This window comes from Massilia pinisoli (genome assembly GCF_024753285.1).
GTDB lineage: Bacteria > Pseudomonadota > Gammaproteobacteria > Burkholderiales > Burkholderiaceae_D > Telluria > Telluria pinisoli.
Map to the genome: position 1 here is coordinate 57,086 of NZ_JANUGW010000002.1, position 56,845 is coordinate 113,930.

Consider the following 56,845-nt stretch of genomic DNA (forward strand, 5'->3'; position numbering starts at 1 on the left):
ATGAACGGGATGTCTTCGCCCGTGAACCACAGCACCGAGTTCGTGGCGGATTTACGCGACGAGCCCGTGCCGACGACGTCGCCCACGTAGGCGACGAGGTGGCCCTTGGCCTTCAGCGCTTCGATCTGCTTGATCGGGCCGATCTTGCCCGGCTCTTCCGGGTTGATGCCCGGACGCGGGTTCTTCAGCATCGCCAGCGCGTGCAGCGGGATGTCGGGGCGGGTGGTGGCGTCCGGGGCGGGCGACAGGTCGTCCGTGTTGGTCTCGCCGGTGACCTTGAACACGGTCAGCGTCATGCTTTCCGGGACGGCCGGGCGCGACGTGAACCATTCGGCATCCGCCCACGACTGGATCACTTCCTTGGCGTTGGCGCTGCCCTTGTCGGCCAGTTCCTTCACGTCGTGGAAGTAGTCGAACATCAGCAGCGTCTTCTTGAGGCCTTCCGCGGCCACCTTGCCCACGACCGCGTCGTCCAGCAGGTCGATCATCGGCTTGATGTTGAAGCCGCCGAGCATCGTGCCCAGCAGGCGGGTCGCCAGTTCGCGCGACACCAGCGGGCTCGTTTCTTCGCCCTTGGCGACCTGGTTCAGGAACGCGGCCTTCACTTTGGCGGCGTCGTCCACGCCGGCCGGCACGCGGTTCGTGATCAGGTCGACGAGGAATGCCTCTTCGCCCGCCGGCGGGTTCTTCAGGAGTTCGACCAGGTCCTTGGTCTGCGCTGCGGACAGGGGCAGCGGGGGCACGCCGAGGGCGGCGCGTTCGGCGACATGGGTGCGGTATGCAGCTAACATGGAAGGCTCTTTCAGTCGTTATGAAAAGCAGGAAAGCGGTTGCTCAGCCTGTGCTGGCGATATTGTATCTCAAGTCTTCTATAAGACATAAGACGTCAGCGACGATTTTATCCGAGAGCGGGCCGGAGCGGGAGTGCCTTGTCGTCTTGCCGCCCGTTTGTTGTCCCGTGACGTCAGTCGCCATGAAAAAAAGGCCGCCGACCGTGAGGTTGGCAGCCTTGGCGGGGCGCCGCGGGCGGCGCCGGATGTGTGTCGTATTTATAGTTTTGCCAATTCGTCCAGGAAGGCCGAATGCAGGATCTGGGTCACGCCCTGGATCTTCGTCAGGTCATCGCCCGTGGACGCGTACGCATAGGTCCCCACTTTCAGTTCCGGCATCGCGGGGCTCGATTGCTTGACGTCCTGCAGGTTCGTTCCGCCGTAATGCAGGTCGCTCAGCAGGTCGGGGTACGCGCGTCCCAGCCACGCATCGCAGACGCAGTACGATGCCACCGTGTTCTTGTCGGTGGCGTAGCCGCGGTTGGAGACGATGACGTAGGCGTGGTCGAAGGGCGAGCCATCGTACCAGCCGACGGTCAGGTCGTGCGCGGCCGTGTAGGCGGCCTGGTATTTCCCGTCCCTGGGCAGGGTGGCGAGCAGCAGGTAGGCCAGCAGCGACGTCTCGCCGCAATTGCCCGTCGCATTCGCGGCGGCGCGGGCGGCGAGCGCCTCCAACGCCTGCTTGGTGCCGGACCCCGTCGCGCCGGCTTCCTGCTGCCACTTCGGATGCGGGTTGGCGCCCCCGTTCCACAGCGTCGCGAAGCGCTTGAACGTGTTGTAGACGTCCGTCTGCTTCTGGATGTTCAATGCCGACTGCTGCGCGGCGTTCGGCGCGGCGCCCCAGCTGGCGGGCTTCTTGTCGCCGTTCGCGATCAGCTGGTAGACGGCCGTCACGCGGGCCGTGCCGAGGAAGTCGACCATGGTCCCCAGCCAGGAACCGCGCGTCTTCTTGAGGTTGTCCAGGTCGTCCAGGCGCAGGCCGAGGTCCGTCCCGATCTGCCGGATGCCGGCGCCATAGTTGTTCAAGTTGCTGCTGCCGGTGATGAAGGTGCGCACGGCCAGTGCGGCGGCCGTGCAGTACTTGGTCATGTCTGCCTTGAGCATGTCGATTCTCCAGTGATGTGAATAAAAACTGCACGGTGCCTGCGGTGCAGTGGATTCACTGTAGTGACGTTCCGTCGCCGGAATCTGACGGTTCCTGTGCACGCCGTCAGCGCGCCGAAGGCCGCTGGTCCCGAAGCGATACGCGTCCCTCGCCCAGCGTGTGCCCGTCCCACGCGCGCAACGCGTCGGCGTTCGGGCGGAAGCTGCCGTCCATGGCGAGGATGGCGTTGACGCCCGCGGCCACGCTGTCGAAACGCAGCGCTTCGCTGACGACGACGATCATGCGCGCGAGGCTGTCGCGCAACGGCTGGTCGAGGGGACGGCCCGCGTACGCGGCCAGTGCCGCGACGTCGCGGCCCAGGTCCGCGTTCGTCAGCGCGGGCAGCTCGTGCGGATGCCCGAGCCCCGCATAGCTGCCCGTGCAGCCGCCGGGGATCAGCGCGTCCGGCAGGCTCGCCACGCCCGGCACGCGGAAATGCCAGGCTCCCTGGCCGTTGCGCCAGCCCAGCACGCACAGCGACGCGGCCGGGCGCGGGCGCGCGCGATCGCCTTCGTACGCGAGATTCAGGTAGACGTCGATCGTCTGCGCGCTGGCCGGGTGCATGATCGTCACCGGCAGCATCGTCGGGCGCGGGCCGTTGGCCTCGACGAGGCGGCGCAACGTGTCGAGGTCGGCCAGGTAGGCGCCGCCGCGGCGCAGGCGGATGGACATGGTGGGCTCCAGCGGCGCCGGCCGCGCCTAGGCGACGATGCCCAGGGCCTTGCGCGCCCGTTGCCAGTACGCGCGCCGTTCGTCCAGGCCCAGCGTGCCGCCGTTGATGCGCCGCGTGATCTGCTCGAACACCTGGTCGGCCTGGCTGCCATCCAGCTGGTCTGCCAGTTCGTTCAAGCCTTTCGATTGCCAGAACCAGCCGGCGGACAGCGCGGCGCCCGCGGGTTGCAGCAGCAGGTCGGGATCGCGGATCGCGTCGACCTGCATCGCGCGCGCGAACGCCACGTAGTTGTCGCGGCCCGTCAGCTGGATCAGGCCACGGCCGTGGTAGCGCCAGCCGTCGCCGCTCGCTTCGTTGCCGTTGCCCATCCGGCCCGCGTACACGTAGTTGGCCAGCGCGGTCGGGTTGTGGGCGTAGCGCATGGCCACGTCGTCCGTCGGGAAGCGCTGCGGCCACACCTGGCGCAGGCGCTGCGGCGCGTAACCGAGCGCCTCGTCGAGGCGGCGCAGTTCGGACGACTCCACCATCACCTGCGCCAGGAACGCGGCCTGGCGCGTGCCGCTCGTGATCGCGCAGGCGCGCATGCAGTCGTTCAGCGCGGCCACCCACTGGCCCGCGCGCGCGTCGGCGTCGGCTGCGATCATCACCGACCGCAGTTGCTCCTGCGTGATTTCGTTCATGATCAAGCTCCTCGGAGAAAAGAAAGCGCGGACGGCCGGCAGTGCGTCGGCGTCCGCGGCGGGGTGTTATTGCTGCTTAGCGTCGGCGGCGCCGGCCGACGTCACGGCCGGCTGGATCGCGGTGTGCAGGATGTCCAGCACGCGGGCCAGGCCTTCCGGCATGCCGGTGTCCTCGGCCAGCACCTGCACGTGGTACTTGGCCGAGTTGTCGGAGGTGCGCGTGTTTTCCTTGTGGGTGGCGACGGAGCCTTCCACGTGCACGGTGGCGCTGAAGCACCCCCAGCCGAACTTCATGTCGGCCGACATCTTCGCCGACGCATCCGTCGATTCCTTCGCCGCGAACGACGATTTCACTTCCATGTCGAACGTGATGTCGACCTTGGTGATCGACAGGCTGGGCACCTTGACGATGGCCAGCAGCGGCACGTCCAGTTCCACGTGCTGCTCGATGGTCTTGCTGACGTCGGACGGATCCGGGGCCAGGCGCTTGAAGCCGAAGCTCGCCACGCGGGTCGCGCCGATGCCGTTCTTGTCGCCTTCGGCCGGCGGCATGAAGCCGACGTATTTGATGAAGTCGGCGGTGGCATTCGCCAGCCGGACCTGCGCATCGCACGCCGCCGTCAGCGGACCGCCGATCAGGTCGCCCATCGGCAGACCTTTGAATTGAGATGCCATATCTACGAGTTCGCCAGCCATAATCTGCTCCTTGATTGCATTGGAAACCACGGAACCCCGTGGGAAAGATCGCCGCCGCGCCGTGTGCGTGGCGGCGATGGACACAGATTACGGGCTGGAAAAACGCATTTCGTGGCCGTTTCTGGCATAAAAAAAGCCGGATCGAATCCGGCTTCATGTGCGCATCCAGGCGGCGAAACGTGATCGGAACGCGCGTGTGGCGATCTCCCGGCGATGTGCCCGCAGCAGGTCCGCCTGCAGGTCCGGCGCGAGCAGGATATGCCGCCGCCACGGATCGGGACGGCCGTGCCGCCGCGCCTTGCCGACGGCGATCGAGACCGCGCCGCCGTCCGCGCCGAAACGCAGCGACAGCGGCGGCGCCCGGCGCAGCAGGCGGCGCCACAGCGGCGGGCGGCCCACGACGAACACGGCTTCGCGGCGGCGCTCCCAGCCCACGGCGCGTACGAGGCAGTAGCCGTGCAAGGTCAGTTCCACCGCCGACAGTGCCAGCGCGTACGGCCGGTGGAACCGTTCGGCGGGGATCGTCTCGCGCGGCCGCCCGCGCGCGCGCGCGTACACGAACGGTGCGCGCGCCGCGCACAAGACCTCGGGGCGGCACCGCCGCGCCAGGTCGTCCAGCGCGTCGTTGGCGCCGGCGTGCGCCGCGTCGAGCAAGCCGCCCACCCAGTCGGCGCGGCACGTCATCGCGGCCCTAGGCATGGTCGTCCAGCCACATCGGCTTGCGGTCGAAACCGACGTGGTACACGGCGTACTGCAGGACGATCTGATGCTCGCCGATGTTGTACAGGCCGAAGCTCTTCTCGATGTTCAGCAGGTAGCCGCGCGGCGTCCCCGCCAGGCACTTGTTCACCATGTCCATCGATTGCTGGACTTCCGCTTCCGTGCGCATGTTCTGCGGATTGTCGTTGCCGACGACGATGCGTTTTATGAACCGCATGTTCGACACCTGGAATTGGTTGGCGGCCATCGCTCACGCTCCCGGTTGGTCGTCGGCCGGGCCGGCGTCCGGTGCAGGCTCGGGGGCCGGAGACGGCGTGTCGACGTGGGTGTTGCGTCGGGCCGGCACCGTCATCGCGACGGGACCTTGCGTCACGACGACGTCGTTCAGCAACCGCGCGAGTCCCTCGGATTTGTCGACGGCCACGAGCTTCAGCTTGATGTGCGCCGCGTTGCCCTGCTTGGCCGCGAGGCCGCCGGACGCGGGGTTCACGAGCAGGCCCGCCTTTTGTTCGGCCGGCGCCGCGCGCCCCAGCTGGTCCATGATCCCCTCGTGCACATTGGTCCGGTCCTGCGGCTCGAACGGACCCAGCTCGACGTCCAGGTCGACTTCCGCCTCGCCGATCACGAGCGAGCCGTGCGGCACGAGCGACAGCACCGGCACGCGGTACAGGTGGCGCGCATCGGCCGGCGCCGTGCTATGGATCGCGGGCAGCTCGACGTCGATCGTCGTCGGCCGATGGGCGTCGTCGAAAAAGGTGGCGATGTTCGCCAGCTGCGCCTTTTCCACCATGTGCTGCGCGTTCATGATGGAGCCGGCGACGGCCCGCACCATGTCTTCCAGACTCGTCAGGATTGCCATGATGTTCTCCTGTCATGCGTTGGTCGGATCGGCCCCGGCGGCCGGTTGGGCGATCAGGTCGTCGAGGAGCCTGTTCGCAAGGACGTCCGCGGCGGCACCGGCCGACTTGAACAGCAGCGCGGCGTCGCCGGCCGCCTTGCGGGTCGCCGCCTCGGCATCGCGCAGGAAGCCCGCCATCACGAACGACACGTCGTCCTGCGTCTGCGCCGCGCGCAGTTCGGCGACGCACGCTTCGCTGCGCGCGGCCGCCTCGTCGGCCAGGGTCTTCCACTGCCCGTACCACTGGCTCACCGTGTCGAAGTGCACGTCGAGCAGGCCTTGCGCGGCGCGTGCCGGCGCAATCGTGCCGAGCATGCCCAGCTGCGCCTGCAGCAGGGCGGCGCAGGTGGCCTGCTGCAGCGCGCCGAGGTCCTTGCCGAGGTCCAGCGTCGACTTGACGAAGCGCGCATACCGCGCCTGCGCGGCGGGCCAGTCGGCGCCGGCCTGTTCCAGGCTGGGCAGCGCCGCGCGCATGAGGTTCAGCCACGGGGAAAACGGATGGGATGTCATGTGAACTCCTTGTCGGATCAGGGGTGGGCGGCGCGGGGTGCGCCGAGGCGGGTGAGCATGGCCATCACGGCGCGCATTTGCGGCGCGTCGCGGGTGAAGAACGTGGTCTGGTCGGAATAGCCCCAGAAGTCCCAGCAGCCGCGCGGGTTCGGCGGCATGTCGGCGGCGTGCGCCTGCGGGTACAGGACGATGATCCCGTTGGCGTCCGCGAATTCGTTGTAGCCGGTGCCCGTGTAGAAGCGGTCGCCGATCTTCGCGCGCCCCTGCTGGCAGCCGTGGAACGCCACGTGCACGGCGCAACGCGTGCGCTCGCACGACGCGGGGATGTAGGCCCAGGCGGCGGCGTCCATGCTCGTGCGCGCACCCTTCAGGAATTCGGACTGGTCGAAGCGCAGCAGGCGGCCGTGCAGCGCGCCCTTGGTCGGAGGCGCCGTCATGCCCGGATAGATGTGGCGCAGCAGTACGTGCGACTGGTAGAAGCCGCAGTTGTTGATGTACGGGGGTTCCTCGGCGTTGCAGGGCAGGTCGTCCGGGTTGGCGGTGACGATGGAATGGCCCGCGTCCGGATTGCGGTCGTACAGCATCTGCGCGGGCGGGATGCCGGCCGCGCGGTAGAACGCGGCCGTCTCGTCGACGACGCGGGTCTTGACCGTCTTGTCGTTGGCGCCGCTGAAGATGTATACGCGCTGGCGCTTGATGCCTTCGACCGGATCGATGCGGCCTTCCGCCGCGAAGCGCGCGGCCAGCCGGAAGGCTTCGCGGCCGCTGGCCGCCAGTGCGGTGGAGACGGGCGACATGCAGAACGACATCGCGTTCGTCAGATAGTCCGTCGTGCCGGTGCTGCCGGCGCAGTAGAACGGCCCGGCCGCGATGATGCCGGCGCCGACGAAGCGGCTCGAATACGCAGTCGCGATCTGCGCGGCCATGAAGCCGCCGGACGAGATGCCCGACACCGACGCGCGCGTCAGGTCGGCATCGAGCGCGGGCAGGCGGTCCTGGGCCGGCGCGGGGTGGGGCGCGCCCAGAAGACAGGCGAGCAGGGACAACACGTTGTATAAACGTTTCATGAAAATCTCCGGGAGGGGTGGGAAAAGCGCCGCGCTGCGGCGCGGGGAAGGCGTCAGGGATCGATGATCAAGAGGTCGCCGAACGAATAGCCGCGCACGCGCTCCGTGTTCAGCGGCAGCTTCGTGCCGAGGTCCGATTCGGCCTTGCGGCGCAGGCGGCGCACCATCGTGTCGATGCGGTTCTGGTCGTAGCTGAGGTAGTCTTCACCGAACCCCTGCACGATCTGCTTGCGCGAGATGGCTTCGCCCGTCTCGACCATGGCGAACATCTTGATGAACGCGAATTCGAGGCTCGTGAGTGCCATCTCGGCGCCGTTCGGTGCCGCCAGGCGGCGGTAGCGCATGCTCAGGTGCCAGCCCGGATTGAGCTGCCGCGCCAGGCTGAGGATGTAGTCGAGCAGCCGTTCGGGCTGGCTGTTCGGGTCCAGCCGCACGTCCCGCGCGTCGGGATTGAAAATGGTGACGCCTTTCGGGTCGGCGGCGTCGTCCGAGGCCGGCGCGGGCGGTGCCGGCGGCTGGCGCGTCGTGCGCTGGTCGGCTTTCAATTGGCGGCAGCAAGAAACGACGTCTTTTACTTCAATGACCTGATAACCGGCACTTTGAAACAGCGATGCCACGTCGCGAGTGGGATGCCCGAGTAAAAGTAGATTCATGGTGTTCGTCTCTGTTTTGATTACGGACGAACAAATGGTAGGTCGATGATTCCCCTGAATCCTGACAATATCTGGCAAAAAAACCGGATTGAAAAAGAATGTGCTGGCGGCGTTGTTTATATGGCGTGCGCCACGTCGGAAGTCGCTGGTTTATATTGGTCGTCCAGCTCAATCCTTGTCGGGTTTGATATAGATCAATAGTTTATATTGGAGATAATTCGATAGAATCGTTGATGAATATGATCGCGCAAAATAACGCGTCATGAACCCGCATAATTGTGTGCCGGATTTAATTGCAAAAAGTTTGTTAAATATCAAGGCGATGTGTAATTTCTCTATGTAGATCAAGCGCTTGGATAATGTATTGAAAATAAAAAAAGGCCCGCGCAATTGCGGGCCTTTTCGATCGTGCAAACGTTGATTCAATGCGGAGTGTTTTGGCCGCGCGCCAGTAATTCAGCGGCGAGCGGCCTCTCCGGACCATAAAAGACGACGGTCTGTCCCTCCTGACAGGCAAACGGCGTGTCCTGCCCATTCACCGACACGATGGCGCCGAATTGTTTTTGGACGCCGTAGGCCGGATCCGATCCCATCGTCGTGTTATTAATCGCGACGATTCCTCCGTGCGCATCGATTTGTTGTTGCAATTGCCGAGTCACGTCAATTGCCTGCATTGAATTGGTGTTGTTGTCCTGCAAGGCGCCGTACACTGCGAACTTGACGTCGATGATGCCGTTCATGATCGATCTCCCGAATAAACCTGCGATTGGAATTCGTATGCCACCGGCCCGATTGGCGCGGTGCGCAATCATCTTCGCGGTGCGCCAGGCGCGCGCGCTGACGGATTCTGGCGCGGCGGCCGGTCCCGTCAGATAGCGTCAGCGAACGGGCCGGCCGGGGCCATCACGATGGTGCCGAGCCCGGCGCGCCGTGTGCCGGGCCGTCCAACCACGAGGAACACCATGAGGCATTTACTCTGCATGTTGGCCTGCCTGCTCGCGATCGGCGGTGCGCGGGCGGCGGATGGGATAGTCGATGCGGCCTGCGCGGCGCGCGACGGCGACGACCCGGCGGCGCAGCTGGCGGCCGTGCGCGGGCCGATCGCTGTGGCCATCGGCACACTCGACAATGCCCGCGTAACGTTGCCGTCGCCCAGCCTGGCCAGCGGCACCGTCACGTACCTGGACATCTCGCCCAGTATCGCGCAGCAGCTCGACAAGGTGTGCGTACTCGGCTACTTCGAGCTGGCACGCGGCGGCGCGGCGCTCACGGTGCCGCTCGTCGTCGAGAGCGTGCAGACCGTCAAGGACGACGACCCGCACGACGGCGGCGCCATCCAGCCCAGCACGCGGGTCTACTTCCGCGTGCCCGCCATCGACGACTTCGGGCGTGGACTGGGCCGCCAGCCTTTCTGGAAATTCTGGGAGCGGGACGCGGCGCTGCACCTGAAGGTCGCCGCGTTCGCGTATGCCGACGGCGTGCGCGGCCACGTGTACTTCGGACGCGACCTGCCGGTCACCGTGTCGAGCAAGGGCGCGAGCGCCGTCGCGGCGCTGCTGTTCGCGGCGTTCTTCTACGGCGTGGCGGGTGCCGCGATCGGCCCCGTCGCGCGCGCGCCCGACGCCGGCCGGCGCGGGCGCGCGCGGTGGCGCCGGCTGCTGCCCTGGAATATCACGGGCAGCAACGGCCAGGCGAGCCTGTCGCAGCTGCAGATGCTGCTGTTCACGCTGATCGTCGCCACCTTGCTGTTCTACCAGTGGCTGCGCACCGGGCTGCTGCAAGACCTGTCGACCGATCTGCTGTACCTGATCGGCATCTCGACGGCCGGCACGGCCGCGACGCAAGCCGCGACGGCGATCCGCAAGAACCTGGAACCGGCCATCTACCAATACGTGCAGCAGCTCGGGTGGTTCACGGCGCCCATCGCCGATGCGCAGAGCCGGGGCCGTCCCAGCGGCCTGCTGCTGACGAACAAGCGCTTCGACATCTACAAATTCCAGATGCTCGTGTTCACCTGCGTGATCGCGGCCTATGTGATCGCCAGCGGCGCCGACGAACTTGGCAACGTGCAGATCTCGGCCACCCTGCTGACCCTGATGGGGATGAGCCAGGGCGCCTACGTCGGCGGGCGCGCGGCCGCCGACCTGCTCACGCCCTTGCAGGACCAGTTGCGCGGCATGCAGGCGCTGCAGCAGCGCTACGCGGCCGCCGCGGATGCGCAGGTGCGCGAGGAATTGCGCGGCCAGTTCCGGCAAGCGGCCGCGCAGGCCGGCGCGATGTTCGAGACGATGTTCGGCCGCGTGCTGCCGCCGGCCATGCTCGACCTGCCGCCGGACGCGGATGTGCCGGGCGCCGCTGCGCCGGCCGCGGGCGCGGCGTGAAGCGCTAGGGCAGGTACTGGTTGCCCGTGCGTGCCGCGGCCTCGTACACGCGCGGGAGCGTGAAGCGGCGGGCGCGCATCCGCGCACCGCTCATGGCGACCGTGAATTGCTGCGACACCGTCACGGGCAGCGACCCGGCAGCGCGGCCATGCAGCGCCACCTGCAGCGCGAGCGTGGCCGCGACCTCGCCCTGTTCGTATGGCGACGTGCCGATGGCGAGCATGCCGCCGTCTTCGGTGGTGAACGCGTTGAACGAGATCACGGGCACCGCCGCATGGGCCTCGGTCCAGCCCATGACCTCGCGCGCGGGGACGAGACTTGCGTCCGTGGTGGAGCGGCGCAGGCCGCGGTAGCCGCTCACGAGCAGCACGTCGTGGTCCGCGCCGAGCGCGCGCACGGCCGCCTGCCACGCGGGCCACGTGTCGACCTGCTGCACGGTGTCGAGGCCGATCGGCCGCCAGTCGTAGTGCCGCACCTGGCGGGCATCGCCGTCGACGGTATCCGAGCGGTCGCCGAGGTAGGCCACGCGCAGCGGCCGGCCCGGCGTCCCGATGCCGGCGGCGCTCTCGAGCGCTTCGCGCATGGCGTCAAGCGGGATGCGTTCGAGGATGCCCGTGACGTTGGGCGCGCCCGCATAGCCGTAGTCGGCGGCCGCGCGGTTCACGCCCGCGAAGACGATGGTCACGTGCGGGTCGCCCACGAAATAACGGGCCGCGTATTCCTGGGCGTCGTCGTCGACGGCGATGACGACGTCGGGCCGCGTGGCGGCGATGACGTTGCGCGCGGCGATGCCGGCGCTGGCCTTGAATGCCGCCGACGGATGGCGTTTCGTGTCCATGTAATACCAGCGCACCCGGTACAGGTATTTCTTGTCGAGCACGCGGTTCAGCCCCACGTTGACGTCGCGGACCCACGCATAGCCGGGGTCGTAGCTGTGCAGCACGAGGATGGTGGGCTTGCGCGCGTTGTACCAGCCCGTCAGCAGCAGCGCGCCGCCCAGGAATACGGCCACCATGGTCTTTTCGAGTTTGCGCATCATCGTATCCCCAGCATCGCCCAGTATGGAAAGCTCGCGTAGACGGCCAGCAGGCGCGCCACGTTCAGGCAGGCGTTGAGCCACCAGAACCGTTGTTCGTCGTACGGCGCCGCGCCGTTGTTCACCTGCTGCATCTGCAGGTAGTAGCTGCATTGGTACGGGAACCACCACACGTCGGAGAACACGAGGATGATGAAGCCGACCAGCCATTCGTTCACGCCGTTCACCTGGGCGAGCGGCATCAGGATCGTGGCCAGGATCACGCTCGTCGCATTGATCGGCGCCGCCAGCCGGATCACGTTCACGAGGCCGTACAGCAGCAGCACGAACAGCGCGAAGTGGTCGCGCATCGTGGCGCCCAGCGGGCCGAGGTACGTGCCCAGCATGCGGTCGAGGCCCAGGTGGTTGAACGCTGTGACGATGCCTGTGATGCCGCTCAGGTACAGGAGGAACGTCCAGTCGACCTTCTCCTTGAGTTCCTTCTTGTCGAGCGTTCCGCACAACAGGAGGCCGAACAGCATCGCAAAGCCCAGCCACGGCGCCTGGACCTTGTGCAGCGAGCTCGTGACGATGCCCGCCACCATGAAGCCGATGCTCCCCAGCGCCGCCCATTCGCGGCTCGTCACGGGGCCCAGCAGCGCGCACTGCGCCTCGAGGCGGGCGCGCGGCAGGTGCGGGCGCTCGTCGTTGCGGCAGCCGAACGCGGCGGCCGCCGCGTGTGCCGCCAGCAGCACGGCGGCCGTCACGAGCGCCGCCTGCAGCCACGCGGCGCCCTGGAAATGGTCCTGGCCCTGCGGCGACAGGAGGCCGAACACGGCGAAGTTGACGGATTTGCTCGTGATGAAGACGGCGGAGAACAGCGTGCCGCCGCTGAAGCAGCTCAGCGCCAGCCGCGTGGCCGCGCGGCCGCGTTTTGCGAGCCGCAAGTTGTCGGCCATGTCGGTGTAGAACGGCGCCAGCAGGGCGATGCGGCCGTTGGCGGTGGGGATGATGGGCGTGAGCAGGACGCCGGTCGCGAACAATCCGACGTTGTGCCAGCGCTGGCGGTTGGGCAGCCGGCGCAATAGCAGCAGCATGACGCGGTAGCCCAGGCCCGAACTGACGACGACGGCGCCCAGCGCCAAGGTGCTGAGGGCCATCATGAAGCCGTCCGACGCGAAGCCGGACAGGATCACGGGGACGGGCACGAGGCCCGTCAGCAAGGTGGCCAGCAGCGCGAACAGCGCGGGAATGTAGTCGTCGACGAGGTTGCAGATCCACATGGCGATCGTCGCCGCGAAGATGGCGAGGAAGATCACGCCACCCTGGTCGAAGCCACGACCACCCGCGCACGCGAGCGTGACCAGCGCCGCGCCGATGACGAACAGCCACCCGGGCGCCGCGTGGCGCCGGTAACCGCCGTGTGCGGGCTTGGCCGGCGCCGCCGTGCGCGCCAGCGTTTCGCCGGCCAGGTTGCTCGTCAGCGAGAACAGCAAGTCCGTCTTCAGCGCGGGATGTCCGGCGAGCAGCGCGGACAGCGCGGCGCGCGGCAGGCACAGCACCGTCGTGTCTTCGACGGCGATGGCGTCCGCCAGATAGGCGTGCGTATCGGACGCCGCTTCTTCGCCGAAGCGCCTGGCGCGCACGGCACGGCGCCGGCCCTGCGGCGACACGAGGGCGACGGCGCCGTCGACGAGGAGGTACAGCCAATCGGCCGGGCTGCCCGCGGCGTAGATGGCGCTGCCCGCGGCGAACCGGCGGCGGCTCGCCTGCGCGACGAGGCGCGCGAGGCCGGCGCGGCCCAGCCGGCCGATCACGGGGTCGGCCTGCAGGCGGGCGGCGTCCGTGGCGGCGTCGTCGATCATGACGCGCTCCTGTCGGGCGCGTCGTCCGCCTCCGCTTCGGGATCGGGCGCCGCCAGCACGAGCGGCACCTGCTTGAACCACTTGAGCGCGACCAGCAGCCCCGAATACACGGAGACGACGAGGCCGGTCGCGGCCTTCAGCTTGTCGAACAGCTCGCGCGAAACGAGGGGCTTGTTGCGGTCGATGAAACGCTGCGTGCCGGCCGACGGCGGATAGGCGCTCGCCGACAGGATCAGCGCTTCGTCCAGGTGCATCTTGAGGCGCGACGCCAGCGCGGGGCCGTACAACGTCTCGAGCACCTTGACGATGGCCGCGGCGTCGACGCGGCGGTTGGCCACGAGGCTCAGCTTGACGCCCACGGTCCTCAGGGCATGCGGCGGCACGGGCGGCGCGGCGCTGTACATCATGGCGCCGATCTCCGTTTCGGCGGCCCAGTCGTGGCGCAGCGCGAACGACGCGGCGAACGGCACCTCGAGCAGGTGGTAGCCCTGGCGCCGCACGAGGTAGTCGACGACGTCGGACGGCGCGAACGACGTGAGCACGATGGCGTCCGGCAGGCGGTCGCCGCGCTGCGTGAGCAGGTCTTCCGTCGAGACGTTCGATTCCACGTAGTCGACGTCCTCGCGCAGCCCGGCGAACGCGAGGATCTGGCGCGCGACGATGCGCGTGCCGCCCTTGCGGGTGTTGAGATTGACCCGGTGCCCGCGCAGGCCCGCGATGTCGGCGATGCCTGGACGGGCCAGGAAGTGCAGCTGTTCCGATGTCACGGTCGCCACCTCCACCACGTCGGGGCTCGGCAGGTCGAGGCCGCCCTGGATGAATGCGAGGTCCAGCTTGCCGGCCGCGACGAGCGCCAGCGCTTCCTGCGAGCCGTCGGTGGGGCGTACCGTGAGTTCGAGGCCGTTGCCGGCAGCCGCGTCCTGCAGGGCTTTCGCGAAGAAATGGCGGTTGCTCGTGATGTCGGTGCCGGACATCGTCAGCGCGTAGCGGCGGGGGACGAGCTCCGCCAGCGACCACGTCGCGACGCCCGTCAGTACGAGCAGCGCGAGCGCGGCGAGGCCGCGCGCGGCGGGGCTGTGCCGGCGCCAGCGGCGCGCGACGTGCGGGAAGGGGGAACGATAGGGCATGCCGTGGTCCTTGTCGGAAGGGTCAGCAGACGGCGACGAGGCCGAGGCGCTCGACGATCGCCTGGCCCGCGGGGCTGCGCGCGAAGCGCACGAACTCGGCGCGGGTGCGGCCCGGGGCGCCGTGCAGCAGGAGGTGGAAGCTGTGCGTGAACGGATAGCGGCCCGACAGCACGGTGGCGCGCGTAGCCTCGACGCCATCCACGGCAAGCAAGGCGACGCCGGTCGCGCCCGCGCGCGCGTGGCCGGGGAGGTAGCCGATGGCCGTCGGGTCGGCGGCGACGGCGGCCGCCAGCGCCGCGTCGTCCGCGCATTCGCGGGCATCCAGCGCGAGCGCGCCGCCGCCGAGCAGCAGGTGCTCCGCCGACCGCCGCGCCGTGGCGCTGCGCGCATGCACATACACGGTGAGCGGCGCGTCGGGGCCGCCGAGCGCGCGCCAGTTCGCGATCTCGCCCGCGAACGCGGCGCGCACCTGGGCGCGCGTGAGGCCGCCGAGCGCCAGGCCCGGATTGACGACGATGCCGATGTCGTCGCGGGCGATGAGGTACTGGCGCGCGCCGGCGTCGTCCTCCGTGTCGGACAGCGCGCGCGTCATGGCCGCCACGTCGATCGCGGCGCGGCTGGCCGCGATATACGCCGGCAGGGAACCGCCCCGTTCGATGACGATCGATACGCCTGCGCGGCCGCGCACGAACGCCTGCGCCAGCGCGCGCGCCAGCGGGACCATCGCAGCCGCGCCGGCCACCAGCAGCGATTCCTGCACGGCCGGCGCGGGCGTGCAGGCGGCGGTGGCCAGCATGCCCGCGCCGGCCAGCATGATGCACGCATCGCGCCTATGCATCGTTCGCCCCCATCGCCGCCGCGTAGGCGATGAAGCGTGCCGCCGGCAGCGTCCACGGGCCCAGCGTGACGAGCATGAGTGGCGCGTACACGGGGCCGTCCGGCGCCGCGTCCGCGATCCGCAGCACCTTCAGCTGGGGCGGGAGCCTTGCATGCGGCGCGTAGGTGATGCCGAACGGACGCGCCGCCATGCGCGCCAGCCGGTCGTCCGTCCCCAGCACGCGCGCCAGCGGCGTGTAGGTATCGTCGGCGCCCAGCAGGCGCTGGCGCCAGCTGGTCGACACGCCGCCCGTGGGCGGCCCCACCAGCACCTCGATGGGCGCGCGCGGCCCGCCCAGCAGATGCCATTCGCCGATGCGGCCCGTGAACACGTTGCGCAGCTGCTGCAGGCTGAGCGCGTCGAGGGGATTCGACGCATGCACGACCGGCACGATGGCGTCGCGCCGGACGGCCGTGGCGCGGAACGGCAGGCCGCGCGCGTCGGCGGCCGCCGCCAGCTCGTCGGGCGCCGTGCCGCTGGCCATGGCGATGTCGGTGGTGCCGTCGAGCAGCGCCTTGTAGCCGCGCGCCGTGCCGCAGCCGTCGTTGACGACGACGCGCACGGGGTGCGTTTCCATATACGCTTCGGCGATGCGCTGCATGCGGGGCAGCAGCGTCGTCGATCCCGTCAGCTGCAGGGCGGGTGAGAGGGCATGGCGTGGGGTGGTCATATCGGCCTCGGATCGATCGCAGACCGATCCATCCTAGGCCGACGGCGCCGGCGGCGCCTGACCGTATCTGGCGGCGGGCGCCCGCCGTCAGCGCGGCCGCAGCCAGATCGCCTGGCCGCCGGACGCGGGCAGGTCGAGCTGCAGCACCGTGGCGGCGTCCACCGTGCGCGTGCGGATGCCCACGTGCGTGGCCGTCGGCGCGGCCGGGTCGTCCGCGTAGATCGTCGCTTCGTAGCTTCGGCCCTTCGGCAGGAAGTCCAGCTTCAGCGCCACGCGGCGCGCGTCGTTGCCGGTGATGCTGCCCACGAACCACTCGTCGCCCTTGCGCCGCGCGATCGTCACGCCGCGTCCCGGTTCGCCTTCCGGCACGCGCGTCTCGTCCCACGTCGTCGGGATGCGGTCCCAGAACGCCAGTTCCGGCTCGTCGTGCGAGCGTTCCGGCTTGTCGTACCAGTACAGGGTCTGCAGGGGGCTGTAGTAGACGACGGCCAGCGCCAGCTGGTGCGCGTGCGTCGTCCTGATGCGCGGGTCGTAGTAGCAGATCGTGTAGTCGGCGGGGCCGGCGAGGAAGCGCACGAACGGCAGCACCGTGTTGTGCGTGGCGTCCGGCATTTCCTCGTTGCCGCGGATGCCTTCCGCCGTCAGCAGGTTGGGCCACGTACGCTGCTCGCCCGTCGGACGCCAGTCGTCGTGGACGTTGACCATGATGTGGGCGGCGGCCGCCTGCTGCAGCGTTTTCTCGAGCCACGTCGTCCAGCGGTGCGAGCCCACCTGCACGTAGCCGAACTTCACGCCGGCGACGCCCCAGTCGCGGTAGGTCTGGAACAGCGTGTCCGACTGCGCCAGCAGGCCTTGCTGGTTCACGTACAGCCACACGCCGATGCCCTTGCTCTTCGCGTACGCGATGATGCCGGGCAGGTCGAAGTCGGGGATCGCCACCTTCGTCGCATCGGCGTCGAACGAGAACGCGTTGCCGTACCACTTGAAGTCGAACAGCACGTATTGCAGGTGGTGGCGCGCGGCGAAGTCGATGTTGGCCTTCGCGTCCTGCGTCGTCAGCGACATCACGCGCATGATCTTGCCCGGCTTGATCCACGACGTATCCGCGATCTTCGACGCGTCGTTCAGGTTCAGGATGAAGTCGTCGTGCTCGATCAGCTGGCCCGGTCGGCGCGCGATCATGATGCCGCGCCAGGGCGTCGCGAACGGCGAGATCAGGTCGGCCGGGTCGTGCATCGACGTGACGAGGGTGTCGGCCTTGTCGGGCGACAGCTTGAACTTGGTGCGCGCGTAATCGACCATGCGCCCTTCGAGCAGCGCGACGGACAGGCCGTTCGGCAGCGCGAGCGTGAGCGGGCGTTCCGCCTCGTCCGGCCAGTGCGCCAGCGGCATCAAGGCGTACGGCCCTTGCGCCCAGCCGTGGAACCACGCGCGCGTGCCGGCGGGGAGGGCGAATTCCGTGTCCTCGCCGAGGATGCGGTAATACGCGCCTTTCTCGTTCTCGGGGAACGCGAAGCGCAGCGCCACGCCTTCGTCGTAGGCGCGCACCTCGACGGACAGTTTGTACAGCGGGTTGTCGTCCTTGATCAGGTCGAGTGTGAGCGCTTCGTAGTGGTCGCGGATGTGCGCGCGCTCGCCCGTGACGGGCGTCCACGTGCTGTCGTGGCTCGCGCGGTGCACGCCCGTCACGCGCAGGCTCTCGAACCAGTCCGCGTGGCGGTCGACGGGCAGGGCCATCGCGTTTTCGTTCAGGTGGTTGTCGAGCCGCAGCGCGAGGCGGGAGTCGCGGATGACGACGTCGCCGTCGTAGCGCACGTTGTACGACAGGTTGCGCTTGCCGCCCGCGTCCAGCTTGTGCGCGAGTTCGAGCACGATGTGGCCGTCCGGCGACGCGATGCGTTCGACGGTGTCCGGCCCGGCGGCGGCGCGGGCGGCGATGCACAGGCTCGCGATGGCAATGAAAGTGCGCGAAAACGGGCGCATGACGTCTCCTCGTGTTGTTATCGATCACATCGTAGCAGACCTCAGCCATGAAATGCAATCGAGAAAATCCGCGACAAACCGCTCGGATATCGATAACATCATGAGCAGCCGGCCATGGTCCGGCATCCGACACCCAACGAGAAGAGGACATGAAGAATACGACGAGGAGACTTTTGGCGGCCGCGCTCCTGGCCGCGGCGGCGCATGCGCAGGCCGACGACACGTTCCGCCCGGGCGCGCTGTGGCCCGACGACAAGGGCGTGCACATCAACGCGCACGGCGGCGGCCTGCTCGAACACGACGGCGTCTATTACTGGTTCGGCGAGCACAAGGTGGCGGGCGAGGCCGGCAACGTGGCGCAGGTCGGCGTGCACGTGTACAGCTCGCGCAACCTGACGGACTGGCACGACGACGGCATCGCGCTCGCGGTCACCGACGATCCGGCCAGCGACATCGTCCGCGGCGCGATCATCGAGCGGCCGAAGGTCATTCGCAATCCGCGCACGGGCAAGTTCGTGATGTGGTTCCACCTGGAGCTGAAGGGCCACCGCTACGATGCGGCGCGCGCGGGCGTGGCCGTCGCGGACAAGGTGACGGGCCCGTACGTGTACCAGGGCTCGTTCCGGCCCGACGCGGGCGCGTGGCCCGTCGACGTGACGCCGGCCGACAAGGACCCGGCGACCTCGACCCTCGCGCGCGACCACGCGGGCGGCCAGATGGCGCGCGACATGACCTTGTTCGTCGACGACGACGGCACCGCCTACGACATCTACGCGTCCGAGGAAAACCACACGATGCACGTGTCGCGTTTGACGCCGGACTACCTGCGCTCGGCCGGCCAGTACGCGCGCATGATGCCGAACGGCGACGACGAGGCGCCCGCGATCTTCAAGCACGGCGGCAAATACTATCTCGTGACGTCGGGCCTGACGGGCTGGGCGCCGAACGCCGCGAAGTCGTACGTGGCCGATCACATCCTGGGGCCGTGGAAGGCGCTGGGCAACCCCGTGCGCGGCACGCCGGAACAACAGAAGATCACGTTCGGCGGCCAGTCGACGTATGCGCTGACGCTCGAGCGCAACGGCTGCACGCGGCACATCCTGATGTTCGACGTGTGGCGCAAGATGGACGCCATCGACGGCCGCTACGTGTGGCTGCCCGTCGAATGGGAGGGCGACAAGCCCGTCGTGCGCTGGCGCGACCGCTGGACCCTGGCCGACCTCGATAAACTGCCCTGCGACGGTCCGAAAGGTTAGCGGCCGTCGCGTCGTGCGGCCGCCGCCGCATCGTCCGGCGCCTGGCGCGCGGCGCGCGCGACCGGCTGGTGCCAATCGAGCTTGATGGCGGCGAGGCGCAGGCCGAAGCACAGCGCGGCGCCCGCGCAGGCGCTGACGGTGCCGGGCAGCCCCAGCGCATCGCCCGACACGAGCACGGCGGCGCCCGCCAGCGCGGCGACGGCGTAGATGTCCGAGCGCAGCACGGCGGGAATCTCGGACAGCAGCACGTCGCGCGCGACGCCGCCGCCGACACCCGTCAGCATGCCGAGCAGCGCGGCCATCACCGGAGACAGCCCGAACACGAGGGCTTTCTGCGCACCCGCCACGCAGAACAGCGCGAGGCCCGCCGCGTCGAACACGAGGACGGGGCTGCGCAGCCGGCGGATGTTCGGATACCAGAAGAAGATCATCGCGCCGGCAAGCAGCGAGGCGGCCAGGTAGCGCCAGTCGCGGATCGCCGCGGGCGGCGTGGCGCCGATCAGGACGTCGCGCACGATGCCGCCCGAGTTGGCGGCGACGAACGACAGCACGAGCACGCCGAACAGGTCGAGCCGGCGGCGCACACCGGCCACTGCGCCGCTGAGCGCGAACACGAACGTGCCGAGCAGGTCGAGCGTCAGCACGAGGGTCTTGATGGCGGTGCCGACGTCGAGGGAGACAGGAGGAAACACGGGTTTTGCCGATCTTGGTTGATAGTCCGACATTATGCCGCGTGCCGGCACTGAAAGGTAATTGAAGGGTTGCGTCGATATAGTGAGCCCCATTCACCAGGCTGATCGTCCGTATCACCGCACCCGATAACTGTGCGACGCGGACGCCGGACCAGGCATAAACGAGGAGCACACATGAATACGACGACTACGACCTACACCCCGGGACGCACTGAAGACGCGCCTTCCGGCATCTCGCTCGCGGCCATCTGCCGCCGCATCGCGCGCACCCGCATCGGCATCGTGCCGCTGCCCGTGTACCTGTTGCTGGTGGCGCTGATCGCGGGCTTCGTCACGACGGGCAAGGTGCCGAACGACATCTGCGTGTCGATCGCGATCCTGACCGTGGGCGGCTTTTCCTGCGCGGAGCTGGGCAAGCGCCTGCCGTTCTTCCGCACCATCGGCGCGGCCGCGATCTTCGCCACGTTCATCCCGTCCTACCTCGCATTCAGCAAGGTCCTGCCGGCGCCCGTGCTGAAGAACGTCGTCGACTTCACGAAATCCACGAACTTCCTGTACCTGTTCATCTCGTCGATCATCGTCGGCAGCATCCTGAGCATGGACCGCAACGTCCTGATCAAGGGCTTCGTGAAGATCTTCGTGCCGCTCGCGATCGGCTCCGTCGTCGCGGCCGCCGTCGGCACCGCCGTGGGCACCTTGCTGGGCCTGGGCCCGTACCACACGTTCTTCTACCTCGTCGCGCCGATCATGGCCGGCGGCGTGGGCGAGGGCGCGATTCCGCTGTCGATCGGCTATGCGGGCATCCTGGGGCAGGAACAGGGTCATCTGTTCGCCGAAGTCCTGCCGCCCGTGATGCTGGGCAGCCTGACGGCGATCCTGCTGTCCGGCATGCTGAATTCGCTCGGCAAGAAGCGTCCGCACCTGACGGGCCAGGGGCGCCTGCAGCCGGGCGAAACGGACGACCTCGCGCCGCAAGCCGAGACCGTGACGGGCCAGTTCGACGTCGCGAACATCGCGGCCGCAGGCATCACGTCGATCTCGCTGTACATGGTCGGCATGATGTGCTTCCGCCTGTTCGATTTCCCGGCGCCCGTCGCCATGCTGTTCGTCGCCGTGATGTTCAAGCTGTCGCGCCTCGTGTCGCCGCAACTGCAGCAGAGCTCGTACATCGTCTACAAATTCTTTTCGACGGCCGTCACGTACCCGCTGCTGTTCGCGATCGGCGCGTCGATGACGCCGTGGGACAAGCTGGTGTCCGCGTTCAACGTCGTGAATCTCACCGTCATCGTCGCGACCGTCGCCAGCCTCATCGCCACCGGCTTCTTCGTCGGCCGCAAGATGAATATGTACCCGATCGAGACGGCGATCATCAACGCCTGCCACAGCGGCCAGGGCGGCACGGGCGACGTGGCGATCCTCACGGCGGCCGAGCGCATGCAGCTGATGCCGTTCGCCCAGATTGCTACCCGCATCGGCGGCGCCATCACCGTCACCTTGACGCTGTTGCTGATGTCGCAACTGCACTGAGCCGTCCGGCCGGGAACGCTGTCCGCGGGTATGATGAGGTCATGAACGTGTTGCGCATTCTTCCGCTGCTCGCCGCATTGGCCACCGCGCCGGCGGCCGCGGCAACCCGGCAAGCCGAATGCCTCGTCCCGTCCAAGCCGGGCGGGGCGATGCACCTGACCTGCAAGCTCGCGCAGCAAGCGTTGCAGGCCAAGCCGGACGCACCCCGGCTGAAGTTGAGCTACCTGCCGGGTGGCATCGGCGCCGTCGCGTGGCACACGATCGTCTCGCAGCGGCGCGGCGAGCCCGACACGATCGTCGCGTTTTCCGGCGGCTCGCTGCTGAATCTTGCGCAGGGCAAGTTCGGCAAGGCCACCCCCGACGACGTGCGCTGGGTTGCCGCCCTCGGCATCGACTATGGCGTGATCGCCGTCCCGGCCGACTCCCCGTGGCACAGCCTGCGCGACCTGATGGCGGCGCTGCGGCGCGATCCGGAAAAAATCCTGATCGGCATGTCCGGCACGATCGGCAGCCAGGACTGGATGAAGATGGCGCTGCTGGCCCGTCAGGCCGGCCTCGACCCACGGCAGCTCCGCTTCGTCGCGCTGGAAGGCGGCGGCGAGGAATTCGTCGCGATGCAGGCCGGCTATGTGCAAGTCGTGTCGAGCGACGCGTCCGAGACGTCGCTGTACGTCGGGCCCGGCAAGGCGCGCGTGCTGGCCGTGCTGTCCGACAAGCGCCTGCCCGGTCCGTTCGCGACGGTGCCCACGGCGCGCGAGCAGGGCTTCGATCTCGTGTGGCCGCTGATCCGCGGCATCTGGATGGGGCCGGACGTGCCCGAGGCGGACTACCGGCGTTGGGTGCAAGCATTCGACAGCGTCGAATCGTCGCCCGCGTTCGCGCAGATGCGCGCGCGCAGCGGCCTGTACCCGCTCGCGCTGAAGGGCGACGCGCTGACCCGCTACATCCGCCAGGCCGTCGCCGACTACAGGCGGCAGGCGCGCCAGTTCAATCTCGTGCGCGAGCACTAGCGTCCAGGTCAGGCGCGGGCGGATCGGCGGGCGCCTGCCGATGCCGCACGCGTTGCGCCGCCACGACACCGACGCCCAGCAACGCGAGACTCAACATCGTGCCGAACGACGGCGCCGCGAGCCAGCGCAGGGACTGGTTCGGCTGTTCCAGCGGGCTGTCCTGCGGCGGGTCCGATGGCGCGCTCGCTGCCGCTGCCGCGGCCGGCTCACCCGCGAACAATGCCGTCATCGCCTGTACGAACGGACTCAGGTCATGCGCGCCCCGGCCGGACAGCACGTGGGCGTCGCGCACGACGTCGTCGTTGCGCCACGTGGCGCCCGCGTTCACGAGGTCGTCGCGGATCCCGGGCCAGGCCGCGAGCGTGCGCCGCGCCGCCAGGCCGGCCGACACGAGCACGAGCGGCGCCTGCGCCAGCACGGCGATCGGCTTGGCGGCCACGTCGAATTGCTGGACGAACGCACGCGCCGGGGCCGACTGGCGCAGCGCGTCCGGGCTGACCCAGCCGCCGGGGATGAAGAGGCCGTCATGGTCGGCCGCCTGCGCGGTGGCGACGGTCGCGTCGACGCGCACGAGTTCGCCCGGCTGGTGCAGGTGCATGCCGCGGATGCGTCCGCGCCGCAACGATACGAGCGTCACGGCCGCGCCGCCTTCCGCAAGGGCGGCGAGGGGGATGTCGAGCTGTGCCTGTTCGAACCCGTCCGCGGCCAGCACCGCGATGCGCTTGCCGGCGAGTAGCTTGGTTGTGCTCATGGTCGCTCCGGTTCCGGGATCATCTTCCACAGAGCCGGATCATGCGCCATTAGTTCCGCGTTCGAACGTCAGGCCGCCATCCGCAAACCGTACGACGCATCGTTGGCGCACGCACGCGTCCGGGTGCGCGGCGGCGGGCTCGCCCGGACGGCCATCGGCTGCGCGTCCGCGAGCAAGGCCATCATCGCGGGCACGTCGAAGCCGTCCAGCGCGGCCTGGAAGCGGCGGATGAGTTCGCGGCACAGCTTGTCGTCCGGCGGCGCCTCGTCCGCGTGCGCGCGCAGGCGGCGCCGCGCGCGCGACACGTGCTGGCGCGCGTTGGCCGGCTTCGTGCCGAGCGCGGCGGCGACATCGGCATGATCGCATTCGAAGACGTCGTGCAACACGAGGGCCAGCCGCTCGGCCGGCGACAGGCAGGCGAGCAGCCGCGCGAGCGCCTCGCCCAGCGCCGCCTGGCGCAGCAGGTTGTCGTCCGGTTCGGCCGGCGGCGCGGCGGGCGCCAGCTCTTGCGCGGCGTGCGCGGCCAGCGCGTCGCGCACGCGCCGGCGCAGGCGGTCGATCGAGCGCCTGCGCACGACCGTCGTCAGCCACGCGGCCGGCGTCGCCAGCGCGTCGCGGTCCGCCGCATGCCACGCGAGAAAACAATCCTGCACGACGTCCTCGGCGTCCGCCGCGCTGCCGACGATGCGCAGGCTGAGCGCCTCGAGGCGCGGGCGCAGCTGTTCGAACAGGGTTTCGTTTGCATCGGTGCAAGACATCGCGGCTCTCCTCAAGCGGTGGTGGTGCCACTTGTCGCCCGGCGCGGGCCGGATGTGACACGCCGGCGATATTTTTTTTCGGCGTCACACGGCGGATGCGGCCGACGTCATGGGGGCAGCGGATCGGTTTCCCGATTCCACCGAACGAAAGGACCACCATGACTTCCACGTTCCCCCGCGGCCTGGGCCTCGTGCCCACCGTCATCGAACAAACGGGCCGCGGCGAGCGCGCCTTCGACATCTATTCCTGCCTGCTGAAGGAGCGCGTGATCTTCCTCGTCGGCGAGGTGACGGAACAGTCCGCGAACCTGATCGTCGCGCAGCTGCTGTTCCTCGAATCGGACAACCCCGACAAGGACATCGCACTGTACATCAATTCGCCGGGCGGGTCCGTCTACGCGGGCATGGCCGTGTACGATACGATGCAGTTCGTGAAGCCGGACGTGTCCACGTTGTGCACGGGCTTCGCCGCAAGCATGGGCTCGTTCCTGCTGGCGGCCGGCGCGCCCGGCAAGCGATACGCGCTGCCGAACGCGCGCATCATGATCCACCAGCCGCACGGCGGATCGCAGGGCGTGGCGGCCGACATCGACATCCAGGCGCGCGAGATGCTGTATCAGCGGCACCGGCTGAACACGATCCTCGCCGAACGCACCGGACAGACGCTGGCACGGATCGAAAAGGACACGGACCGCGACCGCTACATGTCGGCGCACGAAGGGGCGGAATACGGCTTGATCGACCGCGTATTGACGGGGCGCGGCGATGACGCCACGGTCGCATTACGAAATCCGTCAGAGGTCTGAATAATTTATCCCAGGTAAGCCGGCCGGACCGCCGATGGCCCTTTTCATCGGCTATGTTTCAGGTTTTATACCAAAGCGAATCATGAAACTGAAACAGAACCTGACCCTCGTCTCCCTCGCGCTGGCCATGTGGTGCACCGGCGCCGCGTCCGCGGAAGCAGACAAGCCGTGGATGGACACGCACCGCCCCGCCGCCGAACGGGCCAGGCTGGCCGTGCAGGCCATGACCCTGGACGAGAAACTGAAGCTCGTGTACGGCTACCTGGGCGCCGACTTCAAGGAAAAGCACTCGACGCGTCCGGCCGAATCGCACAAGCAGTCGGCCGGCTTCGTGTACGGCGTGCCGCGCCTGGGCATTCCGAACATCTGGGAAACGGATGCCGGCGTCGGCGTCGCGAGCCAGGGCGGCCCCGACGCGCGGCCCGCGACGGCGCTGCCGTCCGGCCTGAACACGGCCGCCACGTGGGATCTGCGCACGGCGCAGGCGGGCGGCGCGATGATCGGCGCGGAAGCCCGTGCCTACGGCTTCAACGTGATGCTGGCGGGCGGCGTCAACCTGATGCGCGACCCGCGCAACGGCCGCAACTTCGAGTACGGCGGCGAGGACCCGCTGCTGGCCGGCCGCATCGTCGGCGCCCAGATCAAGGGCATCCAATCGAACCACATCGTCTCCACGCTCAAGCACTTCGCGCTGAACGACCAGGAATCGGGCCGCACGTCGCTGAACGTCAAGATCGACGACGCATCGGCCCGCATGTCCGACCTGCTGGCGCTGCAGATCGCCAACGAGGAAGGCAACCCCGGCGCCGTCATGTGCGCGTACAACCGCATCAACGGCGTGTATTCGTGCGAGAACGACTATTTGCTGAACGGCGTGCTGAAGAAGGACTGGGGCTTCAAGGGCTGGGTCATGTCGGACTGGGGCGCCGTGCACAGCACCGTGCAGGCGGCGAACGCCGGCCTGGACCAGCAATCCGGCATGCCGTTCGACCAGTCCGATTATTTCGGCCCGCCGCTGAAGGAAGCCGTGCAGAACGGCTGGGTCGCGGAGTCGCGCCTGGACGACATGGCGGGCCGCATCCTGTACGGGCTGTTCGAGCACGGCGTCATCGACCACCCGGTGGCGCCGGCGCCGCAGACGATCGATACCAAGGCGCATGCCGCGGTGTCGCGGCAGGATGCGGAAGAAGGCATGGTGCTGCTGAAGAACGCACGCCGTACGCTGCCGCTGGGTACGAGCCTGAAACGCGTCGCCATCATCGGCGGCCATGCGGACCGGGGCGTGCTGGCAGGCGGTGGCTCGTCCCTCGTGTATCCGGCGGACGGCAACGCGGTGCCGGGCATCGCGCCCACGAGCTGGCCCGGCCCCGTGATGTACTACCCGTCGTCGCCGCTGAAGGCGATCCAGAAGCGGCTGCCGCGGGCGGCCGTCGCCTATAACGACGGCCTGGACCCCGCCGCGGCCGCGAACCTCGCGCGCGACAGCGACGTCGTGATCGTGTTCGCCACGCAGTGGACGGGCGAGGGTGTCGACATGGAGACGTTGGCGCTGCCGGACAAGCAGGACGCCCTCGTCGCGGCCGTCGCGAAAGCGAATCCGAACACGGTCGTCGTGCTGGAAACGGGCGGTCCCGTCACGATGCCGTGGCTGGGCCAGGTGCCCGCCGTCGTCGAAGCGTGGTATCCGGGCTCGGCCGGCGGCGAGGCCATCGCGGCCGTGCTGTTCGGCGACGTCAACCCGTCCGGCCACCTGCCGGCCACGTTCCCCGCGGCGGACGCGCAACTGCCGCGCGCCGCGCTGGACGGCCTGCCGTGGGTGCCGGACCGCCGCTTCGACGTCGACTACCACGAGGGCGCGGCCGTCGGCTACAAATGGTTCGACCTGAAGGGCCTGACCCCGCTATTTCCGTTCGGCCATGGCTTGTCGTACACCGAGTTCGCGTTGGGCGACCTGGCGGCCGACGCGAAGGACGGCATCGTGCGCGCCTCGTTCACCGTCCGCAACACGGGCCGGGTGAGCGGCAAGGAAGTGGCCCAGGTGTACGTGTCGCCGCTGAACACGCGCTGGGAAGCGCCGAAGCGCCTGGCCGGGTTCCAGAAGGTCGACGTGAAACCGGGCGCCGCCGTCAAGGCCGAGGTCACCGTCGATCCGCGCCTGCTCGCCATGTACGACAGCGCATCGCACACCTGGAAGGTGGCGAAGGGCGACTACCGGGTCACCCTGGCCGCCAGCGCAGCGGACCCGAAAGCGACGAGCACCGTCGTGCACCTGGACGCGGCCGTGTACGACGTCAACGGCAAGCGGGTAGCCGGGCAATAAGCGAAGCGGGGCGCGTGCCGGTGCGGCGCGGCCCCGTTGCGTGGGCAATACGTTTCTAAGAAGAAACAACAATTTCTTTTTTGGAATTGTGCTACGCTGACCGGACCTTGTTTGTCCACCATCCTGTCGTCCGGTCCATGTCGTCTTCCCTATCTCTCAATCCCTGCCTCGACCTGAGGGACGCGCTGCGCGTCGGCGCCGTCGTCTTCGTGGCCTCCATCTTCGGCATCTACACGGCGCCGCCCGGCGTGCTGGCCGCGTTCTGGCCGACGAACGCCGTCCTCGTCGGGCTGCTGCTGCGCCGTGGCCACCCGCCGCGCACTGCGCACTGGCTGGCGGCCGTCACCGGCTATGTCGTGGCCGACCTCGTGATGGGGCACGGCTGGCCCAAGACCCTGATGCTCACGTCCACGAACCTGATGGGCGTGACCGTCTGCTGGCAGCTGCTCGCGCGCCTCCCCGACGAGTACCGCGGCCTGCGCCATCCGCGCTCGATGCTACGCTTCGTCCTGGTCGCGATGAGCGGCGCCGCGGCCGCGGGTGTCGGCGGCAGCGTCATCCATCCCGCGCTGTACGGCGGCACGCCCGCGTATGGCTTCCTGTTCTGGTTTTCCACGGAGCTCGTGAACTACATCGCGATCCTGCCCGTGCTGCTGACGATGCCGGACCTCGTGCGCCGCCTGACGGGACTCCGGCGCCGCGGCGACTGGCACCTGTGGCGCGGCGGTCGCGCGGAATACGCGGCGCCGCTGGCCGCATTCGCCGGCAGCTTGTGGCTCGGCACGCAGCTGGGCGGCCCCGGTGTGATCGCCTATCCGATTCCCGCGATGCTGTGGTGCGCGCTCACGTACAGCCTGTTCGCGACGGCCGGCATCACGTTGCTCTTCTCGATGTGGACGTTGCTCGCCATCGCCAGCGGCGCGCTCGTGATCGGCGCGCCCGTCGACACACCGCAGGCCGTCATGTCGTTGCGCGTGGGCGTGACGTTGACGGCGCTGGCGCCGCTCGCGGTCGCCAGCGTGATGGTCGCGCGTAACGAATTGCTGGCGCGCCTGCAGCACGCGGCGTCGCACGACCCGCTGACGCAGGTGCTGAACCGCGGCGGCTTCCTGGCCCGCGCGGAAGACCTATTGGCGGCGCCCGCCGCGTGGCCCGCCGCGGTGCTGATGATGGACATCGATTTCTTCAAGAAGGTCAACGACACGCACGGCCACGCGGCCGGCGACGACGTGTTGACGGGGTTCGCGCGGCTGGCGTCGAGCTGCCTGCGCAGTGGCGACGTGCTGGGCCGCCTAGGGGGAGAAGAGTTCGCCGTGCTGCTGCCCGGCTGCAGCGTGGACGATGCGCATGCGATCGCCGAGCGTATCTGCGAGGCGTTTGCCGCGCAGCCGATTCCGCTGGCCGGCGGCGCGCGATTGCACGCCACCGTCAGCATCGGCCTTGGTTGCTGGACCATCCCGGGCACGCCCGTGGGCACGATGCTCTCACAAGCCGACGGGGCACTCTACGACGCCAAGCACGCCGGCCGCAACCGGGTCGCCCTCGCTCAGACGCCCACCATCGACACGGCCTTCGTGTTCAGGTAGGACTCCAGCGCTTCCGGACCGCCTTCGGAACCATAGCCCGAGTCCTTGATGCCACCGAACGGCAGCTCGGCGCTCGGCGTCGCGGGCTGGTTAATCCACAACATGCCCACTTCGACGCGGTTCATCAGCAGGTGCGCGTTCTTGATCGAGCGCGTGAACGCATAGCCGGCGAGGCCGTACGGCAGGCGGTTCGCTTCCGCGATGGCGTCCTCGAGGCTGTCGAAGCCGCGGATGCCGGCGACGGGGCCGAACGGCTCGTCGTTGAAGATCGACGCTTCCAGCGGCACGTCGGCCAGGATCGTCGGCGCGAAGAAGTTGCCGGCGTCGCCCACGCGCTTGCCGCCCGTCGCGACGATGGCGCCCTTGGCCTGCGCATCCTCGACGACCTTCGTCATCGCCGTCACGCGGCGCGCGTTCGCGAGGGGACCCAAGGTGGTGCCCTCGGCCAGGCCATCGCCCAGCTTGAGGCCTTCGGCATGCGCAACGAAGGCGCGCGTAAACTCGTCCTTGATGGCGTTGTGGACGAGGAAGCGGGTCGGCGAGATGCACACCTGGCCCGCGTTGCGGAACTTGGCGGCACCGGCGGCACGCACGGCCAGCGCGACGTCCGCGTCCTCGGCGACGATCACCGGGGCGTGGCCGCCCAGCTCCATCGTCACGCGCTTCATGTGCGCGCCGGCGAGCGCGGCCAGTTGCTTGCCGACCGGTGTCGAACCCGTGAACGTGACCTTGCGGATGACGGGGTGGGGGATCAGGTAGCCCGAGATCTCTGCCGGATCGCCGAACACGAGGCCCACGACGCCGGCCGGCACGCCCGCGTCGACGAAACACTGGAACAGCGCGGCAGGCGATGCGGGCGTCTCTTCCGGCGCCTTGCACAGGAACGAGCACCCGGTCGCGAGCGCGGCGGCGAGCTTGCGTACGACCTGGTTGATCGGGAAGTTCCACGGCGTGAACGCGGCGACGGGGCCGACCGGCTCCTTCAGCACGAGCTGCTGTGCGTTCGGGTTACGGGCCGGCACGATGCGGCCGTACACGCGCATGCCCTCGGCCGCGAACCAGTCGATGATCTCGGCGCCGGCCATCGCTTCCATCTTCGCCTCGGCCAGCGGCTTGCCCTGTTCCTGCGTGAGCAGGCGGGCGATGTCGCCGGCGCGTTCGCGCAGCAGGTTGGCGGCGCGGCGCATGGTGGCGGCGCGTTCGGCCGCGGGCACGAAGCGCCAGGCTTCGAAGCCTTTCTGGGCGGCGGCAAGGGCGCGATCGAGGTCGGCGATGGCCGCGTGGGCCACGGTGCCGATGGCCTGGCCGGTGGCCGGGTTCACGACCGGGATCGTCTTGCCGCCGGTGGCCTCGACCCATTCGTTGGCGATGAGGAGGCGGGTATCGGGATAGCTGGAAGTCGTCATGGAGCGTCCTGTATTCATGGATGGTGTCGGGTCCGCTGCGTGCGGAAGCCGCTATGATCGCATCCCTGACGATTGTTTGCTTGGCACGGGCGCGCCGGCCGGGTCAGCGCGTCCAGACGATGCGCAGGGCGAGGGCGCGTTCGTACTCGCTGCGCGTGGCCGGATTGCCGAATTCGGCGTGGCGCGGATCGAGGAGGTTCTGGCCGATGACGGACAGCTCGAGGCCCGGCCGCACGCGCCAGCCGTAGCGCAGGTCGACAGCGGTGTATGCGGGAACGGCCGGCCGCGCGAGCGCGCCCACGCGGCGCAGCATGACGTCGACCTCGTGCCCGTGCCCCAGGTCGTGCGCCGAGCGCAATGACCAGTAGTGGCTCGGGTCGCTCGTGAACAGGCCCGTCGTGCCCGATTGGTCGCGGCTGCCCGGACGCAGCGCCGTATCGACGTGCTGCACGACGCCGCCGCCGGACAGGCGCCACGATGGCGCGACCTGCCAGTTCGCCCACGCCTCGATGCCGCGCGTGGACCCGTCCGCGAGGTTCTCGAACACGCTGCCGGGGCCGGACGGATTCGGCTCCAGCGTGCGCAGCCTGTCGTAGCGGGTCGCGAACAAGGTCGCCGAGTACGACAGGGCCGCGAGCGGTTGCGCGCGCCAGCCCAGTTCGAACACGTTCGCCGTCTCCGCCACGAACCCGGGTCCGCCCGCCACGCCGTACTGCGGCACGCCGCCCACGACGGGCGGTTGCGTGGGGCTGTAGAGGTCGCGGTCGATGCGCGACGGGGCCCGCACGGCGCGCGACAGCGACGTCCACGCGAGCGCCGACGGGCGCGGGTTCCACGCGAGCCGCAAGGTGGGCAGCACTTCGACACCCGTGTAATTGTTGTCCTCGAGTTTCAGGCCGGCCGTCAGGCGCACAGCGTCCGCCAGCGCGATCTCGTCCTGCGCGAACAGATTGGCCCAGTGCAGGTTCAAGGTGCCGGGCAGGAAGCCGAACGCGGCGCCGTTTTCCACGCGGTCGTGGCCGAGCCGGCAGCCGCCGCCCCAGACGACGTGGTGCGCCGCGCCCACGCGCACGGCGTGCTGCAGCTGCACGTCGAACGTGTCGAGGCGCTCGTGGAAGGCGCGCGGCTGGTCGCGCTCCGTGTGGTCCCAGTACAGCTGGACGGACGCCGACGACCCGTCCGCGAACGTGCGGCTCGCGCGGCCCAGCAGATTGGCGCCGGCCACGCGGATGTCCTGCGTGCCGGCCTGGCGCAGGCGGCCGTCGTAGACGTCGCCTTGCACCGTGAGCCCGTCGCCCCAGTCCGCGCGGAACCCGGCCTGGTCGCGGTGCCAGCCCGTCGGGACCGTGGCGGCCGTCGCGGTATGGGTGTCGTCGTTTTCCGCGTGCTTCGCGTATGCGCGGTAATGGCCGTCCGCACCCAGGGCGCCGCCGTAGCGCACGGCGCCGTCGCGCGCGTCCTTGCCGAGCGTCGCGGCCAGCAGCGCGCCCTGCGTGGCGGCGGCCGGCTTCGTGATGATGTTGATGACGCCATTGACGGCGTTCGCGCCCCACAGCGTGGCGCCGGGGCCGCTGATGACTTCGATGCGCTCGACGTCGTCCAGCACGACGTCCTGCACGTCCCAGAACACGCCGGAAAACAGCGGCGAATACACGGTGCGGCCATCGATCAGGACGAGCAGCTTGTTCTCGAACGGGCTCGCGTAACCGCGTGCCGTGACGGCGTAATTGCGGGCATCCACGCGCGCGACCTGCAGGTTGGGCGCCAGCCGCAGCGCCTCCGGCAGCGATTGCGCCCCCGACCGCCGGATGTCGTTCCCGGTGATGACGAAGATCGAGGCCGCGGCATCGGACAGCGATTCCGCCCGCCGCGACACCGACGTCACCTGGATGTTCGCCAGTTCTTCGAGGCTCAGCTCCGCGATGTCATCCGACTGGACGGACACGGCGGCCATCACGCCCGGTGTGGCCAGCAGCGCGGCGGTGCAGGCGGCCAGGACGGTGCGCAGCGGGGAGGGGAAGGCGGTGGAACTGGGCATGAAGGGAATACACATTGACGATATCGCGGAATTGTATGGCAGAAACCAAAACATTGATATTTAACACATTCTCTACTGTGCGAAGATAGCGTGTGACAGATTTCGTTGCCCCTGATGTTGAATTTCATAATTGAAGCGGGTGGATGCAATTCGGACAATGCGTCAAAAGAACCCACCAGGAGATAAGACTTGACGACATATTTGTTCCAGCGCGCATGCGCCGGCGCGTTGCTGGCGGCCGCCCTGTGCGGCAGCGCCGCTGCCGCGCCCGACGCGCCCGCGCCCGCGCCCGCGCCCGCGCAAGGCCCGTCCGCAGATGCCAGCGCCGCCGCGCGCATCGGCTGGTGGCGCGACGCGCGCTTCGGCATGTTCATCCACTGGGGCCTGTACGCCATTCCCGGCCGCGGCGAATGGGCGCAGTTCAGCGAACAGATTCCCGTCCGTGAATACGCGAAACTGGCCGACAAGTTCAACCCGACCGCGTTCGATCCGGACGCGTGGGCGCAGCTGGCGAAGTCCGCCGGCATGAAATACATGGTGTTCACGTCGCGCCACCACGACGGCTTCGCGATGTTCGACGACGGCGACAACCCGTTCTCGAGCACGAAGACGGCCGCGCACCGCGATTTCGTCGCCGATTACGTGAAGGCCGCGCGCAAGGCCGGCATGGGCGTGGGCCTGTACTACTCGCCGCTGGACTGGCGCTTCCCCGGCTACTTCTTCCCCGACCTGTACCGCGACAACGCGGAAGCGATGCGCGCGCAGTACCACCGCCAGGTCGAGGAGCTGCTCTCCAACTACGGCAAGATCGACGTGCTGTGGTTCGACGGCGGCGAGACCGACTGGCTGAGCTTCGGCGGCGACTGGTCGGCCGCGCAGTGGCAGAAGCGTCCCGCCGGCAAGCACTACGCGGGCGGCTTCGACTGGCAGCACGCGCAGGTCGAGGTAACGATGCGGCGCCTGCAGCCGAACATCCTCGTCAACGGCCGCGCCGACATGAAGGAAGACTTCCACGCGCGCGAAGGCGATGCCGCGCTGGGCGACTACGACGACACGCATCCGTGGGAGCTGTGCACGACCATTGCCGGCGCCTGGGGCTACCAGCCGAACATGGCGCCGAAGCCGCTGAAGCACTACATCCAGCTGCTGGCGAACGTCGCGGGCCGCGACGGCAACCTGCTGCTGAACGTCGGCCCGGACCCGGATGGCCGCATCGATCCCGCGCAGGCCGCGCGCCTGCGCGAGATCGGCGCGTGGCTCGGCAAGCATGGCGAGAGCATCTACGGCACCCGCGGCGGCCCGTTCCTGCCGGGCAGCTGGGGCGCATCGACGCGGCGCGGCAACACGATCTACCTGCACGTGCTGAACTGGAGCGGCGACAAGCTGGCGCTGCCGGCCATTCCTGCGCGCGTCGTGAAGGCGTCCGTGCTGGGCGGCGGCGCGGCGCACGTCGTGCAGTCCGTGCACGGCATCGAGGTCGCCGTGCCGGCCGCCGCGCGCAACGACATGGATACGATCGTCGCGCTGCAGCTCGACTCGGCCGCCGCTGCCTTGAAACCCGTACGCTGACGACCGGCACGCCGGGCCGGTGGAAATCATTCGCCGGCCCGGACGATTTCATCATTGCGCCCGCGGTGAACGTCGCGTCACAATGATGATCCCGCACGAAGACGACCTCACTGGAGCACACATGCGTTGGTACACGGCGCCCCTGACACTCATCGCGGCCCGCGCCGCCCTCGCATTGTCCCTGCTCGCCGTGGTGGCGCAGGCCGATGCGCGCACGGAACCGCCGGCCGCACGGCAGCGCCAGAACTTCAACGCGGCCTGGCGCTTCCACCTGGGCGACATCGCCGGCGCCGAAAAGCCGGACTTCGACGACCGCGACTGGCAGGCCATCGGCCTGCCGCACAGCTTCAGCACCCCGTACTTCCAGGCGCCCGAGGTGTACGTCGGCTACGGCTGGTACCGCAAGGACCTCGACCTGCCGACCGTGCCGATGTCGCGCCGCTGGACGCTCGAATTCGAAGCCGCGTTCCAGACCGCCGACGTGTACGTCAACGGCCGCAAGGCCGGACGCCATCGCGGCGGCTACACCGGCTTCCCCGTCGACATCACGCCCGCGCTGCACCCAGGACGCAACGTCATCGCCGTCCGCGTCGACAACATCTGGGATCCGACCCTGGCCCCGCGCGCCGGTGAACACATCTTCAGCGGCGGCATCTACCGCGACGTCTGGCTCGTGACGACGGACGACGTGCACGTGCCGTGGACCGGCACGGCGGTCACGACGCCGGGCCTCGCCGGCCGTTCCGGTGCCGTGCGCGTCGCCACCGAGGTGCGCAACGACGGCACCAAGGCCGTGAATGTCAAGGTGCGGACGCGCATCGCGGACGACCGCGGCGCCACCGTCGCCGTGCTGCCCGACACCTCCGTCAAGATACCGGCCGGCCGCACGCTCGACGTCGCGCAGCAATCGAAGCGCCTGGACGGCCTGCACCTGTGGAGTCCCGAGACGCCCACGTTGTACCGCGCTGTCACGACCTTGGACGTGGCGGGCCGCCGGCGCGACAGCTTCGAGACGGAGTTCGGCTTCCGCACGATCGAATGGACGGCGGACCGGGGCTTCTTCCTCAACGGCGAGCACCGCTATTTTCGCGGCGCGAACGTCCACCAGGACCAGGCCGGATGGGGCGACGCCGTGACCAACGCCGCCATCGACCGCGACGTGCAGCTGATGAAGGACGCCGGCTTCGATTTCATCCGCGGTTCGCACTATCCGCACGATCCGCATTTCGCCGAGGCGACGGACCGCGCCGGCTTGATGTTCGTGCCCGAGGCGCCGTTCTGGGGCACGGCCGGCATGAAGAGCCCGTGGAGCCAGTCGGCATATCCGCCGGAGACCGCGCATCGCGCCGCGTTCGAGGACAGCGTGAAGCAGCAGCTCGCGGAACTCATCCGCATCAACCGCAACCACCCGTCGATCGTCGCATGGGGCATGGACAACGAGGTGTTCTTCAGCGCGCAGGAGACCATGCCCGAGGTGCGCAAGCTGCTGGCGGCCGAAGTCGCGCTGTCGCACCGGCTCGACCCGACGCGGCCCGCGGCCGTCGACGGCGCGCAGCGGGGCGAGATCGACCGCATCGGCGACATCGCCGGCTATAACGGCGACGGCGCCGTGCTGTTCCCGAATCCGGGCGTACCCAACTTCGTCGCGGAGTACAGCTCGACCATCTCCGACCGCCCGGGCGACTACGGCCCGAGCTGGGGCGACATCGAACACACGCCGGGAGCGACACCGGGCAAGCCGGAGACCTGGCGCTTCCCGTGGCGGTCCGGGGAAGTCATCTGGGCCGGTTTCGACCACGGTTCGATCGCGGGCAAGTTCGGCTCCATGGGTCTCGTCGATTATGCGCGGTTGCCCAAGCGCGGCTGGTACTGGTATCGGAACGCCTACCGGGGCATCGCGCCGCCCGCGTGGGCGCAGCCGGGCAAGGCGGCCGCGCTGCGCGTGACGTCCAGCAGTCCCGTCATCCGCCACGCGGACGGTACGGACGACGTGCAACTGGTCGTCACCGTCGTCGACGCGGAGGGCAAGGCCTTGTCCAACAGCCCGTCCGTGCACCTGGCGCTCGAAGCGGGACCGGGCGAACTGCCGACTGGACGCGGCATCGACTTCACGCCGAACGGCGACATTCCGATCCGCGACGGCCAGGCCGCGATCGCGATGCGCAGCTGGCAGCGCGGCACGACGCGCATCCGCGCGACGTCGCCGGGCCTCGCCGACGGCATGCTGACGGTGGAGACGGTCGACGGTCCGGCGTTCGTGGAAGGCGTGACGCCCGTCGCGGCGGCGCGGCCGTACGTGGCGCGCAAGATGGAAGTGGGACCGCCACAGGCGTTCGGCCTGAAGAACCCGACGCAGGCCAGTTCCAGCGCGGCAGGCCACGCGTCGTCGCTGGCGAACGATGGCGATGCCGGTACGTGGTGGGCACCGGCGCCGAGCGATGCCAAGCCCTGGATCGTCATCGACCCCGAGCGCATCGTGAACTACGGCCGCCTGGCCGTGCGGTTCGCACCGGACGGGCGCTGCGACGTGAGCGCCGAAACGCAGGACACGGGCGGCGTGTGGCAGCCGCTGGGCGACGCCGCGGCCACCGCGGACACACTCGACGTGCCCGTGAACGCCGTGACGGGACGGCAGCTGCGGCTGCGCTTGACGGCGCCCGCAGGCGGAACGTGCCGCGTCGCAGACATCGTCATCACGGGGACGCCGGCGACGTTCTGGTGATCAGCGCACGTGATCAGCGCACGCCCTGTGCCTTGATCAGTTTGTCCAGCATGGCGTGTTCTTCTTCCGTCAGGTCGGTCAGCGGCGCGCGCACGGGACCGCCGTCGTGGCCGACGAGGCGGGCGCCCGCCTTCACGATCGACACGGCGTAGCCGGCCTTGCGGTTGCGGATCGCCAGGTAGGGCAGGAAGAATTCGTCCAGCAGGCGGTTCGTCGTCGCGTGGTCGTCCTTGGCGATCGCGTGATAAAAGTCCATCGCCAACTGCGGCATGAAGTTGAAGACAGCCGACGAATACACCGGCACGCCCAGCGCCTTGTACGCGGCGGCATACACCTCCGCCGTCGGCAGGCCGCCCAGGTAGCTGAAGCGGTCGCCCATGCGGCGCCAGATCGAGACCATCAGCTCGATGTCGCCGATACCATCCTTGAAGCCGATCAGGTTGGGGCAGCGGTCCGCCAGCTGTTCCAGCGACTCCGGTGTCAGGCGGCATTGCGCGCGGTTGTACACGACGACGCCGATGTTCACCGATTTGCAGACTTGCTCGACGTGGGCGACGAGGCCGTCCTGGCTCGCTTCGGTGAGATAGTGCGGCAACAGCAGCACGCCCTTGGCGCCGAGGCGTTCCGCTTCCTGCGCGAACGCGATGGCGCTGCGCGTGGGGCCGCCGGCACCGGCGAGGATCGGGACCTTGCCGGCGCACGTGTCGACCGCGGTCTTGATCACTTGCGAATATTCGTCGTGCGTGAGCGAGAAGAACTCGCCGGTGCCGCCGGCCGCGAACAGGGCGGTCGCGCCGTACGGTGCGAGCCATTCGAGGCGCTCGACATACGTGCCGGGACGGAAGTTACCTTCGGCGTCGAAGTCGGTGATGGGGAAGGACAGCAGGCCGGACGACATGACTTGTTTCAGTTCTAACGGATTCACGATGGCTCCAATGGGCTGGTTAACTTGTCAGACATCGTACAACTACAGATGTGACACCGCAAGATATTTTTGCGCCTGTCGTCGTCAGGCAACCTTGTGGGTGGTGCCGCGCTCGATCAGCGTGAAGCCCACGTCGATGACGTTCTGCGCGAGCGGGCGGCCTTCGATCTTGGCGATGAGGGACACGGCCGCCTGCACGCCGATGGCGCGTTTGTCGATGTGGACGGACGAGATCGGGGGATGGGTGAACGCGGCGAAATCGAAATCGCCGAAGCCCATGATGGCCAGCTCCTGCGGCACCGCGATGCCTTGCGCCTGCGCCTCGATGAGGGCGCCGTGCGCGAGCACGTCGGAGCTGCACACGACGACTTCCGGCGCATGGCCCGCGGCCAGGATCGCCCGAAAGCCTTCCCGGCCCAGGTTCAGCACCGTGGGCGGCGTCGCCATGTGCGTCGCGACGGGTGCGATGTCATGCCGCTGCAGTTCCGCTTCCAGCGCGAGGCGGCGCCGGTTCGCGCGCTCGTCGCGCGCGCAGATCGACGCGAAGCGCCGGTAGCCCTGGTCCAGCAGATGGCGCGCGACCTGTTCGCCCACCCGCTCCTGCGAAAACCCGATGGCGATGTCGATGGGGGAGGGCGTCAGGTCCCATGCCTCCACGACGGGCACGCCCGTCGCCAGCAGCTTCTTGCGCACGCCGGCCTGGTGGTGGATGCCCGTCAGGACGATGCCGTCCGGCTGGCGCGACAGAATGGCCGTCAGCAGGTCGTCTTCCTTCTGGCGCGAATAATTCGATACGGACAGCAGCAACTGGTAGCCGTGCGCCGACAACTCGTCGTTCAAGCCCTGCACCGTCTCCGCGAACATCGAGTTCGACAACTGCGGCACGACGGCCGCGATGAGCTGGCTGCGCTTCGTCGCCAGGCTGCCGGCCAGCATGTTCGGGATATAGCCCATCGCCGCCGCCGCTTCTTTTACGCGCGCGATCGTGTCGGGCTTCACGAGCTTCGGATTGTGGAGCGCGCGCGACACGGTGATGGGCGAGAGGCCCGCCAGCCGCGCGACATCCTTCAGCGTGATGCTCTTCGGCCGGTCCCCATTCGAGGCGAAGGTGTCGTCGGCGAGGTCGAACGGCTCTGGCATGCTCTGCGATATGTTGTCTAAATGGTTACTTGTACGACATCAGAACACAAAACGCTTGCATTCGGAGATGATTGCGATATCATACCAAACGCCGGGTGCCCATGGTCTTTCTGCCATGGCCGCATGACCGGCATATCTTTAAGACAAAAATGATTGCGGTGTCATTTTGGCGTTGAGCCGAGCACCTCGAAGCTTTGTACGGAAATGATTGCGCAATCATGGAGACACCGATGACCATCCCCCGCACTATCCGCATGCACGAGAACGACAACGTCGCGATCGTCGCCAACACCGGCGGCCTGCCGGCAGGCACCGTGTTTCCGGACGGCCTGACCCTCGCGACGCGCGTGCCGGAAGGGCACAAGGTCGCCCTCGTCGACATCGCCGAGGGCGCGCCGATCGTGCGCTACGACGTGACGATCGGCTACGCGCAGCAACCCATCGCCCGCGGCACCTGGGTCGAGGAATCGCTGGTCCGCATGCCTGCCGCGCGCGGGCTGGACGATCTGCCCAAACCGGTGCGCGGGCGCGCCCCGCTGGCGCCATTGGAAGGCTATACGTTCGAAGGTTTCCGCAATCCGGATGGCTCCGTCGGCACGCGCAACATCCTCGCCATCAGCGAGACGGTGCAGTGCGTGTCCGGCGTGGTCGCATTCGCCGTCCAGCGCATCAAGCAGGAGTTGCTGCCGAAATACCCGAACGTGGACGACGTCGTCGCCATCGAACACACGTACGGCTGCGGCGTCGCCATCGATGCGCCGGGCGCCGAGATCCCGATCCGCACGCTGCGCAACATCGCGACGAACCCGAACTTCGGCGGCCGCGCGATGCTCGTGAGCCTCGGCTGCGAGAAGCTGCAGCCGGCGCGCCTGTTCCCGCAGGGCGCGATTCCGATCCAGGGCGCGCAGCAGGTGGACACCGTGTGCCTGCAGGATGCCGCGCACGTGGGGTTCGGCGACATGATCGCCTCCATCATGCGCACGGCCGAACAGCATTTGGCGGAACTGGACAAGCGTCGACGCGAGACCGTGCCCGCAGCGGAACTGGTCGTGGGCGTGCAGTGCGGCGGCAGCGATGCGTTCTCCGGTGTGACGGCGAATCCCGCCGTCGGTTTCGCCAGCGACCTGCTCGTACGCGCGGGCGCCGCCGTCATGTTTTCCGAGACGACGGAAGTCCGCGACGGCATCGACCAACTCACGGCGCGCGCCGCCGACGACGACGTCGCGCAGGCGATGATCCGCGAGATGGCCTGGTACGACGAGTACCTGAAGCGGGGCGGCGTGGACCGCAGCGCCAACACGACACCGGGTAACAAGAAGGGCGGCCTCGCCAACATCACGGAAAAGGCGATGGGCTCGATCATCAAGTCCGGCACGGCCCCCATCGCGGGCGTGCTGGCGCCGGGCGAGAAGCTGCGGCAGAAGGGCCTGATCTACGCGGCCACGCCGGCAAGCGATTTCATTTGCGGCACCCTGCAGCTGGCGGCCGGCATGAACCTGCACGTGTTCACGACGGGCCGCGGCACGCCGTACGGCCTCGCCGCCGTGCCCGTCGTGAAGGTCGCCACGCGCGACGACCTGGCGCGCCGCTGGCACGACCTCATGGACATCAACGCCGGCCGCATCGCGACCGGCGACGCGACGATCGCGGACGTCGGCTGGGAGTTGTTCCACTTCCTGCTCGACGTGGCGAGCGGCCGCAAGAAGACGTGGGCCGAACATTGGCGCCTGCATAACGCGCTCACGTTGTTCAACCCGGCGCCGGTGACCTGACGGGTCGCCAACACAAGACCGATAACACCAAGGAGACACATGAAAAAAGCAGTATTGATCGCCCTCGGCCTGGCCGCGGGCGCGGGCGCACACGCCCAGACGAACGTCACGATCTACGGCATCGTCGATGCCGCCTTCGTGGGCGAGAACGGCGGCGCCGCCGGGCGCCAGACGAAGATCACGAGTGGGGCCGCGTCCGCGTCGCGCATCGGCTTCCGCGGCACCGAGGCACTGGGCGACGGCATGGAAGCGTTCTTCACGCTGGAAACGGGCGTCAAGATCGACACGGGCGAAGTCGACGCCGCCGGCACGATCTTCAACCGCCAGGCGTTCGTCGGACTGAAGACGAAGGCCGGCGCCGTCGCGTTGGGCCGCCAGTACACGCCTTATCACACGACGTTGACCGCCGTGGCCGATCCGTTCGGCACCGGTTACGCGGGCACGTCGAAGAATCTCTTCCCCGACAACGGCACGAACGTCCGCGCCAGTAATGCCGTCACCTACGCATCGCCCAAGGTGAGCGGTGCGAACGTGGAACTGTTCTACAGCGCGGGCGAGCAGTCCGTCCTGTCGGCCGGACGCCAGTTCGGCGGCGCCGTCGACTATGCGAGCGGACCGCTGCGCGTGCGCCTCGCCTACAACAGCAAGAACACGGACGTCGCGGCGACAAGCACGAAGCACGACCTGGGCCGCAACACGCTGCTTGGCGCGAACTACGACCTCAAATGGATCAAGCTGTACGCGGCCTACGGCATCGACAAGGGCTTCAACAGCGCGACACTCGGCAATGCCAACAACCCGTACGGCGGCGTGAAGCCGACGCCGTCGACGGACGGCCGCGACCTGCTGCTGGGCTTCAAGGCGCCGGTGGGCCCGGGCGCGCTGATGTTCTCGGTCCAGCACAAGGACGACCGCACGCATTTCAACCAGGACGCCAGCGCGTGGGGCGTCGGCTACCTGTACGACCTGTCGAAACGCACGGGCCTGTACGCGGCGTACGCACATATCAATAACAAGAACGGCGCCGGCTACACGGTCGCCAACAACACGGAGTCGGGTACGGGCAACACCGGCTACAACCTCGGCATCCGCCATACGTTCTGAGCGCGGCGGACACCGTCACCTTTGGAGGGACCATGGAGCACACAACGACCGCCGCCATGCCGGCGCGCGCCACCACACTGGCCTCGCGCACGCGCTGGGGCATCCTCACCATCCTGTTCATCGTCACGACGATCAACTACGCGGACCGCGCGTCGATCTCGATCGCGGGCCCGGAAATTCGCAAGGCCCTGGGCCTGTCGCCCGTCGAGATGGGCTTCGTGTTTTCCGCGTTCGCGTGGTCGTACGTGGCGGCCCAGCTGCCCGGCGGCTGGCTGCTCGACCGCTTCGGCTCGAAGATCACCTACTTCTTCAGCATCTTCCTGTGGTCGCTGTTTACCTTGCTGACCGGCGGCGTCGGCTTCCTGACCGGCGCGGCGGCCGTCGCCATGCTGTTCGTGCTGCGCTTCGCCGTCGGCGCGGCCGAGGCGCCTTCGTTCCCCGGAAACAGCCGCATCACGTCCGCGTGGTTCCCCACGCACGAACGGGGCCTCGCGTCCGCGCTGTTCAACTCCGCACAGTATTTTGCGACCGTGCTGTTCGCGCCGATCATGGGCTGGCTCGTGCATTCGTTCGGCTGGGAGAGCGTGTTCATCGTGATGGGCGGCCTCGGCATCGCGATGTCCTTCGTCTGGCTCAAGACCATCCACGGCCCGAAGGACCATCCGTCCATCAGCAGCGGCGAACTGGCCTATATCGAGGCGGGCGGCGCGCTCGTCGACCTCGATGGCGCGAAGGCCGCGGCGCAGGCGCCCGCCGTCGACACGTTCGCGTGCGTGAAGGAGTTGCTGGGCAATCGCATGCTGCTGGGCGTGTACATCGGCCAGTACTGCATCAACACGCTGACGTACTTCTTTCTCACGTGGTTCCCCGTCTACCTCGTGCAGGAACGGCACATGACGATCCTGAAGGCGGGCTTCGTCGCGTCGCTGCCGGCCATCGCCGGTTTCCTCGGCGGCGTCGCGGGCGGCGCGATCTCCGACCGTCTCGCCAAGGCCGGCTTCTCGCTGTCGCTGTCGCGCAAGGTGCCGATCGTCGCCGGCATGCTGCTGTCGATGAGCATGATCGCCTGTAACTACATCGAGACGGACATGTTCGTCGTCGCCGTGATGGCGCTGGCGTTCTTCGGCAAGGGTGTCGGCGCGCTGGGCTGGGCAGTCGTCGCGGACACGTCGCCGAAGGAAGCGGGCGGCCTGTCGGGTGCACTGTTCAACACCTTCGGCAACACGGCCGGCATCACGACGCCCATCGTCATCGGCTACATCGTGCAGGGGACCGGATCGTTCGCGGGCGCGCTCGTGTTCGTGGGCGCGAATGCGGCCGTCACGATCTTCAGCTATGTGTTCATCGTGGGCGAGATCAAGCGGGTGAAGCTCGTGAAGTCGCTGCGGCCCGCGACGGCATAAGCGGGTGTCCGACCCCGGCATGGTCGGGCTACAATGCCTGATCCATTTTTGCCGGGGTCGACCATGCGCATCGTTGCCGTCCTGTCCTGCTGTTGTCTGATCGGAGCCTGCCACGCGCAGGACGTGGTGCCCCGTCCGGCGCGCATGGAGCAGAGGAGCGGCGAGTATGTGCTGACGGCATCCACGCGCATCGTCGCCAGCGGCGCCGCGCTGCCCGAGGCGGCGCTGCTGCGCGACTACCTGCGGCCCGCCACCGGCTTCAACCTGCCCGTCGGCGCCCATGACGACGGCAATGCGATCCGCCTGCGCCTCGATCCGGCGGCGGCCACGGACAAGGAAGGCTACCGCCTCGTGAGCGACGCGCGCGGTGTCACGATCTCCGCCGCGCAGCCGGCCGGCCTGTTCTACGGCATCCAGACCTTGCGCCAGCTGCTGCCGGCCGACGTCTACCGGCACGCGCCCGTGCAGCGCACGTGGGCGCTGCCGGCGGTGGCCATCGACGACGAGCCAAGGTTCGCATGGCGCGGCAGCCACCTGGACGCCGCGCGCCACTTCATGCCGAAGGAATTCGTGCTGAAGCACATCGAGCTGCTGGCCCAGCACAAGATGAACGTCTTTCACTGGCACCTGACGGACGACCAGGGCTGGCGCATCGAGATCAAGCGCTATCCGCGCCTCACGCAGGTGGGCGCGTGGCGGCGCGAGAGCATGCTGGCGTATGCGCCGCCGCGCTACGATGGGAAGCGCCATGGCGGCTTCTACACGCAGGACGACATCCGCGAAGTGGTCGCGTATGCTGCCGCGCGCCACGTGACGATCGTGCCGGAAATCGAGATGCCGGGCCACGCGTTGGCCGCCATCGCCGCGTATCCGGCGCTGGGCAATCATCCGGAGCAGCGGCTGGAGGTCGGCACCGACTGGGGCGTGATCCCGCACGTGTTCAACGTGGAGGACGGCACGATCGCCTTCTTGCAGAACGTGCTGGACGAAGTGATGGACCTGTTCCCCGGCCAAACCATCCACGTGGGCGGTGACGAGTGCCCGAAGACGGAATGGGCGCAGTCGCCGGCCGCGCTGGCGCGCATGAAGCAGCTCGGCCTCATCGCGCCGGCGGCCGTGCTCGCGGACGTGCAGAACTACCGCGACGCGCAGGGGAAACCGGCCGAGCATCCCGCGCTGCACGGCTTGCAGAGCTGGTTCATCGGCCGCATGGACACGTACCTCGCGCAGCATGCCCGCCGCCTGATCGGGTGGGACGAGATCCTGGAGGGTGGCCTCGCGCCCGGCGCCGCCGTGATGAGCTGGCGCGGCGAGGCGGGCGGCATCAAGGCTGCGGCGGCGGGGCACGACGTCGTCATGACGCCGGAGCGGGAAACCTATTTCGACTTCTGGCAGGCCGACCCGAAAAGCCCGGGCTTCCGCGAACCGATGGGCGTGCGCGACGTGACGACGCTCGCGCGCGTATACGCATACGACCCGCTGCCGGCCGCGCTGCCGCCCGCACAGGCGCACCACGTGCTGGGCAGCCAGGCGCAGTTGTGGACCGAATACATGCCGACGCCGCGCGACGTCGAATACATGGCGTGGCCGCGCCTGCTGGCACTGGCGGAAGGCCTGTGGACGCCGCGCGCGCAGAAGGACTACGGCGGCTTCGCGGCCCGCATGCCGGCCGCGCTGGACCGGCTGCGGGCGCAGGACGTCAACTACCGTCCGCTGGACGGCCCGCGCTGATCACTGCATGAACCAGCCGTGGCTGACGACGATGGACTGGCCCGTCAGCGCATTCGACGGGAACGAGGCGAGGAACAGCGCCGTCTGCGCCACGTCCTCGACGGTCGTGAATTCGCCGTCGACCGTCTCCTTCAGCATCACCTTCTTGACGACGTCTTCCTCGCTGATACCCAGTTCCTTCGCCTGTTCCGGGATCTGCTTCTCGACGAGCGGCGTGCGCACGAAGCCGGGGCAGATCACGTTGGCGCGCACGCCGTGCGCGGCGCCTTCCTTTGCGACGACCTTCGCCAGGCCCACGAGGCCGTGCTTCGCGGCGACGTACGGCGCCTTCAGCACCGACGCTTCCTTCGAGTGCACGGACCCCATGTAGATCACGGTGCCGCCGCGGCCCTGTGCGTACATCCGCTTGAGGCAGGCGCGCGTCGTGAGGAAGGCGCCGTCGAGGTGAATCGCGAGCATCTTCTTCCAGTCCGAGAACTTGAATTGATCGACGGGCGCGACGATCTGGATGCCCGCGTTCGACACGAGCACGTCGATGCCCCCGAGCTTGTCGGCCACGAGCGCGATGCCCGCGTCGACCTGCTCTTCGTTCGTGACGTCCATCGCGACCGCGAGCACGCGCGTGCCGGTGGGGTCGAATTCGCGCGCGACGGCCTGCGCGGCGGCCAGGTCGAGGTCGGCGATGGCGACCTTCGCGCCGTTGTCGAAATACGTTTTCGCGATCTGCTTGCCGATGCCGCTGGCGGCACCCGTGACGACGGCGATCTTATCCTGCATGTTCATGGTTGTCCTCTGCGGTGGATGGGATGGGAATGGGGTGGACCGGCGCCGTCAGGAAATCGTGCACGGCCGGGTTGTCCTCGAGGCGCGGCAGCTTGAAGATCTCGGCGTGGGCCAGCGTCTTCGCGGCGTCCGCGTAGCCGGCCTGCCAGTGTTCGGTCATCGTGCGGCGCGAGAATTCGAAGTCCTTGTACTGGCCTTCGTACGTGGGCGACCGGTAGACCAGTTCGACGATGTTGTAAAGCGCGCGGTCGGACGCTTCCGCCAGCAGCTTCGCCTGCGGCGTGGCCGCCAGCTCCGGCGGCATCTGCGCGAGCAGTTCGTTGAATGCCGTGCGCAGCTTCTCCATGCGGCGGAACGCGTCGGTGGCGTTGCGCGTGCGGCTCGAATACTGGATTTCCTTCATCCGCGTGGCGACACCCGCGATATCGGTCGGCACCTCGCCGCGCGCGCTCCACAAGTCGACCTGGAACACGAGCGTGTGCAGGCGCGAACGCGCGGACAGCACCCAGTCGAGCGGCGTGTTCGACACCATGCCGCCGTCCCAGTAACGCTCGCCCTCGATCTCGACGGCGTCGAAGCCGGGCGGCAGCGCGCCGCTGGCCATCACGTGCTCGGGGCCGATGCGGTCGACCGCGTTGTCGAAGTAGGCGAAGTTGCCGGTCCTGACGTTGACGGCGCCGACCGACAGGCGCGTCTCGCGCGCGTTGATGCGGTCGAAGTCGACGAGGCGCTCCAGGGTGGCGCGCAGCGGCGCCGTGTCGTAGAAGCTCGTCGCGCCGGTGCCGGGCCACGCGAGGTAGGGCGGCGGCACGCGCGGCTCGAAGAAGCCGGGCACGCCCTGCACGAGCACTTGGCCCGCGGCCAGCTGGTTGACCCACGCGTGCAAGGTGTCGACGAGCGGCATGCCGGTCCACTGTTCGCCCACGATGCCGGCGCCGGCGGAGCTGACCAACTCCCAGAATTCGCGCAGCCGCGGTACGCGGTTCTCGCGCGCGTTGCCCGCGATGATCGCGCTATTGATGGCGCCGATCGAGATGCCCGCCACCCACGTGGGTTCTACGTCCGCTTCAAGCAGACGTTCGTACACGCCGGCCTGGTAGGCGCCCAGCGCGCCACCGCCCTGCAGCACGAGGGCGATGCTGTCGAACTCCGTCGCGCACGGCTTCGGCTGTTCCGCGGGCGCGCGCGTGCCCTGGTGCAGCACGCTTTCGCCGCGCTTATTCACGTTCCGGCACCGGCACGTTGAAGCCGTTCAGCGTCGTCGACACGAGGGCGTACAGCCCGACCAGGTAGATCAGCTCATTGGCGCCGTGCTGGCCGAACGTGGCGACGGCGAGCCGGTACAGCGGCTCCGGCAGCACGCCGCCGCGCGCCAGCGCGTACGAAAAATCGAACGCGACGTTTTCCTCACGCGACAAGTCGGTGGGCTTCTGTCCGGCGACGAGCGCCGCCAGCCGCTCCGTCGACATGCCTTCGCGTTCGGCGACCGCGACGTGCGCATACAGTTCGTACGCGGCGTTGTAGCGCGCGCCCACGACGAGGATCGCGATCTGGCGTGCGCTGTCGGGCAGCGACGCGTTGGCCGTCATCGCGAGCGTCAGGTTCCAGATCGCCTTGCCGATCGCGGGCTCGTGCAGCCACGGGTTCCACGGCCCCATCAGGGCGCCGTCCTCGCGTTCGACCTTGAAGGCGTTGAAGTTGCTGGCAATCCCCTTGCGCATGTCGTCGTAAAGGGCTTTTTGTTCGGCGCCGAGTTCGGCCGGTGGGATCAGTGGCAAACGCATCGTTCCTCGCTGTGTCGATGAAAGGGCAGGGCAGTAGCAGCCCGGGGCGGCGACTTGCTTCGGGCGCCATTCTGGCAAATTGCGGATGGGGCCGCCGTACGATTGGATGACCCGCGCCATACCTGCGCCGGCGCGGTATAGTCGGGGCATCGAATCGACGCCGTAACGACAGCATGAGCGCGACCTGGACCTATCACCCGCATCCGGACGAGCACGGCCGCAAAGTGCGCCTGCACGCGCCGTCGTGCGAGGCCAACCTCCACGCGCTGGCCGATCCGCGGGCCGCGCTGACCTTCGTCCCCGGCAGCGAGTGCCCGGGCGTGCTGGCCGGCGTGCCGCTGGCCGCGTGCGCGCGCGAGACCGTCGAGGACGCGTGCCGCCGTGCGACCGACACCCCGCTGTTTGCCGACCCGCCGTTCGACCTGCCTCCCGGCAAGCACGCGGCCGCCGGCGCCGTCGTGCGCGAAGGGGATGGGCGCCTGTGGCTCGTGGCGCCATCGAATGCCTTCGGCGGCTACACGGCCACGTTTCCAAAGGGGCGCGCCGAGCCGGGTCTGTCGCTGCAGGCGACCGCGATCCGCGAAGTCTGGGAAGAGTCCGGCCTGCACGTCGAGCTGACGGCCTGGCTGGGCGATTTCGCGCGCACGCAGACGTTCACCCGGTTCTATGTCGCACGCCGCATCGGCGGCCATCCGGCGCACATGGGGTGGGAATCGCAAGCCGTCCATCTCGTCACGCCGGCGCAGGCGCGTGTCCTGCTGAACCGCGACACGGACCGGGCCGTCCTGGACGCGCTGCTCGCATCGTGATCGGCGTTCGAAGTCCTGATTCATCGGATTCCTTGGTTTGCGACAGCGTCGCGCCGAGATGCAATTGAGTTACCTCAAGTTTGATGCACGATGAGCGAGACACGCTAAGTCTTTCCAATCTGTAATGTTCGCAATGGCTGCCTTAATGTCCGCCTCAGTTTCGGGGCGTACCGTGTCTGTTGCATTTGGGAAGTCTTTTGTTCGTCTCGCCAATCTTTCGAGGCCGTCGCATCGTGAAGTTAGCCGTTTTTCCGGAAGTCGCGCCGCCGTATGCCGGTGGCCTGGACATCGTCTCCGACGAACCCCTGCAGCACCGCCAAGTGCTGGACAAGCTCGATGCGCTGGGCCTGCGCGCGTACGTCGCATCGCCGCGGCTGGGGCATCCGTTCGTGCTGTCGATCGAGGCGGCGCACGCCTTCGTCGACGACGGCGACACGTTGAACCTGTGCCGCGACCTGGGCCTCGACACGGCCGCGCACCCGCACGATCTGGAACGCGAGATCGTGCTCGCGATGCTTGCCGCGCCGCGTCCGCTGCGTTTCGCGAGCGCCGCCGAGTTCCTGGCGGCGGTGGCGATCCGCCGCAACATCGTCGTGGACGCGCGCGCCACGCAGCTCACATTCGGCACCGCGGAAGCGGACCGCCCGGCCAGCCATTGGACGTATGACGAGGACCGCGGGTTCACGGTGCTGCCGGGCCGCCCGCTGGTGGAGGCGCTGACGCTCGCGACGCAGCCGGAAGCGGGCGATGGGCGCACGTACGCGTTCTCGTGCTATCGCGCGACGGAATACGTGATGCTGCTGGCGATCGCCCGCGAACTGGAACGGGTGAACCCGGCTTTGCTGGCGGCGTTACAGCGGCAGTGGGAAACGCGCGCCGTCCAGTCGGGCGCCTTCCACGACGTCTTCCTCGTCGAGTACGGTGCCTTCGATGCGCCGCTGCCGGCGCGCTGGTACGTGCCGGGCGACCGCGTGTGGTTCCGTAACCCGGACGCGCATTCGTCGGACGCGTCCGGCTACGAGGGCTCGTGGGTGATCTACCTGGGCAACGGCCTCTTCAGCAATTTCTGGCAGCGCGACCGGCCGTACAGCCTGGTCACGAAATGCCTCGAGATCTATCATTGGCGCGACGGCACCTATATCGATGCGGCAGGCGACGTGCGGATGAACGAGGCGATCGTCGCCGCGAAGGTCGCGGAAACGGCTGCGAATCCGGCCGCGCTGGCGCAGGTCGTCGCGCGCATGTCGCGCCTGCGCGATGGCCGTGGCGTGTACGCGGACGGCGGCTGCATCGATTTTTCGCGCGAGTTCGCGCGCAACGTCTGTCCGGGTACGGCCGATATCGTGCTGCCGGGTTGAGCGGACCGGCGCTACCGCAGTGGCGGCCCTTTACGGCTGCAAGACGTACAGGCCGGGCGCGTCGCGCAGCGCGCGGCTCGGCGGCGGTGGCGCGGTCAATGGACCCGCCAGCCGGGCGAGCCAGTGTTCCCACGCCGGCCACCAACTGCCCTCGCGGATGCGCGTGTCCGATTGCCAGCTGTCCGGATCGACGTAGGGGGCGTCGTGCTCGTGCGTGCTCATCTGGTAGGTGCGGCCCGGCCTGCCCGGCGGCGACACGACCCCCGCGTTGTGCCCGCCCGACGTCAGCAGGAACGTCACGGATGTGTCGCTCAACGGAATGATCTTGTACACGGAGCGCCAGGGCGCGACATGGTCCGTCATCGTGCCCACGGCCAGGATCGGGATGTGGATGTCGGTGAGCGCCACGGGCCGGCCGTCGACGAGGTAGCGCGAGCTCGCCAGGCTGTTTTGCAGGAACAGGTTGCGCAGGTATTGCGAGTGCATGCGGCACGGCATGCGGGTCGCGTCCGCATTCCACGAGGCGAGGTCGTTGGCCTTGTCGGGGATGTCGAGCAGGTAGTGGCGCAGGCGCCGCGACCAGATCAGGTCGTTCGAGCGCAGCAGCTGGAAGGCGCCCGCCAACTGGCGCGTGTCGAGGTAGCCCTGCTGCCACATGACGGCTTCGAGGAAGCTGACCTGGCTTTCGTCGATGAACAGCGATAGCTCGCCCGGTTCCGTGAAGTCGACCTGGGCCGCCAGCAAGGTCATGCTGGCCAGCCGCTCGTCGCCGTCGCGGGCCATCGCCGCCGCCGCGATGGCCAGCAGGGTGCCCCCCAGGCAATAGCCGCATGCGTTGACCTGCGGGGAACCTGTCTCGCGCACGACGGTGTCCAGCGCGGCCATCACGCCGAGGCGGCGGTAGTCTTCCAGCGACAGGTCGCGGTCGTCGGCCTGCGGGTTCTTCCACGAGATCATGTACACCGTATGCCCGTGCTCGACGAGGTAGCGCACGAGCGAGTTCTGCGGCGACAGGTCGAGGATGTAGTACTTCATGATCCAGGCCGGCACGATCAGCAGCGGCACGGCGTGCACCTGCGGTGTGGCGGGATCGTAGCGCAGCAGTTCGATCAGGTGGTTTTCCATCACGACCTTGCCGGGCGTGATGGCCACGTCGCGCCCGGGCCGGTGGCTGACGGGCGCGGACGTGCCCGCCAGCGCGCGACGCACGTCCGCGCCCGCGCGGACCAGCCCGTGCACGAGGTTCTGCCCGCCGCTGGCGAACGTGACCTGCTGCGCGACCGGGTTGGTGGCGATGAAGTTCGACGGCGCCACGCCGTCGAGCAGCTGGCGCGCGACGAACGTGACGACGTCGCCATGGTGTGACGACACGCCGCGCACGTCGTTCGTCGCCCGGTGCCACCATTGCTGGGTGAGCAGGAAGCCCTGGCTGAGCTGGTTCCAGGGCCACGCATGCCACAGCGGATCGTCGAAGCGCTTGTCCTGCGCGAGCGGCTGCACGGGCTCCGCCGGCGTGCCGAACATGGCGCTCGTGCTGTACTGCATCCAGCGCTGCAGGTTGCTGACGGCCTGGACACCGAGTTCCATCTGCTTGGCGGGCGACAGCAGCAAATGGCTGGCCCAGTCGTACCACGCGCCGGCCAGCGCGGCCGGCGACACGTAGCCGGTCAGGCGGCCCAGCGCCGCGTTCAGCGCGAGGTCGATGTGGGCGTTCGCTACGCTGGCCTCCGGGTAGTGCGGGCGCGGGCCTCCTTGCCACGTGCTCGCTTCACGCCGCTGCTCGCTGGGCGGAATATGGGACAGGATGTTCATGGCACCTCGGCCGGGATGGAGAAGGGAGTGTGCATCACGCTTCCTTTCGCAGGATCATACGCCTTTGACCACGCTGCGGCCGCTTGGTGCCGTGCCGAGGACACCGGACGTTTGATGCAGCTCAGGTATAAACCCGGCGGTCGATTTACCATGCTCTTCGGCGAGGTAGCAAAGCGGTAATGCGACGGCCTGCAAAGCCGTTCAGACGTGTTCGACTCACGTCCTCGCCTCCAATCTACACTCCACACTCACTGCCATTCCCGCCAGCAATAACCGCCCGGCACGCCACACGTGCGCAGCAGATGAAGCAGCTCGGCAGGCGTACAATGTTCCGCATTGGACGTTTCGCGATGAACATTCACGCACGAGGAGCCGCCATGGAAACGACGCACCGCATCCCCACGTACGACGACGCCGGCAAGCTGCTGCTGCGCCTGCTGCTCTCGGTCCTGATCCTGTTCCACGGCGTCTCCAAGCTCATCGGAGGCGTCGGTTTCATCAGCGGCATGCTCGCGAAGGCGGGCCTGCCGGCGGGGCTCGGGTACCTGGTCTATATCGGCGAGGTCGTCGCGCCGCTCCTCATCCTCGTGGGCCTGTACACCCGCGCCGCCGCGCTGATCGTCGTCGTCAACATGATTGTGGCGCTGCTGCTCGTGCATACCCACCAGTTCTTTACGGTGAACGACACCGGCGGCTGGGCGCTCGAACTGCAGGGCATGTACCTGGGCAGCGCCGTCGTGATCGCCTTGCTCGGCGCGGGCCGCTACAGCATCGGGGGCGCGGGCGGCCGCTGGAACTGACGGGCTGAAGCCTCAGCGCCCGGTCGCCAGCGCCGCCACGTTCTCCGTCCCGTGCGGCGGGATGTCCGGATCCCAGCCGCCGCCGAGCGCCTTGTAGGCCGCCACGGCGGCGTGTGCCGCATCCGTCTGCGCCTGGGCGCGGGCGTCGGCCGCGCCCAGCAGGGTTTCGTCCGCATGCAGCACGTCGATCAGGCTCGCGGCGCCGCGCCGATACGCAGCGAACGACGACGCACGCGCACGCGTGAGCGCATCTTCGCCGCGGACGAGGACGGCCGCTTGCTGCGACCGGTGGGCGAGTGCCGAGAACGCGTTTTCGACGTCCTCCGTCGCATGCAGCACTGCCAGCCGATACGCGGCCAGTGATTCCGCTTCGCGACCGCGCGCCTGGCCGATCTGGGCGTCGATCCGACCGAAGTCGAACAAGCGCCAGCGCAGGCCCAGCACGGCCGCCTCCTGGCTCGCGCCCGCACTGAACAGATGTCCGGCCGACAGCGTCGTCGCACTGCCGAGCAAGGCACCCAGCGACACGTGCGGGTAATACTCGGCCATCGCCGCGCCGATGCGCGCATGCGCGGCCGCCACGCGCCGCTCGGCGGCGATCAGGTCGGGGCGGCGCCGCAGCAGGTCGGCAGGCGACCCCGTCGCACCGATGGCCGGCACGGCCGGGATCGCGGCGGGCGCGCGCAAGGCGTCGCGGTGCGTGCCGGGCGGCGTGCCCAGCAGCACGTCCAGCGCGTTCAGCGCCGCGTCCAGGCCTGCCTGGAGCGCGGGTACGGCCGCTTCGGCCTGCGCCAGTTCGCCTTCCGTCTGGCGCACCTGGGCGTCGGACGCCACGCCCTTGCCGTACAAGAGCCTGACCTTGTCCAGCAGGTCCCGGCGCGTCCTGACCTGCTGCTCCGCGATGGCGAGACGGGCCTGCAGGCCGCGGATGCCGATGTAGACGTCCGCCGTCTGGGCGGCGACGGCAAGCCGGACGGCGACTGCGTCCGCCGCCGACGCCTGGTAGTCCGCCCGCGCCGCTTCGCGGCCGCGGCGCAGGCCGCCGAACACGTCGATTTCCCAGCTCGCGGTCACATTGGCCTCGTAGGCGTTGCCCCAGCGGTCGGCGCCCGGTCCCGCAGCGACGAGCCTGCCGACCTGGGTTTCGGTCGACTGGTAGGCGCGGGCGGCCGAGCCGGTGACGGCCGCGGACGGCAGCAGCGCCGCGTCGGCCGCGCCGAGGCCAGCGCGAGCCTGGGTCACGCGTCCCGCCGCCTGCGCCAGGTCGAGGTTCTGTTCCAGCGCCAGCGCGACGTAGTGCGCCAGCTGCGGGTCGCCGAAGCCGTTCCACCACGCCGCCTGCACCGTTGCCGGACCTTGCGAACCGGGCACCTGCCCGACGTAGCGGTCGGGCAGGGGCGCGTCCGGGCGCCGGTAGTCTGGGCCGACGGCGCAACCTGTTGCCAGCACGGCAACGGCGGCCGCCGCGAGCGAGCGGATGGGGAACATGGCGTATCCTTCAAAATATGGTGACGAGTGACCATAATACGCATTAGTCACACTTTGTCAAACAGCCGCTCCGCACGTTAAGCTATGGCCATGAACACCTCCATCCAATCCGCCCCGCCGAGCCGGGGGCCGTCGGACCACGACGTCCGCACCCAGGTCGTCGAGGCCGCCACCGAGTATTTCGCCCGCTATGGCTACGAAAAAACGACCGTCTCCGACCTGGCCAAGGCGATCGGGTTTTCCAAGGCCTATATCTACAAATTCTTCGATTCGAAGCAGGCGATCGGCGAAGTCATCTGCGCCAATTGCCTGAACGGCATGAAGCAAGCCGTCGACGAGGCCATCGCGGACGCGACGAGCGCATCGGACCGCTTCCGCCGCATGTTCCGGGCATTTGTCGATGCCGGCACGCAGCTGTTCTTTGAAGACCGCAGGCTGTACGACATCGCGGCGGCTGCCGCCCGCGAGCCGTGGCCTTCGGTGCAAGCGTACGAGCGCTACGTCGAGGACCTCGTCACGCGGATCGTCCGCGAAGGGCGCGAAACGGGCGAGTTCGAGCGCAAGACCCCGCTCGACGAGACGGCCCGTGCGATCTGTCTCCTGATGAAACCCTACGTCAATCCACTGCTGCTTCAATACAACCTCGAGGGCGCGGTCGATGCGACGGCCCTCCTGACCAGCCTCGTCCTCCGCAGCCTGGCACCATGATCCGTGTTTGTGACCATTGACTTATTTGGTCACTAGTAGAAGAATGTGGGCTTTCCACCAAAGGAGCTCCCATGTCCATACGCTCACGGGGTACGCACGCGCTGGTTGCGTTACCGATCGTCCTGGCCGCGTGCGGCGACAAACCACCCGCCGACCCACGCATGGCAGCGCCCGTCGTCGAGACGGCAGTCGTGCAGGGTGCCACGTCCACCGCGCCATCCTTCACAGGCGTCATCGGCGCGCGGGTCCAGAGCGACCTGGGCTTCCGCGTGCCGGGCAAGGTCGTGCAGCGCCTCGTCGACGCCGGCCAGACCGTACGCCGGGGCCAGCCCCTGATGCGCATCGATCCCGTCGACTTGAGCCTGCAGGCGCGAGCCGCATCCGACGCCGTGACGGCGGCCCGCGCACGCGCGCGCCAGGCGGGCGACGAGGAAGCCCGCTATCGCGACCTCGTGGCAGACGGTGCCGTGTCGGCCTCCTCGTACGACCAGCTGAAGGCGGCGGCCGATGCGGCCAAGGCTCAGCTGAGCGCAGCGGAAGCGCAGTACGACGTCGCCCGCAACGCCGCCGGCTACGCGCTGCTCGTGGCGGATGCCGATGGCGTCGTCGTCGACACCCTGGCCGAGCCGGGTCAGGTCGTCGGAGCCGGCCAGACCGTCGTGCGGCTGGCCCATGCGGGCGCGCGCGAGGCGATCGTCCACCTGCCGGAGACGATGCGTCCTCGCATCGGCAGCGAAGCGCAGGCCACGTTGTATGGTGGACAGGGCGGTGACCGCGCCCGGCTCAGGCAATTGGCGGACGCCGCCGACCGCGTGACGCGTACGTACGAGGCGAAATATGTCCTCGACGGGCCGCTCGCCGCGGCGCCCCTCGGCGCGACGGTCACCTTGCGCCTGCAGGGCGACGGCGCTGCCGACGCGAAGGCGCTGCGGGTGCCGGCCGCGGCCGTCGTCGACGACGGCAAGGGCAGCGGTGTGTGGGCCGTGGCAGGCAGTCCGGCCAAGGTGACGTGGCGCCGCGTCGACGTGCTGGGCATTGGGGACGACATGGCGCGTGTGACGGGCGAGCTGAAGTCCGGTGACCGCGTCGTGGCGCTCGGCGCACACCTGCTGCACGAAGGCGACAAGGTCCGCGTGGAGGGTGCGGCGCGGCAGGTGGCCGTCGCGGTCGCGGCGGGGGGCATGCGATGAGCCGCTTCAACCTGTCGGCACTGGCCGTGCGCGAACGGTCCGTCACGCTGTTTCTCATCCTGCTCGTGTCGGTCGCGGGCGTGCTGGCCTTCCTGAAGCTGGGCCGCGCGGAAGACCCGCCGTTCACCGTGAAGCAGCTGACGGTGATCACGGCCTGGCCCGGCGCCACCGCGCGCGAGATGCAGGACCAGGTGGCGGAGCCGATCGAAAAGCGCATGCAGGAACTGCGTTACTACGAACGCGCGGAAACCTATACGCGGCCCGGCCTCGCGTTCACGATGGTCACGCTGCTGGACAGTACGCCGCCATCCGATGTGCCGGACCAGTTCTACCAGGCCCGCAAGAAGCTGCAGGACGTGCAGGGCACGTTGCCGGCCGGCGTCATCGGCCCGATGGTGAACGATGAATTTGCCGACGTCACGTTCGCGCTGTACGCGCTGAAGGCCCGCGGCAAGCCCGCGCGCCTGCTCGCGCGCGACGCGGAAGCCCTGCGCCAGCGGCTGCTGCACGTGGCCGGCGTCAAGAAGGTCAACATCATCGGCGAACAGGCGGAGCGCATCTTCGTGTCGTTCTCGCACGACCGCCTCGCCACCTTGGGCCTCGCCCCGCAGGACATCTTCGCTGCGCTGAACGCGCACAACGTGCTGACACCGGCCGGCTCGATCGACACGAAGGGCGCGCAGGTGTTCGTGCGGCTGGACGGCGCCTACGACAACCTGCAGGCGATCCGCGACACACCGGTCGCGGCCCAGGGCCGCACTCTGAGGCTGGGCGACGTGGCGACGGTGGAGCGGGGCTACGAGGATCCGGCCACCTTCCTCATCCGGAACAATGGCGAGCCCGCGCTGCTGCTGGGCGTCGTCATGCGCGACGGCTGGAACGGTCTCGACCTGGGCAAGGCGCTGGATGCCGAGGTCGCCGCCGTCAACCGGGACATCCCGCTGGGCATGAGCCTGACGAAGGTGACGGACCAGGCCGTGAACATCAGCGGCGCCGTCGACGAATTCATGGTCAAGTTCTTCGTCGCGCTGCTCGTCGTGATGGTCGTGTGCTTCCTCAGCATGGGCTGGCGCGTGGGTCTCGTCGTCGCGACGGCCGTCCCGCTGACCCTCGCCGCCGTGTTCGTCGTCATGGCGGCGACGGGCAAGAACTTCGACCGCATCACGCTCGGCTCGCTGATCCTCGCGCTCGGGCTGCTCGTCGACGATGCCATCATCGCCATCGAAATGATGGTCGTCAAAATGGAAGAGGGCTATGACCGCGTGCAGGCATCGGCGTACGCGTGGAGCCACACGGCCGCCCCGATGCTGTCCGGGACGCTCGTCACCGCCATCGGCTTCATGCCGAACGGCTTCGCGAAGTCGACGGCCGGCGAGTACACGAGCAATATGTTCTGGATCGTGGGCATCGCGCTCGTCACGTCGTGGATCGTCGCGGTCGTCTTCACGCCTTATCTGGGCGTGAAGCTGCTGCCGGCGATCGCCAAGGTCGAAGGGGGTCATCATGCCATTTATGACACGCCGAACTACAACCGGTTCCGGCGCCTGCTGGGCACTGTGATCCGGCGCAAATGGCTCGTCGCGCTGGTCGTGGTCGGCACGTTCGTGCTCGCAGGTGCGGGCATGGCCATCGTGAAGAAGCAGTTCTTCCCGACGTCGGACCGTCCGGAGGTACTGGTCGAGGTCCAGATGCCTTACGGGACGGCGATCGGCCAGACGTCGGCCGCCGCCGCGAAGGTCGAGGCCTGGCTCGCGGCGCAGAAAGAGGCTCGCACCGTCACGGCCTATGTCGGCCAGGGTGCGCCGCGC

Annotated in this window: 49 protein-coding genes and 1 tRNA gene (2 of these 50 cut by a window edge); 20 read left to right on the plus strand and 30 right to left on the minus strand. The window is 68.5% G+C overall.

Annotated elements, in window-relative coordinates; translation table 11 throughout:
- The 12 genes from NX784_RS02515 to NX784_RS02570 all read right to left on the minus strand — a co-directional run.
- Positions 1-791: the 5' portion of a bifunctional aconitate hydratase 2/2-methylisocitrate dehydratase gene (locus NX784_RS02515; protein WP_258815123.1), read on the minus strand. 1,795 nt of this gene lie to the left of the window's left edge; the window shows 791 of its 2,586 coding nt (coding positions 1-791); the start codon lies at positions 789-791; the stop codon falls past the left edge of the window.
- A gap of 258 nt (positions 792-1,049) precedes the next feature.
- Entirely contained in the window at positions 1,050-1,934 is an 885-nt protein-coding gene (locus NX784_RS02520) for a hypothetical protein (protein WP_258815124.1), read from the minus strand.
- Positions 1,935-2,040: 106 nt separating this feature from the next.
- On the minus strand, positions 2,041-2,646 hold the full coding sequence (locus tag NX784_RS02525; protein ID WP_258815125.1) for a ribosome-inactivating family protein: 606 nt from the start codon (positions 2,644-2,646) through the stop codon (positions 2,041-2,043).
- Positions 2,647-2,673: 27 nt separating this feature from the next.
- The gene (locus NX784_RS02530; protein ID WP_258815126.1) at positions 2,674-3,327 is read right to left on the minus strand and encodes a glycoside hydrolase family 19 protein; all 654 of its coding nucleotides are present in this window, start codon (positions 3,325-3,327) and stop codon (positions 2,674-2,676) included.
- A 66-nt stretch (positions 3,328-3,393) separates the two neighbouring features.
- On the minus strand, positions 3,394-4,002 hold the full coding sequence (locus NX784_RS02535; RefSeq protein WP_258815127.1) for a DUF2589 domain-containing protein: 609 nt from the start codon (positions 4,000-4,002) through the stop codon (positions 3,394-3,396).
- A gap of 174 nt (positions 4,003-4,176) precedes the next feature.
- Positions 4,177-4,722, minus strand: a complete 546-nt coding sequence (locus NX784_RS02540) for a hypothetical protein (protein WP_258815128.1) — start codon at positions 4,720-4,722, stop codon at positions 4,177-4,179.
- Positions 4,715-4,960, minus strand: coding sequence for a hypothetical protein (locus tag NX784_RS02545; RefSeq protein ID WP_258815129.1), 246 nt, complete (start codon positions 4,958-4,960; stop codon positions 4,715-4,717). The genes NX784_RS02540 and NX784_RS02545 overlap by 8 nt, the downstream gene beginning before the upstream one ends.
- 33 nt (positions 4,961-4,993) lie before the next feature.
- Complete coding sequence (locus NX784_RS02550) at positions 4,994-5,602, minus strand: DUF2589 domain-containing protein (RefSeq protein WP_258815130.1); 609 nt, start codon at positions 5,600-5,602, stop codon at positions 4,994-4,996.
- Between the two features lie 12 nt (positions 5,603-5,614).
- Positions 5,615-6,151, minus strand: a complete 537-nt coding sequence (locus tag NX784_RS02555; RefSeq protein ID WP_258815131.1) for a hypothetical protein — start codon at positions 6,149-6,151, stop codon at positions 5,615-5,617.
- A 17-nt stretch (positions 6,152-6,168) separates the two neighbouring features.
- Positions 6,169-7,218, minus strand: a complete 1,050-nt coding sequence (locus NX784_RS02560; RefSeq protein WP_258815132.1) for an extracellular catalytic domain type 2 short-chain-length polyhydroxyalkanoate depolymerase — start codon at positions 7,216-7,218, stop codon at positions 6,169-6,171.
- A gap of 53 nt (positions 7,219-7,271) precedes the next feature.
- The gene (locus NX784_RS02565) at positions 7,272-7,871 is read right to left on the minus strand and encodes a winged helix-turn-helix domain-containing protein (protein ID WP_258815133.1); all 600 of its coding nucleotides are present in this window, start codon (positions 7,869-7,871) and stop codon (positions 7,272-7,274) included.
- 422 nt (positions 7,872-8,293) lie between these two features.
- Complete coding sequence (locus tag NX784_RS02570) at positions 8,294-8,611, minus strand: hypothetical protein (RefSeq protein WP_258815134.1); 318 nt, start codon at positions 8,609-8,611, stop codon at positions 8,294-8,296.
- A 222-nt stretch (positions 8,612-8,833) separates the two neighbouring features.
- On the opposite strand from NX784_RS02570, the gene NX784_RS02575 reads away from it, so the two are divergent.
- Positions 8,834-10,252 carry a hypothetical protein gene (locus tag NX784_RS02575; protein WP_258815135.1) on the plus strand — a complete coding sequence of 473 codons (1,419 nt, stop codon included), beginning with the start codon at positions 8,834-8,836 and terminating at the stop codon, positions 10,250-10,252.
- 4 nt (positions 10,253-10,256) lie between these two features.
- On the opposite strand, the gene NX784_RS02580 is transcribed toward NX784_RS02575, so the two are convergent.
- The 6 genes from NX784_RS02580 to NX784_RS02605 form a co-directional block, all read right to left on the minus strand.
- Positions 10,257-11,291, minus strand: coding sequence for an ABC transporter substrate-binding protein (locus NX784_RS02580; RefSeq protein WP_258815136.1), 1,035 nt, complete (start codon positions 11,289-11,291; stop codon positions 10,257-10,259).
- Positions 11,288-13,132, minus strand: coding sequence for an SLC13 family permease (locus NX784_RS02585; protein ID WP_258815137.1), 1,845 nt, complete (start codon positions 13,130-13,132; stop codon positions 11,288-11,290). Before NX784_RS02585 ends, NX784_RS02580 begins: the two co-directional genes overlap by 4 nt.
- The gene (locus NX784_RS02590) at positions 13,129-14,259 is read right to left on the minus strand and encodes a TAXI family TRAP transporter solute-binding subunit (protein ID WP_258815138.1); all 1,131 of its coding nucleotides are present in this window, start codon (positions 14,257-14,259) and stop codon (positions 13,129-13,131) included. The genes NX784_RS02585 and NX784_RS02590 overlap by 4 nt, the downstream gene beginning before the upstream one ends.
- A 22-nt stretch (positions 14,260-14,281) precedes the next feature.
- Positions 14,282-15,097, minus strand: a complete 816-nt coding sequence (locus NX784_RS02595) for a substrate-binding domain-containing protein (RefSeq protein ID WP_258815139.1) — start codon at positions 15,095-15,097, stop codon at positions 14,282-14,284.
- Positions 15,090-15,806: a substrate-binding domain-containing protein gene (locus NX784_RS02600; RefSeq protein ID WP_258815140.1), complete on the minus strand. Its 717-nt coding sequence runs from the start codon at positions 15,804-15,806 to the stop codon at positions 15,090-15,092. The genes NX784_RS02595 and NX784_RS02600 overlap by 8 nt, the downstream gene beginning before the upstream one ends.
- An 87-nt stretch (positions 15,807-15,893) precedes the next feature.
- Entirely contained in the window at positions 15,894-17,789 is a 1,896-nt protein-coding gene (locus NX784_RS02605; protein WP_258815141.1) for a glycoside hydrolase family 97 protein, read from the minus strand.
- Positions 17,790-17,938: 149 nt separating this feature from the next.
- Here NX784_RS02605 and NX784_RS02610 point away from each other — a divergent pair, with 149 nt between their 5' ends.
- A complete protein-coding gene (locus tag NX784_RS02610) occupies positions 17,939-19,045 on the plus strand; it encodes a glycoside hydrolase family 43 protein (RefSeq protein WP_258815142.1) in 1,107 nt (368 codons plus the stop codon).
- Here the strand turns inward: NX784_RS02610 and NX784_RS02615 are convergent.
- The gene (locus tag NX784_RS02615; RefSeq protein WP_258815143.1) at positions 19,042-19,737 is read right to left on the minus strand and encodes a trimeric intracellular cation channel family protein; all 696 of its coding nucleotides are present in this window, start codon (positions 19,735-19,737) and stop codon (positions 19,042-19,044) included. The two genes, NX784_RS02610 and NX784_RS02615, sit on opposite strands and share 4 nt — an antisense overlap.
- Positions 19,738-19,911: 174 nt before the next feature.
- On the opposite strand from NX784_RS02615, the gene NX784_RS02620 reads away from it, so the two are divergent.
- Positions 19,912-21,264, plus strand: coding sequence for a 2-hydroxycarboxylate transporter family protein (locus NX784_RS02620; RefSeq protein ID WP_258815144.1), 1,353 nt, complete (start codon positions 19,912-19,914; stop codon positions 21,262-21,264).
- Between the two features lie 41 nt (positions 21,265-21,305).
- Positions 21,306-22,274: a tripartite tricarboxylate transporter substrate binding protein gene (locus NX784_RS02625; protein WP_258815145.1), complete on the plus strand. Its 969-nt coding sequence runs from the start codon at positions 21,306-21,308 to the stop codon at positions 22,272-22,274.
- Here NX784_RS02625 and NX784_RS02630 read toward each other — a convergent pair.
- Both NX784_RS02630 and NX784_RS02635 read right to left on the minus strand, forming a co-directional pair.
- Entirely contained in the window at positions 22,252-23,025 is a 774-nt protein-coding gene (locus tag NX784_RS02630) for a DJ-1/PfpI family protein (protein ID WP_258815146.1), read from the minus strand. The genes NX784_RS02625 and NX784_RS02630 overlap by 23 nt on opposite strands.
- A gap of 68 nt (positions 23,026-23,093) precedes the next feature.
- Positions 23,094-23,783 (minus strand): sigma-70 family RNA polymerase sigma factor, encoded by a 690-nt coding sequence (locus tag NX784_RS02635; protein WP_258815147.1) that lies wholly within the window; start codon positions 23,781-23,783, stop codon positions 23,094-23,096.
- Between the two features lie 158 nt (positions 23,784-23,941).
- Between NX784_RS02635 and clpP the strand changes: the two genes are divergently transcribed.
- From clpP to NX784_RS02650, 3 genes are all read left to right on the plus strand, one after another.
- Positions 23,942-24,589, plus strand: a complete 648-nt coding sequence (clpP, locus tag NX784_RS02640; RefSeq protein ID WP_258815148.1) for an ATP-dependent Clp endopeptidase proteolytic subunit ClpP — start codon at positions 23,942-23,944, stop codon at positions 24,587-24,589.
- Between the two features lie 82 nt (positions 24,590-24,671).
- Complete coding sequence (locus NX784_RS02645; RefSeq protein ID WP_258815149.1) at positions 24,672-26,909, plus strand: glycoside hydrolase family 3 C-terminal domain-containing protein; 2,238 nt, start codon at positions 24,672-24,674, stop codon at positions 26,907-26,909.
- A gap of 137 nt (positions 26,910-27,046) precedes the next feature.
- Entirely contained in the window at positions 27,047-28,495 is a 1,449-nt protein-coding gene (locus NX784_RS02650; RefSeq protein WP_258815150.1) for a GGDEF domain-containing protein, read from the plus strand.
- Here NX784_RS02650 and NX784_RS02655 read toward each other — a convergent pair.
- The gene (locus NX784_RS02655) at positions 28,456-29,901 is read right to left on the minus strand and encodes an NAD-dependent succinate-semialdehyde dehydrogenase (protein WP_258815151.1); all 1,446 of its coding nucleotides are present in this window, start codon (positions 29,899-29,901) and stop codon (positions 28,456-28,458) included. The genes NX784_RS02650 and NX784_RS02655 overlap by 40 nt on opposite strands.
- Before the next feature lie 103 nt (positions 29,902-30,004).
- Complete coding sequence (locus NX784_RS02660) at positions 30,005-31,939, minus strand: TOL_0244 family TonB-dependent receptor (RefSeq protein ID WP_258815152.1); 1,935 nt, start codon at positions 31,937-31,939, stop codon at positions 30,005-30,007.
- A 189-nt stretch (positions 31,940-32,128) separates the two neighbouring features.
- On the opposite strand from NX784_RS02660, the gene NX784_RS02665 reads away from it, so the two are divergent.
- Together NX784_RS02665 and NX784_RS02670 are read left to right on the plus strand one after the other, a co-directional pair.
- Complete coding sequence (locus NX784_RS02665) at positions 32,129-33,508, plus strand: alpha-L-fucosidase (protein ID WP_258815153.1); 1,380 nt, start codon at positions 32,129-32,131, stop codon at positions 33,506-33,508.
- Between the two features lie 121 nt (positions 33,509-33,629).
- The gene (locus NX784_RS02670) at positions 33,630-36,230 is read left to right on the plus strand and encodes a glycoside hydrolase family 2 TIM barrel-domain containing protein (protein WP_258815154.1); all 2,601 of its coding nucleotides are present in this window, start codon (positions 33,630-33,632) and stop codon (positions 36,228-36,230) included.
- Positions 36,231-36,243: 13 nt separating this feature from the next.
- Here the strand turns inward: NX784_RS02670 and kdgD are convergent, their stop codons facing one another.
- Both kdgD and NX784_RS02680 read right to left on the minus strand, forming a co-directional pair.
- Complete coding sequence (gene kdgD, locus NX784_RS02675) at positions 36,244-37,158, minus strand: 5-dehydro-4-deoxyglucarate dehydratase (protein ID WP_370662906.1); 915 nt, start codon at positions 37,156-37,158, stop codon at positions 36,244-36,246.
- An 81-nt stretch (positions 37,159-37,239) separates the two neighbouring features.
- On the minus strand, positions 37,240-38,295 hold the full coding sequence (locus NX784_RS02680) for a LacI family DNA-binding transcriptional regulator (protein ID WP_258815156.1): 1,056 nt from the start codon (positions 38,293-38,295) through the stop codon (positions 37,240-37,242).
- A 230-nt stretch (positions 38,296-38,525) separates the two neighbouring features.
- Here NX784_RS02680 and garD point away from each other — a divergent pair, with 230 nt between their 5' ends.
- The 4 genes from garD to NX784_RS02700 all read left to right on the plus strand — a co-directional run bounded on the left by garD (position 38,526) and on the right by NX784_RS02700 (position 44,305).
- A complete protein-coding gene (gene garD, locus NX784_RS02685; protein WP_258815157.1) occupies positions 38,526-40,067 on the plus strand; it encodes a galactarate dehydratase in 1,542 nt (513 codons plus the stop codon).
- Positions 40,068-40,106: 39 nt separating this feature from the next.
- Positions 40,107-41,171 carry a porin gene (locus NX784_RS02690; protein WP_258815158.1) on the plus strand — a complete coding sequence of 355 codons (1,065 nt, stop codon included), beginning with the start codon at positions 40,107-40,109 and terminating at the stop codon, positions 41,169-41,171.
- Between the two features lie 32 nt (positions 41,172-41,203).
- Positions 41,204-42,574 carry an MFS transporter gene (locus NX784_RS02695; protein ID WP_307735755.1) on the plus strand — a complete coding sequence of 457 codons (1,371 nt, stop codon included), beginning with the start codon at positions 41,204-41,206 and terminating at the stop codon, positions 42,572-42,574.
- 63 nt (positions 42,575-42,637) lie between these two features.
- On the plus strand, positions 42,638-44,305 hold the full coding sequence (locus NX784_RS02700) for a beta-N-acetylhexosaminidase (RefSeq protein ID WP_258815159.1): 1,668 nt from the start codon (positions 42,638-42,640) through the stop codon (positions 44,303-44,305).
- Here NX784_RS02700 and NX784_RS02705 read toward each other — a convergent pair whose 3' ends face one another.
- The 3 genes from NX784_RS02705 to NX784_RS02715 are packed head-to-tail and all read right to left on the minus strand — an operon-like array spanning position 44,306 to position 46,872.
- Positions 44,306-45,088 (minus strand): 3-hydroxybutyrate dehydrogenase, encoded by a 783-nt coding sequence (locus NX784_RS02705; protein WP_258815160.1) that lies wholly within the window; start codon positions 45,086-45,088, stop codon positions 44,306-44,308.
- Positions 45,072-46,289 (minus strand): patatin-like phospholipase family protein, encoded by a 1,218-nt coding sequence (locus NX784_RS02710; RefSeq protein ID WP_307735803.1) that lies wholly within the window; start codon positions 46,287-46,289, stop codon positions 45,072-45,074. The genes NX784_RS02705 and NX784_RS02710 overlap by 17 nt, the downstream gene beginning before the upstream one ends.
- 16 nt (positions 46,290-46,305) lie before the next feature.
- On the minus strand, positions 46,306-46,872 hold the full coding sequence (locus NX784_RS02715) for a carboxymuconolactone decarboxylase family protein (RefSeq protein WP_258815162.1): 567 nt from the start codon (positions 46,870-46,872) through the stop codon (positions 46,306-46,308).
- 173 nt (positions 46,873-47,045) lie between these two features.
- On the opposite strand from NX784_RS02715, the gene NX784_RS02720 reads away from it, so the two are divergent.
- Positions 47,046-47,681, plus strand: a complete 636-nt coding sequence (locus NX784_RS02720; RefSeq protein WP_258815163.1) for an NUDIX hydrolase — start codon at positions 47,046-47,048, stop codon at positions 47,679-47,681.
- Between the two features lie 233 nt (positions 47,682-47,914).
- Positions 47,915-49,039, plus strand: a complete 1,125-nt coding sequence (locus NX784_RS02725) for a TGL-type protein-glutamine gamma-glutamyltransferase (protein WP_258815164.1) — start codon at positions 47,915-47,917, stop codon at positions 49,037-49,039.
- A 30-nt stretch (positions 49,040-49,069) separates the two neighbouring features.
- Here the strand turns inward: NX784_RS02725 and NX784_RS02730 are convergent, their stop codons facing one another.
- Positions 49,070-50,851: a PHA/PHB synthase family protein gene (locus tag NX784_RS02730; protein ID WP_258815165.1), complete on the minus strand. Its 1,782-nt coding sequence runs from the start codon at positions 50,849-50,851 to the stop codon at positions 49,070-49,072.
- A 159-nt stretch (positions 50,852-51,010) separates the two neighbouring features.
- Between NX784_RS02730 and NX784_RS02735 the strand changes: the two genes are divergently transcribed.
- Positions 51,011-51,084: transfer RNA gene (locus NX784_RS02735), tRNA-Cys, on the plus strand.
- Positions 51,085-51,228: 144 nt separating this feature from the next.
- Positions 51,229-51,651 carry a DoxX family protein gene (locus NX784_RS02740; protein ID WP_258815166.1) on the plus strand — a complete coding sequence of 141 codons (423 nt, stop codon included), beginning with the start codon at positions 51,229-51,231 and terminating at the stop codon, positions 51,649-51,651.
- Positions 51,652-51,663: 12 nt separating this feature from the next.
- On the opposite strand, the gene NX784_RS02745 is transcribed toward NX784_RS02740, so the two are convergent.
- Positions 51,664-53,139 carry an efflux transporter outer membrane subunit gene (locus tag NX784_RS02745; protein ID WP_258815167.1) on the minus strand — a complete coding sequence of 492 codons (1,476 nt, stop codon included), beginning with the start codon at positions 53,137-53,139 and terminating at the stop codon, positions 51,664-51,666.
- A 90-nt stretch (positions 53,140-53,229) separates the two neighbouring features.
- On the opposite strand from NX784_RS02745, the gene NX784_RS02750 reads away from it, so the two are divergent.
- From NX784_RS02750 to NX784_RS02760, 3 genes are all read left to right on the plus strand, one after another.
- Complete coding sequence (locus NX784_RS02750) at positions 53,230-53,847, plus strand: TetR/AcrR family transcriptional regulator (protein WP_258815168.1); 618 nt, start codon at positions 53,230-53,232, stop codon at positions 53,845-53,847.
- 71 nt (positions 53,848-53,918) lie between these two features.
- Entirely contained in the window at positions 53,919-55,037 is a 1,119-nt protein-coding gene (locus tag NX784_RS02755; protein WP_258815169.1) for an efflux RND transporter periplasmic adaptor subunit, read from the plus strand.
- On the plus strand, positions 55,034-56,845 hold the 5' portion of the coding sequence (locus tag NX784_RS02760; RefSeq protein WP_258815170.1) for an efflux RND transporter permease subunit. Its footprint extends 1,305 nt past the window's final position; only the first 1,812 of its 3,117 coding nucleotides appear in the window; the start codon lies at positions 55,034-55,036; its stop codon lies off the right edge, out of view. Before NX784_RS02755 ends, NX784_RS02760 begins: the two co-directional genes overlap by 4 nt.

Excerpts from the sequence above, each read along its gene's own strand:
- NX784_RS02520 (WP_258815124.1), bottom strand. The coding sequence starts at position 1,934 with ATGCTCAAGGCAGACATGACCAAGTACTGCACGGCCGCCGCACTGGCC.
- NX784_RS02525 (WP_258815125.1), bottom strand. The coding sequence starts at position 2,646 with ATGTCCATCCGCCTGCGCCGCGGCGGCGCCTACCTGGCCGACCTCGAC.
- NX784_RS02530 (WP_258815126.1), bottom strand. The coding sequence starts at position 3,327 with ATGAACGAAATCACGCAGGAGCAACTGCGGTCGGTGATGATCGCAGCC.
- NX784_RS02535 (WP_258815127.1), bottom strand. The coding sequence starts at position 4,002 with ATGGCATCTCAATTCAAAGGTCTGCCGATGGGCGACCTGATCGGCGGT.
- NX784_RS02540 (WP_258815128.1), bottom strand. The coding sequence starts at position 4,722 with ATGCCTAGGGCCGCGATGACGTGCCGCGCCGACTGGGTGGGCGGCTTG.
- NX784_RS02545 (WP_258815129.1), bottom strand. The coding sequence starts at position 4,960 with ATGCGGTTCATAAAACGCATCGTCGTCGGCAACGACAATCCGCAGAAC.
- NX784_RS02550 (WP_258815130.1), bottom strand. The coding sequence starts at position 5,602 with ATGGCAATCCTGACGAGTCTGGAAGACATGGTGCGGGCCGTCGCCGGC.
- NX784_RS02555 (WP_258815131.1), bottom strand. The coding sequence starts at position 6,151 with ATGACATCCCATCCGTTTTCCCCGTGGCTGAACCTCATGCGCGCGGCG.
- NX784_RS02560 (WP_258815132.1), bottom strand. The coding sequence starts at position 7,218 with ATGAAACGTTTATACAACGTGTTGTCCCTGCTCGCCTGTCTTCTGGGC.
- NX784_RS02565 (WP_258815133.1), bottom strand. The coding sequence starts at position 7,871 with ATGAATCTACTTTTACTCGGGCATCCCACTCGCGACGTGGCATCGCTG.
- NX784_RS02570 (WP_258815134.1), bottom strand. The coding sequence starts at position 8,611 with ATGAACGGCATCATCGACGTCAAGTTCGCAGTGTACGGCGCCTTGCAG.
- NX784_RS02575 (WP_258815135.1), top strand. The coding sequence starts at position 8,834 with ATGAGGCATTTACTCTGCATGTTGGCCTGCCTGCTCGCGATCGGCGGT.
- NX784_RS02580 (WP_258815136.1), bottom strand. The coding sequence starts at position 11,291 with ATGATGCGCAAACTCGAAAAGACCATGGTGGCCGTATTCCTGGGCGGC.
- NX784_RS02585 (WP_258815137.1), bottom strand. The coding sequence starts at position 13,132 with ATGATCGACGACGCCGCCACGGACGCCGCCCGCCTGCAGGCCGACCCC.
- NX784_RS02590 (WP_258815138.1), bottom strand. The coding sequence starts at position 14,259 with ATGCCCTATCGTTCCCCCTTCCCGCACGTCGCGCGCCGCTGGCGCCGG.
- NX784_RS02595 (WP_258815139.1), bottom strand. The coding sequence starts at position 15,097 with ATGCATAGGCGCGATGCGTGCATCATGCTGGCCGGCGCGGGCATGCTG.
- NX784_RS02600 (WP_258815140.1), bottom strand. The coding sequence starts at position 15,806 with ATGACCACCCCACGCCATGCCCTCTCACCCGCCCTGCAGCTGACGGGA.
- NX784_RS02605 (WP_258815141.1), bottom strand. The coding sequence starts at position 17,789 with ATGCGCCCGTTTTCGCGCACTTTCATTGCCATCGCGAGCCTGTGCATC.
- NX784_RS02610 (WP_258815142.1), top strand. The coding sequence starts at position 17,939 with ATGAAGAATACGACGAGGAGACTTTTGGCGGCCGCGCTCCTGGCCGCG.
- NX784_RS02620 (WP_258815144.1), top strand. The coding sequence starts at position 19,912 with ATGAATACGACGACTACGACCTACACCCCGGGACGCACTGAAGACGCG.
- NX784_RS02625 (WP_258815145.1), top strand. The coding sequence starts at position 21,306 with ATGAACGTGTTGCGCATTCTTCCGCTGCTCGCCGCATTGGCCACCGCG.
- NX784_RS02630 (WP_258815146.1), bottom strand. The coding sequence starts at position 23,025 with ATGAGCACAACCAAGCTACTCGCCGGCAAGCGCATCGCGGTGCTGGCC.
- NX784_RS02635 (WP_258815147.1), bottom strand. The coding sequence starts at position 23,783 with ATGTCTTGCACCGATGCAAACGAAACCCTGTTCGAACAGCTGCGCCCG.
- clpP (WP_258815148.1), top strand. The coding sequence starts at position 23,942 with ATGACTTCCACGTTCCCCCGCGGCCTGGGCCTCGTGCCCACCGTCATC.
- NX784_RS02645 (WP_258815149.1), top strand. The coding sequence starts at position 24,672 with ATGAAACTGAAACAGAACCTGACCCTCGTCTCCCTCGCGCTGGCCATG.
- NX784_RS02650 (WP_258815150.1), top strand. The coding sequence starts at position 27,047 with ATGTCGTCTTCCCTATCTCTCAATCCCTGCCTCGACCTGAGGGACGCG.
- NX784_RS02655 (WP_258815151.1), bottom strand. The coding sequence starts at position 29,901 with ATGACGACTTCCAGCTATCCCGATACCCGCCTCCTCATCGCCAACGAA.
- NX784_RS02660 (WP_258815152.1), bottom strand. The coding sequence starts at position 31,939 with ATGCCCAGTTCCACCGCCTTCCCCTCCCCGCTGCGCACCGTCCTGGCC.
- NX784_RS02670 (WP_258815154.1), top strand. The coding sequence starts at position 33,630 with ATGCGTTGGTACACGGCGCCCCTGACACTCATCGCGGCCCGCGCCGCC.
- NX784_RS02680 (WP_258815156.1), bottom strand. The coding sequence starts at position 38,295 with ATGCCAGAGCCGTTCGACCTCGCCGACGACACCTTCGCCTCGAATGGG.
- garD (WP_258815157.1), top strand. The coding sequence starts at position 38,526 with ATGACCATCCCCCGCACTATCCGCATGCACGAGAACGACAACGTCGCG.
- NX784_RS02690 (WP_258815158.1), top strand. The coding sequence starts at position 40,107 with ATGAAAAAAGCAGTATTGATCGCCCTCGGCCTGGCCGCGGGCGCGGGC.
- NX784_RS02695 (WP_307735755.1), top strand. The coding sequence starts at position 41,204 with ATGGAGCACACAACGACCGCCGCCATGCCGGCGCGCGCCACCACACTG.
- NX784_RS02700 (WP_258815159.1), top strand. The coding sequence starts at position 42,638 with ATGCGCATCGTTGCCGTCCTGTCCTGCTGTTGTCTGATCGGAGCCTGC.
- NX784_RS02705 (WP_258815160.1), bottom strand. The coding sequence starts at position 45,088 with ATGAACATGCAGGATAAGATCGCCGTCGTCACGGGTGCCGCCAGCGGC.
- NX784_RS02715 (WP_258815162.1), bottom strand. The coding sequence starts at position 46,872 with ATGCGTTTGCCACTGATCCCACCGGCCGAACTCGGCGCCGAACAAAAA.
- NX784_RS02720 (WP_258815163.1), top strand. The coding sequence starts at position 47,046 with ATGAGCGCGACCTGGACCTATCACCCGCATCCGGACGAGCACGGCCGC.
- NX784_RS02730 (WP_258815165.1), bottom strand. The coding sequence starts at position 50,851 with ATGAACATCCTGTCCCATATTCCGCCCAGCGAGCAGCGGCGTGAAGCG.
- NX784_RS02740 (WP_258815166.1), top strand. The coding sequence starts at position 51,229 with ATGGAAACGACGCACCGCATCCCCACGTACGACGACGCCGGCAAGCTG.
- NX784_RS02745 (WP_258815167.1), bottom strand. The coding sequence starts at position 53,139 with ATGTTCCCCATCCGCTCGCTCGCGGCGGCCGCCGTTGCCGTGCTGGCA.
- NX784_RS02750 (WP_258815168.1), top strand. The coding sequence starts at position 53,230 with ATGAACACCTCCATCCAATCCGCCCCGCCGAGCCGGGGGCCGTCGGAC.
- NX784_RS02755 (WP_258815169.1), top strand. The coding sequence starts at position 53,919 with ATGTCCATACGCTCACGGGGTACGCACGCGCTGGTTGCGTTACCGATC.